Raw genomic sequence first — 55,034 nt, forward strand, 5'->3', positions numbered from 1 at the left:
GTGATTCACAAGGCACGGCAGATCATCCTCGACTTCGGGCAGGATATCGGGCGCATGACGGTGCTCAAGACGCTGCGGAGCCGACTGCGTTATCCACGAGGAACGCCATGCTGACCGTCAATCGGCGACACTCTATCCACAAGCAGTTCCAAGCGACACGCGATCGCCAGATATGTCGTGCCTGGCGGGTGGAAAGGCATGACAAAACGGGCCGTCAGCACCGATCAGCACGGTGGGTTTTGGCAATAATGGGCTTGCGAAAGCCAACTTGCACGGGGCGAATGGTCAAAAAATGCTCGCTGGCGGTGATAGGGGGAGTGTCGGCGCCGGCTTCACGGATTCAGGGGATCGTGTTCACCGTCAATTTTCTTGCTGTGCTTGGAATTTGGGTTGTGGTTGTTCTGGCTGCAGTCGATACGTCACCGGCCTAACAAGCTGTTGTAGTTCATTCCGGCCTTCGGTCTGCACCGGCTCCTCCTCCTGTCGGGGCGCCGCTAAATAAAAGTGTTAAATGCCAGTGATGGCCAGATCCAGAGCCCCAACAATCTGGTCTCTGAAATGCGATAGAGAACCAACCGAATTTTTGAGATGCTTTTTTTGAACTGAAGAAACTTGTGGGGTTAACAATAGAAGTTCCTGCTCGAAAAAGCTGACTTCCGGTGTGAGGCCTTGCATGGCCTCGCTACCAAAGGCGGACCGTTTCCCCAAAGGGATGACGATTCGAGTTGCTAGTTCGCTCAGCAGGCTGCTTTGAATATCGACGAGGTAAGGATAGTGCGCTTTGCTGGTTTTGTTTGGGTTGAGATACACATCAAACTGTGCCATCAAAACTCCCTGAATTCGTCGCCGAAGCATCCGTTTTGTTCGACGAAATCATTGTAAATTTTTATCGCAGCACGATTTTCTTCGACCCATTGGGCTGCCTCGCGTTTGGAAAGTTCTTCTTTCAGGGCTCGCTCCAGGGTAGCGGACAAGTTAATGTTCAGTTCCCGAGTCTTACGCAGCAAATCGCTATTAATTGAGAGGTTAGCTGCTTTTTTGGGTGCGGCTGCGTTGTAGAGTTCGGTCACCGGAGCCTCCAAGTGTCTGTTTAATGCATGACTTCAGTCTATGCGCGTCTCAATGCGCATTCAAGCATTAAGCCAGCGACTGTTGATGGACGCGCATGGGCTAGCGCTCCGGCTCGCCGCAAAACCAAGGCGTTAAACTCCAGCAAAAGTAACTGATCGCTACAATAAGAAGCCCCTGAACCGATATCCTGGCTCAGGGGCTTTCTCGTTCTGGCGTTGCGATTACCTGGCGGCGAGCGCCACGCCGACCTTGGAGCGGTTGGGCCGTCCGATGGTCTGGGTGATCCAGGTGCCGGTAGCGGCGAGGACGTCGAGGTCGATGCCGGTCTCGATGCCGAGGCCATTGAGCAGGTAGACCACATCCTCGCTGGCCACATTGCCGGAGGCGCCCTTGGCGTAGGGGCAACCGCCGAGGCCGGCCACGGAGCTGTCGATAACCGCGATGCCTTCCTCGAGCACGGCGTAGAGATTGGCGATCGCCTGGCCGTAGGTGTCGTGGAAATGGGCGGCGAGCTTCTCCATGGGTACGTCGCGGCTGACCGCCTCGAGCATGCGCTTGGCGGTGAGCGGGGTGCCGGTACCGATGGTGTCACCCAGCGAGACCTCGTAGCAGCCCATCTCAAAGAGTGCCTTGCTCACTTCGGCCACCTTGGCGGGGGCGATCTCGCCCTCGTAGGGGCAGCCCAACACGCAGGAGACGTAGCCACGGACCCGCACGTTGGCCTGCCGGGCGCGCTCGAGCACCGGCTCGAAGCGGGTCAGGGACTCGGCCACCGAGCAGTTGATGTTCTTCTGGGAGAACGCCTCGGAGGCGGCGCCGAATACGGCAACCTCCTCGACGCCACACTCGAGTGCGGCTTCCAGCCCCTTGAGGTTGGGGGTGAGCGCCGCGTAGGTGACGCCGTCACGGCGGGTAAGGCCGGTCATCACCTCGCGGTGATCGGCCATCTGCGGTACCCACTTGGGGGAGACGAAGCTGGCCGCCTCGATATAGCGGATGCCAGCCGCGCCGAGGCGGTCGATCAGTTCGAGCTTGGTGTGGGTCGCGATCGGCTCGGGCTCGTTCTGCAGCCCGTCGCGGGGGCCGACCTCGACCAGGCGTACCTGCTTGGGAAATGCCATGGGTTACTCCTCCGGTGCGAACTCGAGCAGCACGTCGCCCTGACCGACGGTGTCGCCGGCGGCGAAGTGGAAGCTCTCCACGTGGCCATCGGCGGGGGCGGCCATGGTGTGCTCCATCTTCATGGCTTCCATCACCATCAGCGGCATGCCTTTCTCCACCTTCTGACCCGGCTCCACCAGCAGCGCCACCACGGTGCCGTGCATGGGGGCGGTGAGAGTGGATTCGGCCTCGTGCTGGCCGTGGTCGATGGCATCGATACGCCGCCAGAACAGGCGGGTCTCGCCGCTTCTGTCGGCCATTACCACCACGCCGTTATCGGCCAGGCGGGCCTGCAGACGACGGCGATGGCCGTCCAGGGTGACCGCCACGGCGTCGCCTTCCAGGTGCTGGATGCGTGCGGTGAGCGTGCGCTCGCCGATCACCAGCTGCCAGGGGCCGGCGGCAGTCTCGCGGCGGCCCTCGACCACCACGACATCCTCGGCGTCCGGTGCCTTGGCGCGGGCCAGGTCGTGACCGGTGGCGCACAGGGAAATTCGAATGGTGTTGGGCGCGTTGAGCCGAAAGCCGTCGTGGCGATCCCAGGGGGAGTCGCTCTCGCACTCCCGGGCGAGCTGCTTGAGACCGATCAGGGCCGCCGAGGCGTAGGCCTCGGTGGTGATCTCCCGCGGCGAGAACAGGCTCTCCTCGTGCTTCTCGATGAAGCGGGTATCCAGCTCGCAGCCCTTGAAGGCCGGGTGGGTGGCCAGGCGCTGCAGGAAGGCGCGGTTGGTGACGACCCCTTGCACATCCAGCGCGGCCAGGGCGCGGTTAAGGGTGGCGAGGGCCTGGTCGCGGTCGGCGCCGTGAACGATCAGCTTGGCGAGCATGGGGTCGTAGTGCATGGAGACGGCGTCGCCGCTCTCCACGCCGCTGTCCAGGCGCACCTTCTCGGAGCCCTTTTGTGAAGAGCCAAGGCCGGCGCCTTCGAGATCCAGGGCGAAGCGGGTCAGGGTGCCGGTGGCGGGCAGGAAGTCCTGCTCCGGGTCCTCGGCGTAGAGGCGTGCCTCGAAGCTATGGCCGGTAATCGTCAACTCATCCTGAGCGAGAGGGAGGCACTCGCCCATGGCCACGCGCAGCTGCCACTCGACCAGGTCTTGGCCGGTGATCATCTCGGTGACCGGGTGTTCCACCTGCAGGCGGGTGTTCATCTCCATGAAGTAGAACGACTCGTCGGCATCCAGGAGAAACTCCACGGTGCCGGCGCCCACGTAGCCGATCTCCTTGGCGGCGCGCACGGCGGCCTCGCCCATCTCGCGGCGCAGTTCGGCGCTCATGCCCGGCGCGGGCGCCTCCTCGAGCACCTTCTGGTGGCGGCGCTGCACGGAGCAGTCGCGCTCGAACAGGTAGACGCCGTTGCCGTGGCGGTCGCAGAACACCTGTACCTCGACGTGGCGGGGCTGGGTCAGGTACTTCTCGATCAGCATGCGCTGGTCGCCGAAGGCGGCCTGGGATTCACGGCGGCAGCCGTCCAGGGCGGCCTGGAAGCCGTCGCCGGATTCCACCACGCGCATGCCCTTGCCGCCGCCGCCGGCGCTGGCCTTGAGCAGTACCGGATAGCCGATCTTGTCGGCTTCGGCCTTGAGCAGGGCATCGTCCTGGTCGTCGCCATGGTAGCCCGGTACCAGCGGTACGCCGGCGTCATGCATGCGTGCCTTGGCGGCGGACTTGTCGCCCATGGCGGCGATGGCGGAAGCGGGCGGGCCGACGAAAGTGATACCGGCCTGATCGAGGGCCTCCACGAACTGACCGTTCTCGGAAAGGAAGCCATAGCCCGGGTGGATGGCGCCGGCGCCGGTGCGCCTGGCCGCCTCGACCACCGCCTCGACCCTGAGGTAGCTTTCCCGGGCGGCGGCGGGGCCCAGGCGCACGGCCTCGTCGGCCTCGCGCACATGGCGGGCGTTGGCATCGGCATCGGAGTAGACGGCCACGGTGCGCAGGCCCATGGCGCGCGCGGTGCGCATCACCCGGCAGGCGATCTCGCCGCGGTTGGCGATCAGCACCGTATCGAACTTCTTCATTGCAGTGGTCATGAGCGGGGCTCCGCGGCACGGGGGTTCTGTTCCTTGGAAACAGGGTCTTCAGAAACAGAGGGTTGGGTCCAGGCGGGGCGACGCTTCTCGAAGAAGCTGGTCAGGCCTTCCTGTCCCTCTTCGCTGACGCGCAGCTCGCCGATCACTCGGCAGGTATGCTCGCGGGTGGCGTCGCTGTCGGGGTCGCGGGCCACCTCGGCGAGCAGCGCCTTGGTGGCGCGCTGGGCCTGGGGTGAGCCGGCCAGCAGGGTGTCGAGCATCGCCGCCACGGCGTCGTCGAGTTCGTCATGGGGGACGACGCGGTGGGCCAAGCCCAGGTCCTGGGCGCTGGGTGCATCGATGACTTCGGCGGTCAGCGCGTAGCGGCGCATCTGGCGCTCGCCGATGGCGCGCTGCACATAGGGGCTGATTACCGCCGGCGAGAGGCCGATCTTGACCTCGGAGAGGCAGAACCTGGCCTTCTCGGAGGCGACGACCAGGTCACAGCAGGCGGCTAGACCCACGGCGCCACCGAAGGCGGCTCCCTGCATGCGGCAGAGCGTGGGGCAGGGCAAGGTGTCCAGGCCGTGCATCAGGGCCGAGAGCTTGCGCGAATCGGCGAGGTTGCCCTCGAAATCGTACTCGACCATGCGTTTCATCCAGCCCAGGTCGGCCCCGGCGGAGAAGCTCTTGCCCTCGGAGCCCAGTACGACCACGCGTACCTCGCCCCGTTGGGCGGCCGCGTGAAGGTGCTCAAGATGGGTGTTGAGCTCGGCGATCAGGCTGTCATCGAAGGCGTTGTGGATCTCGGGGCGGTCCAGCGTCAGCCAGGCGATGCCGCGCTGATCGACTTCCAGTTGTGAGTAGGAGGGGGTAGCTGACATAGCAATCGTCTCTGCGTTGGGCTCGTAGGAGTTCGACTTGTCGGGCGAATGACGCTTGGCTTCCGTATCCGCTGCTGAGCGGCGATTCGCGCGATAAATCGCGCTCCTACAGCCTCCCTTGCGTAGCAAGGTGGGATTACATCCGAAACACGCCGAACCGGGTCTCTTCCACCTCGGCATTCATGGCGGCGGCGAGCGACAGGCCGAGCACATCGCGGGTCTGGGCCGGGTCGATGACACCGTCGTCCCAGAGTCGTGCGCTGGCGTAGTTGGGGTGGCCCTGGTGCTCGTACTGGTCGCGGGTGGGCCGCTTGAAGGCCTCTTCCTCTTCCGGGGACCACGCCTTGCCCTCGCGCTCGATCTGCTCGCGCTTGACCTGGGCCAGCACGCCGGCGGCCTGTTCGCCCCCCATCACCGAGATGCGGGCGTTGGGCCACATGAACAGCAGGTTGGGCTCGAAGGCGCGGCCGCACATGCCGTAGTTGCCGGCGCCGAAGCTGCCGCCGATCAGCACGGTGAACTTGGGTACCTTGGCACAGGCCACGGCGGTCACCAGCTTGGCGCCGTGCTTGGCGATGCCCTCGTGCTCGTACTTCGAGCCCACCATGAAACCGGTGATGTTCTGCAGGAAGATCAGCGGAATCTTGCGCTGGGCACACAGCTCGATAAAGTGCGCGCCCTTCACGGCGGATTCCGAGAACAAGACGCCGTTGTTGGCGACGATGCCCACCGGGTAGCCGTGGATATGCGCGAAGCCGGTGACCAGGGTGTCGCCGTAGTAGCGTTTGAACTCGTCGAAGTCGGAGCCGTCAACGATGCGCGCGATCACCTCACGCACGTCATACGGCTTCTTGAGATCGGTGCCGACGATGCCGTAGAGCTCGCTGGGGTCCAGGCGCGGGGCCCTGGGCTCCTGCATCTTCAGCTGGCCGCGCTTCTGCCAGTTGAGCCGCGACACGCTGGCTCGCGCCAGCTGCAGGGCGTGGGCGTCGTTCTCGGCGTAGTGGTCGGCCACGCCGCTCTTCTTGGTGTGAACGTCGGCACCGCCGAGGTCCTCGGCGCTGATGTTCTCGCCGGTGGCGGCCTTCACCAACGGTGGGCCGCCCAGGAAGATGGTGCCCTGCTCGCGCACGATGATCGATTCATCGGCCATGGCCGGCACATAGGCGCCGCCGGCGGTGCATGAGCCCATGACCACGGCGATCTGGGGGATGCCCTCGGCGGAGAGGGTGGCCTGGTTGAAGAAGATGCGGCCGAAGTGGTCGCGATCCGGGAAGACCTCGTCCTGGCGGGGCAGGAAGGCGCCGCCGGAGTCGACCAGGTAGATGCAAGGCAGGCGGTGCTTGCGGGCGATCTCCTGGGCGCGCAGGTGCTTCTTGACGGTCAGCGGGAAATAGGTACCGCCCTTGACGGTGGCATCGTTGGCGACGATCACGCATTCCACGCCCGAGACGCGGCCGATGCCGGTGACGATGCCGGCGGCGGGTATCGCGGAGTCGTAGACCTCATGGGCGGCCAGGGCCGAGAATTCCAGGAAGGGGGAGCCCTCGTCGACCAAGTGATCGATGCGGTCGCGCACGAACAGCTTGCCGCGGCTCTCGTGGCGGGCACGGGCCTTCTCACCGCCGCCTTGGGCGATGGCGGCGGTGAGCTCACGCAGCTTCATCACCTCGTCGCGCATCGCCGCCTCGTTGGCCTGGAAGCCGTCGCTGCGCGGATTGATCTGGGTGTTCAGGATTGCCATGTACCCCTCCGGGGAGCTGTAAGCGGTAAGCCTGAAGCTGTAAGAAAACCCGGTTTGGCAGTCACTTACAGCTTAAAGCTTATAGCTTACGGCTTAGGTTAAACGGATTCGTTGAACAGCTCGCGGCCGATCAGCATGCGGCGGATCTCGCTGGTGCCGGCGCCGATCTCGTAGAGCTTGGCGTCGCGCAGCAGGCGGCCGGTGGGGTACTCGTTGATATAACCGTTGCCGCCCAGCAGCTGGATGGCGTCCAGTGCCACCTGGGTGGCCTTCTCGGCGCAGTAGAGGATGACGCCGGCGGCGTCCTTGCGCGAGGTCTGGCCGCGGTCGCAGCCGGCCGCCACGGCGTAGAGGTAGGCGCGGCAGGCATTCAGGGTGGTGTACATGTCGGCCACCTTGCCCTGCACCAGCTGAAATTCGCCGATGGACTGGCCGAACTGCTTACGCTCGTGGACATAGGGCACCACGATATCCAGGGCGGCCTGCATGATGCCGATGGGGCCGGCGGCGAGCACGGTGCGCTCGTAGTCGAGGCCGCTCATCAGCACGCGTACACCCTTGCCTTCGTCGCCGAGGATGTTCTCTGCTGGCACCTCGCAATCCTGGAATACGAGCTCACAGGTGTTGGAGCCGCGCATGCCGAGCTTGTCGAGCTTCTGGGCGGTGGAGAAGCCGGGCATACCCTTCTCGATGATAAAGGCGGTGATGCCCTTGGAGCCGGCCTCCGGGTCGGTCTTGGCGTAGACCACCAGGGTGTCGGCGTCGGGGCCGTTGGTGATCCACATCTTGTTGCCGTTGAGGATGTACTTGTCGCCATCCTTGCGGGCGCGCAGCTTCATGGAGACGACGTCGGACCCGGCGCCCGGCTCGGACATGGCCAGCGCACCAACATGTTCGCCGCTCATCAGCTTGGGCAGGTACCTGGCCTTCTGTTCCGCGTTGGCGTTGATCTTGAGCTGGTTGACGCAGAGGTTGGAGTGGGCGCCATAGGAGAGGCCGACCGAGGCGCTGGCCCGGGAGATCTCCTCCAGGGCGATGCAGTGGGCCAGATACCCCATGCCGGTGCCGCCATCCTCTTCGGAGACGGTGATGCCCAGCAGGCCCATGTCGCCGAACTTCTGCCAGAGGTCGTTGGGAAACTCGTTGTTCTCGTCGATCTCGGTGGCGCGGGGGGCGATTTCGTCGCGCGCGAAGGCGTTGACCTGTTCGCGCAGCATGTTGAGTTCTTCGTCATGACCGAAGTCGAGCGGCTTGAAGGGCGTGTGCATGGGGAGCTCCCGTTCTTGTCAGGGCCGCCACAAAGGGGCCATAGCGGATGGTGATTCCGTATGGCCCAAGACTAGGACAGGTTTACGTTAACGTAAAGTGCGACCGGTGGCTTGTACGACGAATGTCCAATCCCCGGTCACTTAATCGGCGTTGGGGAAGAACAGCTGCTGGCCCTTGACCTCGAATTCGCCGATGGCCTGCTGGCCTTCGTCGGAGAGCAGCCACTGGTGCCACTGCTCGGCCAGGTCGTGCTTGAGGTGGGGGTGTTCTTCTTCGGAGATCAGGATGCTGCCATATTGATTGAAGAGGGCGTCATCGCCCTCGAACAGCAGCTCGAGGTTCTGCGGGTTGTCGAAGGCGACCCAGGTGGCGCGGTCGCTCATCACGTAGGCGTCCATGCCGGCGGCGGTGTTGAGGGTCGGCCCCATGCCGCTGCCCAGCTCACGGTACCAGTCACCCTCTGCTTCGACGTTGGCGGCGTCCCACAGACGCAGCTCGGCGCGGTTGGTGCCGCTGTCATCGCCGCGCGAGGCGAAGGGCGCCCCGGACTCGGCGATCAGCTGCATCGCCTCGGCCACGGTGTCGGCATCGGCGATGCCCGCCGGGTCGCCGTCGGGGCCGATCAGCACGAAGTCGTTGTACATGACGTTGGCGCGCTCGGTGCCGTAGCCCTCTTCGACAAACGTCTCTTCACCGGCGGTGTCGTGCACCAGCAGGCTGTCGGCATCGCCGCGGCGGGCGATCTCGAAGGCCTGGCCGGTGCCCACGGCCACCACGCGTACCTCGATGCCGGTCTTGTCGGTGAACTGTGGAATGATGGCGCCGAACAGCCCCGAGTTCTCGGTGGAGGTGGTGGAAGCCAGGGTGATATAACTCTCGCCGTCCTGGGCCTGGGCGGCCATCGAGAGGCCCATCAGGCCGGCGGCGGTCAGTGCAATGCGTGCCTTGTGTTGCATGGTCGTTTCCTTATTTTAAGAAAGGTCGAGTTTTTCAGGGATGGTGCGAAGAGGCTGACCTAGAGCACCAGCTCTCCGCGGATAAAGGCCCGCGCCTCGCGCGAGGCGGGGGCCGTGAAAAAGGTGGCGGCGTCGGTGTGTTCGATCAGCCGCCCGGCGTTGAGGAACAGCACCTCGTCGGCCAGGCGACGCGCCTGGTTAAGGTCGTGGCTGCTCATCAGGATGCGGGTGCCGCCAGCGTGAAACTCCTGAACCGAGCGCTCGACTGCCAAAATGGCGGCGGGATCCAGGGCGGAGGTCGGCTCGTCCAGGAACAGCACCTCGGGCTCGAGCAGCCAGGCGCGGGCCAGGGCCAGGCGTTGCTGCTCGCCGCCGGACAGTACGCGTGCCGGTCGACGCTCCAGTGGCCCCAGGCCGAAGCGCTCCAGGGCCTCGCGGGCATGCGCCTTGCGCCGCCGGCGCGGCGTGCCGTTCACCGCCAGGGCGTAGACCAGGTTGGCCAGGGCCGAGCGCTTCAACAGTACCGGGCGCTGGAACACCATGGCCTGGCGCGGGGTGCGTCCCTCCCAGCACACTTCTCCTCGGGTGGGCGCGAGCAGCCCGTGGGCCAGGCGCATCATCAGGCTCTTGCCGGAGCCGTTGGGGCCCATCACCAGGGTGCGCCTGCACCCCGTCAGGCGCAGATCCACGGGGCCCAGCAGGCGCTGGCCACGATGCGTGAAGGTCACGCCCTCGAGGCTCAGGGGCGGGGTGTCGGTCATGATGTGCGTTGTCATGTCGTTCATCCCAGCCGCCTCCTGGCCGTTTCGCCCACCACATAGGCGGCGGCGTTGACCAGTGCCACCAGCCCCAGCAGCACGATGCCCAGGCCCAGTGCCAGCGCCAGGTTGCCCTTGCTGGTCTCCAGCACGATGGCGGTGGTCATCATCCGGGTGACGCCGTCGATATTGCCCCCCACGATCATCACCGCGCCGACCTCGGCGCTGGCGCGGCCGAAGCCCGCGAGGATCACCGTGACCAGCCCCAGGCGGGCGTCCCACAGCAAGGTGGGGATCATGCGCAACCGCGACAGTCCCAGGGAGGTGAGCTGCTCGCGATATTCCTGGTGAAGTTCCTCCACCTGCTGGCGGGCCAGGGCGGCGATGATGGGCAGCACCAGTACCAGCTGGGCCACCATCATGGCGGTAGGCGTGAACAGCAGCCCCAGCTCCCCCAGCGGCCCGGCGCGTGACAGCAACAGGTAGACGCACAGCCCTGCCACCACCGGTGGCAACCCCATCAGGGCGTTCAATGCCACCACCAGGACGCTGCGACCCGGAAAGCGCCATAGCGCCAGGGCGGCACCCAACGGTAGCCCGATCACGGCGGCCATCAGCACGGCGGCAAGCGATACCCGCAGCGACAGGGCCACGATTTCCATTAGCGCGGGGTCGAAGCCGAGAATCAGGCTCAGGGCAGTGTTCAGGGCGCTGGTGTCGCTGGGCATGCAGTTCTCCGATGTCTCATTGGCATCTTGTGTGTTCAGGTTTCAATATGCATGCACTAAGGTAATCAAAACATCCATAAACAGTAATATGCAGTATCCGTGGAGGTGAGTGTGGAGAGGCTGGTATGCATACCTATCTGACGACGGTCGAGGTGGCGGACTATCTGCGGCTCAAGGAGCGCAAGGTCTACGACCTGGTGCGCCAGGGGGCCATTCCCAGCGTTCGGGTGACGGGAAAGCTATTGTTCCCTCGCCATAGCATCGACCTGTGGCTGATGAACCATCTGGAAGGCGACCAGGCCACGGCCCGGCCGGTACCGGTCGTATTGGCCGGCAGCCAGGACCCGCTGCTGGAGTGGGCCGTGCGGGAGAGTGGCTCCCAGCTGGCGCTGCTGTGCCAGGGCAGCGGGGATGGGGTCCGGCGTCTGATGGAGGGGCGCGTCATGCTTGCCGGGCTGCATCTGCTGGATGCGGCGAGCGGCGATTACAACCGCCCCGAGGCTCTGGGGATGGGCGGCATGCGTGACCTGGTGATGGTGCGTTGGGCGACTCGCCGGCAGGGCTTGCTGCTGGCGCCGGGCAATCCGTTGGGCATCCGGCGAATGGCTGATCTGGCGCGTCCCGAGGTGCGGGTCGCCCACCGCCAGCCGGACGCCGGGGCAGGACGCCTGCTGACCTGGTTGCTGGGACAGGCGGGTGTGGAGGCCGCGCGACTGCAGTTTACCGAGCACCCCTCGCTCTCGGAGGATGACCTCGCCCTGGCGGTGCGCCAGGACGAGGCCGATGCGGGGCTGGGGGTGGAGGCGGCGGCGAGGCGCCAGGGGCTTGCCTTTGTGCCCTTGCACCGAGAGCACTTCGACCTGGCGCTGCGGCGGCGCAGCTACTTCGAACCGCCGGTTCAGCGGCTACTGGCCTTCGCCCGGGAGTCGCGTTTCCTCGAACGCGCCGAGGCCATGGGCGGCTATGACCTCGGCGAGCTGGGCCGAGTGGTCCATAACGCCTGAATTCATCCCTGGGTGCTGGTGCAGTTGTCGTAGAACGTAACGATAGCGGGCCAGTCGCTGAACATGCCGATGATGCCGACGTCTCGAGCGAGCACATCGAGGCTGAGCAGCTTGTCGCCATCGCTGTCGATCACGTCATCCGTCGTGCGGTGGTACCACTCGCCGTCGTTGGACAGCGGGCCGGAGCGCTCGAAACTCCAGGCGATAAGGTCGAGGCCGGCTGCCTTGGCGCGTTCGGCATAAACGGAGGGAACGATGCGGCTCTGGTCGTCACCGGCCTCCGAGTTGGAAGCCAGCAGCATCCACAGTGGTGGGGCGAGGATGGGCACGTTCATCTCGGCCAGCTCCTCCATGTTCGGTGACCAGCTGGCGGGGTCGCTGTGATCAAAGTCGTCGAGGCCGTAGCGATCGTCGAGATAGACCGCCTGACGGCCGAATGTCGGCTCATTCTCGATCCAGTAGCGGACGTCGTCGAGATTGAATGATTGCGCCCAGACGTCGCTTGCCGGCACATCGGCCGCCTTGTACTCGTCGATCATCTTCTGGGCGTAATCCACCTGGCTCATGCCGTCGAAGGGCATTTCGACGCTCGGCGCCTTGAGCTCCGGCGTCATCTTCACGCCCAGGGCCTTGAACAGCTCGATGCTTTCGGTATGGGTCATCAGGGTGCCACGCGAGCTGTAGCGGTCCGTGCGCCAGGCGGGGGTGGCGGAAAGGTAGGCTTCGACGCTGCTGGCCTCGGTGTTGGCACCCTCCATCTTGCCCTGGAGCGTGCGGTACTCCGCCAGACTGATGTCGCTGGTGCAGCATTGAATGTCCGCGGCATTGGTCAGCTCACCCGCCTCATTGAAGGATGGCGGAACGCTGCACTTCTGCGCCAGGTCGGTCGCCACGATGTTGGTAGTGGAGTGGAGGTCACACTGGGAGTGACGGCAGACGAGCTCTTGGTCCGCGGTGAAGGTGACATCGCACTCGAGGATGCCGGCACCCATCTGGGCACCGGCCAGATAGGCTTCGCGAGTGTGTTCGGGGAACTGCATGGGCGCACCGCGGTGAGCGATGCTGAAGTCACTGCGCTGCCAGTCGCTGGTGCTCGCGGCACAATGCATAAGCTCGGTCTTCAGCTCGCGTGAACGCCGGGTCTCCTCGTCCATGTCCTGGACCAGGAAGAGTGGGCGAGGGCCCAGGGTGATATGGCGGGCAGCGGAGACGACATCCTGTGCGGCGACGGTGGCGGGAACGAGCAGCAGCATCGCCAGGCCGATGAGGAAGGGCATAGAGGAAGGTTTCTGCATGGTGGCCTCGCTATTCTTCTTGAAGGAAAGGCGGCGTCGCATCGGCCCGGCGCACTCGGTTGGTTGGCGGGGGCGGCGTATTGGACCGACATGACTTCCTGCAGCGTAGAAGGTTTGACGCGACCGGACGATCCTGTGATGCCTTCGGCCATCCGGTCGGTCCGAATGGCCGGCGTCGTTATCGACGTACTCCCAGTTGGATGACGGGGTGGTTCGACTGACACTCCCCGGCCGCCGCGATTATTGGTACCAGTTGCACCGTGGCGTTGCACCGCTGGGTAATGAGCAGAATCCTTGAGAGGCGGCGGCTCTCAACACAGCCGGCTGCCCAGCAGCAGCAGGGCACCGTCCAGCTGGTGCCAGCCCCACCAAACCAGGGCCAGGGTAGCGGCGGTAATGACGGCAGCGGCGATGCGTAGCGTCAGGCGACGACTCATGCTTCAACCTCCGGGCGCGGTTCGCGCTGCATCGGTGCCTCGCTGATCCACCAGTGCAGGGCGGCGGCCATGACGCCGAGCAGGATGGCCAGCTTCCAGACCACCTCGTAGTCGCCCTGAAGGTCGTAGAGAAAGCCTCCCAGCCAGACGCCCATGAAGGAGCCGAGCTGGTGAAAGAGGAAGACGATCCCGCCGAGCATCGAGAGGTGCCGAACGCCGAATACCGAGGCGACGATACCGTTGGTCAAGGGCACTGTGGAGAGCCACAACAGGCCCATGGCGATACCGAACAGGTAGGTGGTGGTGGGACTCAGGGGCGCTACCAGGAAGAGGGTGATGATGGCCGCTCGGGCCAGGTAGATCCCGCTGAGCAGATGCGGCTTGCAGAACCGTCCGCCCAGCCAGCCGGTAAGGTAGGTGCCGAAGATATTGAACAGGCCGATCAGCGCCAGCACGGTGCTGCCCACCTGGACGGCGATACCGTTGTCGTAGAGATAGCCGGGCAGATGCACCCCGATGAACACGACCTGGAACCCACACACGAAGAAGCCCAAGCAGAGCAGCCAGAAGCCGCGATGATTGGCGGCTTCGTCGAGTGCCTCGCGCAGCGGCAGGTCGTCTGCAGCGGCGGGGGCGGGGCGGTCACGCAGCAGGGCACCCAGCGGTAGCAGCAGGACACCGATGGCGGCCATGACAAGCAGCGCCGCCGACCAGCCCAGCCATTCGAGAAGCCCCAGCGTTCCCGGCAGCATGGCGAACTGACCGAAGGAGCCCGCGGCACTGACGATGCCCATGGCCATGCTGCGCTTCTCCGGTGCCACGGCGCGTCCCACCGCGCCCAGCACCACCGAGAAGGTGGTGCCCGAGAGCCCGAGCCCGATCAGCACGCCGGCCGAGAGGGTCATGCCCCATGCGGAGTCGGAGAGCCCCATGAAGAGCAGCCCCAGGGCGTAGAGGGCACCGCCGGCCACGACCACTCGTGCGGCACCATAGCGGTCGGCCAGGGCACCGGCCAGGGGTTGCGAGAGGCCCCACAGCAGGTTCTGGATGGCCAGGGCGAAGGCGAAGACGCCACGGCCCCAGCCCAGCTCCGCGCTCATCGGTTCGAGAAACAGCCCGAAGCCGTGTCGCAGGCCCATGGCCAGGGTCACCACCAGGCTGCCGAGCACGAGGATCATCAGGGAGTGGCGGCGTAGAGAGTCCATCGGCATCCCGTTGGTGTGGAGAATCGATTGATGTGGAGGCTAGTTTTCGGGCTAATGGCCGCCACTATCACACGTCACCAGCCGGCTGGCTATTCCCCTCAGGTATAGCCATATTTCGGAGATAGCCGGTTTGCCGGTGTCTCTTCGATTCGTCTCAGAGGCCTGATGGGTCGCTTTCACCCCGACGCCAGGGCGCGCTCCAGCGTCGCCAGCCGGCCCGGCACCAGGGCATCCGCCACGGCGGTGATGCGCAGCACATGGCCCAGGGCCACTGATCGTCATCGACGATGACCGCGGCGGACACTTCTGCCCGCCGGGTCAGGCCAAGAAGGGGCGCTGCTGAACCTGGGATGGCACGGCCTCGTCAGGCGGAGCGTCTCGATTAGCGCTTAGCGAGCAGTGCCTGATGCGCCGTGCCCGAGAATCCCGCCTTATCGGACACGCCGAGGTGCTTTGCGACGGCGACCTCGGCGAGCTGGGGAGGGTTCTACGGCGCCTGATACGGCAGCGGCAAGCGCTAACGTCCGGGCTCGACGATGATCTTGACCTGCGACTTGTCGCCGAGCAGTGCTTCGAAGCCCTGTTCGACCACATCCTCCAAAGCGATGCGTGCCGTCACCAGGTTCTCGGCGCGGAAGTAGCCCTGTTCCATCAGCGCCATCACCGCGGGGTAGATATGACGGTAGGCAATGATGCCCTTCAGCGTGCGCTCCTTGATCACTAAGTCGTTGGGCTGGAAGTTGGCTTCGCTTTCCCAGATGCTGACGATGACGGTCTCTCCGCCCTCGTGGGTGGCGTTGATAGCTTGGCTCAGCACGGCGGGAATGCCGGTCACTTCGAAGGCGAAGTCGGCGCCGCCTTGAGTCAGCTCGTGAATGCGGCCCACCACGTCGTCGAAGTCTGGAAACAAGGTCTTGGCGCCAAGTTCCTCGGCCTTGTGCCGACGCGCCGTCGAGGGTTCTACCGCCACGATCGTCGAGGCGCCGGCGGCCTTGAGCGCTTCGATCACTACCAGCCCGATCGGGCCTGCGCCGAACACCACAGCGCTGTCCCCCGCCTTGAATGAGCTCTGGCGCACGGCATGCAGGCCCACCGCTGCGGGCTCTACCAGTGCGCCCTGCTCAAAGGATAGGCTGTCGGGCAGCGGGTGGACCATATGCTCGCCGACCACGGTGTATTCGGAGAATCCGCCGCCGCCGCCCGAAAGACCATGGAAGCCCAGCAGCGGCGTCAGGTTATAACGCTCCATCAGATAACGGCCATCTTGGTGAGGCGACAGAATCGGCTCGATGGCGACCCGGTCGCCAGGCTTAATTCGAGTCACATGCTCGCCAACTTCGACCACCTTGCCGGCGAACTCATGGCCCATGATGATGGGCGCGCGCTGTCCGCTGATGGGGTGCGGCGTGTCGACCGGGATGAAAATTGGGCCGGCGCTGTATTCGTGCAGGTCGCTACCGCAGATGCCGCAGGCGGCGACCTTCACCTTGACCTGGTGAGGGTCTTCCAGATGTGGCACCTCGACCGATTCGACGCGCAGATCCCTAGCCTGGTACCAGACCACGGCTTTCATGGTGTGGGACATGTTGTTTCCTTGATTCGTGGACGAACGTATTCGTTGATGGACGTGTCGTGCCCTTATCGATGCGGCGCATTCGTTTGGCGTCATTTCTCTTATTTGGCATCACCTCTCGCTGTCATCGGTTCACGACAGGTGGTGAGCTTCCTGCAGGCCATAGACTGGAGTGGATATCCCCTCCATGCGCGCCTTGAGCTGCAGCGCCAGGTAACGCGAATAGTGGCGTGACTGATGCAGGTTGCCGCCGTGAAACCACAGTGCCTCCTGCTGGGTAGGCTTCCACATGTTACGCAGTTCGCCTTCCCAGGGTCCTGGGTCCTTGGTGGTATCGGAGCCCAGCCCCCAGCACTTGCCCACCTTGTCGGCCACCTCCTGGGAAATCAGCCGCGCGGCCCAGCCATTCATTGACCCGTAACCGGTGGCATAAACGATCAGATCCGCAGCGAGTTCCGAACCGTCGCTAAGGCTCACCGAACGCGGGTTGATTCGCTCGATGCCGACGCCGCTGCGTAGCTTGATGTCACCGTTGGCCACCAGGTCGCAGGCACCAACGTCGATATAGTAGCCAGATCCACGGCGCAGATACTTGAGGAATAGGCCGGAATCGTCGTCGCCGAAGTCGAGCAGGAATCCTGCTTCCTCGAGTCGGCAATAGAAGTCGGCATCCCGTCGGCGTACTGCATCGAAAGCGACCCGTTGGAAGTCGGGCAGTACTCGGTAGGGAATCGAGGCGAACAGCAGGTCGGCGGTATCGTGATCGATGCCGCGCCTTACTGCTTCTTCCGAGTAGAGTGGTCCTAGCACCTCTTCCATAAGCGAGTCTGACTTGACCACATGGGTCGATGAGCGCTGCAGCATGGTGACGTCGGCGTCGTGCTCCCATAGCGCGGCACAGATATCGTGCGCGGAGTTGTTGGCACCCACGACGACGACCTTCTTGCCGCGATAGCGGTCGGGGCCGGGATGTTGGCTGGAGTGCTGCTGCTCGCCTTCGAATGTCTCGGCACCTGGAAACTGCGGTATGTTGGGGAGACCCGACATCCCGGTGGCCAGGATCAGCTGCTGAGGCCTCAGCGTGATGCGTTCACTGTTACGGTTCACCTCGACCTGCCAGCGACCGCTGGCTTCGTCGTAGTGGGCGCCTGCACACTCCGTCGAACTCCAGTAGTTGAGCTCCATTACCTTCGTGTACATCTCCAGCCAGTCGCCGATCTTGTCCTTAGGAGCGAAGACCGGCCAGTTCTCGGGGAAGGGGATATAAGGCAGGTGGTCATACCAGACCGGATCGTGGAGGCACAACGACTTGTAGCGGCTGCGCCAGGAGTCGCCGGGTCGGGGGTTGCGCTCGATGATCAGGGTCGGCACGCCTAGCTGCTTGAGCCGCGCGCCAAGCGCGATGCCACCCTGACCACCACCGATGATCACACAGTAGGGCTGGCGGCTATAGCCAAGCTCCTGTTCTTCACGCAGTCGGGCCTCCTGCCACGTTTCGCGCTGCTTGTTGGCGCCATGCTCGGCCCCCTTGGGGCGGTGGATGCCGCGCGGCTCGGGGTGATCCTTGAGCTCTTGCATGGTGGTCAGCAGGGTCCAGCATCTACCGTTTCTCAGGCGCAGATAGCCCTTGCAATGTGCAACAGCTGTCTCGAAGGTGATACTGCCTTCGATCACGCCGTCGGCCTCGCTGACGTCGCCGTCGAGTCGCCAGAGGTCTGGTCGAGTCGTGTCCAGGGTGGCATCGAGCATGGACTGGATGGCGTCTTTTCCCTCGAGTGTCTTGAGATTCCAGGTAAAGGCGACCAAGTCGCGCCAAAAGCACTCATCGTCGAACAGGGAAAGGATCTGTTGAATATCGTCCTGCTTAAGAGCGTTGCCGAAATCGTTCAGCCACTGCTGCAGGGTCTGTGCGGGGGTTGCTGTTGTCATCGTTGTTCTCCGCTCGGGGTTAGATGTTGCCCTCTGCACTATGCAGCATGCGTGCCAGTTTTGATGAGCCTGGCGCTGCTTTCTCTATTCAATTGAAAAAACGAAAGTTTTACAGCCCATGTGTGAGACGAATCTTGATCACAAGAGAATGGCAGCTCGCACAGCGCGTGACAGCTGTTACGGCGCAGGTGTAGCGCGGTGTTACACCTGTAGCGCCGCGGGTCAGGTGGTCGCTTGGGGCGATTGACACCGACCCTGGTTGGCATAGGCTGATGATGGAGCAACATCCGCAGGGCGGGTGCGGCGATGTCGGCAGGCCGTGGAGGCAGCGATGAGGCTGAGAACCGACCAGCGTACGCATATCGAAACGCTGATGAGGCTGGGGGAGTGGCGCGGTAGCGAGGTGTCACCGTGTCGCGAGGTGATTCGTCGTTCCTGGGAACGCTGCGTAGGAGAGTATCGGCTCGATCCTGCGCGGCCACGGCCGGTGCGCGTGCTGAGCCAGCAGGCGCTTCGTGAGCATCAGGATCCCGTGGATGAGCTGCTGCACATGGCGCGGGCCGGCCTTGATCAGCTCTTCACCCATGCTGCACCGCTGGGCTATGTGCTGCTGCTGACCGACCGCCAGGGGGTCACCGTGGACTTCCGCGGTGACCCCGGCAATGACCTGTCGCTTCGTCGTGCCGGGCTCTATCTCGGTGCCGACTGGGACGAGCGATTTGCCGGCACCTGCGCCGTTGGCACTTGTCTGCATGAGGGGCAGGCGATTACCTGCCATCAAAACGAACATTTCGATGCTACACATATCGCCCTGACCTGTTCGGCCGCTCCCATCAGCGACCCCCAGGGGCGCGTCATGGCGGTGCTCGATATCTCGGCTCTGCAATCGCCTCGCTCCTTGGAGAGCCAGAACTTCGGTCTTTCGTTGGTCAGCCTGCATGCGCGCATGATTGAAGATGCCTACTTCCTGCACCGCTATCGCGACTGCCTGGTACTGCGCTATGACTCGGCGCGCCCGTTTGTGCATCTCAACGGCCGTGGACTGATCGCCATGGAAGAGGATGGCAGTATCATCGCCGCCAATGGTAACGGGCGAGAGCTGATCGCGGCGCATTTGCGTCGCTGGCCCGCCTGGTCATCCACGTCCAGGATCAAGGCCACTCAGTTGCTTGACGCCGAGCTGGGCGATCTGCTGACCCTGTCGCGCCGAGGTGACGACCAGATTTATGCCTTCCGCATCCGAGCCAGCGATACCATCTGTTTCGCCACGCTGATCGAGCCGCCGCGGCGGCGCCTCGCCGAACAACATGTGGCGGCGTCGGCCCCGGTGCCGGCTCTGGATCAGCTGGGAGGCGATGATCCTGCCATGCGCCGACTGCTCAAACTGAGCCGACGGTTGCGCAACGAGACCGTCGGCGTACTGATTACCGGCGAGACCGGAACCGGCAAGGAGGTGCTGGCGAGGGCCCTGCATGACAGCGGTACGCGGGGCGACGGCCCCTTCGTAGCCGTCAACTGCGCGGCCATTCCCGAATCGCTGATCGAGAGTGAGCTGTTTGGCTACCTGCCTGGCGCCTTCACTGGTGGGCGCCGTCAGGGAATGCGTGGGCTGATCCAGCAGGCCAGCAGTGGCACCTTGTTCCTGGATGAGATAGGCGATATGCCGCTTTCGCTGCAGACCCGTCTGCTGCGAGTGCTGGCGGAACGCGAAGTGATGCCGCTGGGGGCAGACAAATCGGTAGCGGTGGATATTCGCGTCATTACCGCGACTTATCATGACATGGCACAGTTAATCGCCGAGGGCCGCTTCCGGGAGGATCTGTACTATCGGCTCAACGGTGCGCCGCTGCGACTGCCGGCCCTGCGTGACAGGGCCGACCGCCATTTCGTGATTCGAAGCGTCTATCAGGCGCTACTCGAGGAGCGCGGTGGCGCGGTGCATCTACGCGCCGACGCCATGAGTGCGCTGCTTGCCTATCCCTGGCCGGGCAATATTCGCCAGCTGCGCAATGCCCTGGACTTTGCGCTGGCCACGATAGAAGGGGAAGAGATCACCGTGCACGACCTACCCGAGGAATGTCAGGGCGTGCTAGGCACGTCGCCGCGGCTGTACGACAGCGTGCACGCCGGCGCCGATGCGCCTGTCGATGATTCGACAGAGCTTCAGGAGCTACTGCAGCGCCTGAGCTGGAACATCAGCCAGGCGGCGCGTGAGCTTGGCGTGTCGCGACCGACGGTCTATCGTCGCATGCGGCGCCAGGGGCTGGTGCCTCCTAATCGGCGCGGCTAGAGCCGCGCTCGGCCTGAGATGCTAGCCGCGTCGTAGTGCCTGCTCCAGCGTCGCCAGCCGTCCCGGTGCCAAGGCATCCTCCACGGCGGTGATGCGCAGCACATGGCCCAGGGCGGGATCGGCGGGGCGGGCGATCAGCTTGCCCTCGTCGAGCAGCGTCTTGTGCACCTCGGCGGCCAGCTCGGCAGTTGGCAGGCGCACCCCGACGAAGTTGGTGGCGCTGGGCAGCACATCGGCGCCCAGTTCGCGCAGGTGAGTGGCCAGCCGCTCACGGCGCTTCCTTACTGCGGCCACGTGGGCAGCAACCTCGCCGGGGGCGTCCAGCACCGTCTCGGCGGCGGCCTGACTGAGTGTCGACACCGCATAGTGGATGCGTACCTTCATCATCACCGCCAGGGTCTCCGGCTCCGCGATGGCGTAGCCGACGCGCAGCCCGGCGAGGCCATGGGCCTTGGAGAGGGTGCGCAGGCGCACCACCCCGGGTAGCACCCGACGGCCGAACTCGCCGTCGGCGTCGTCACGAAAATCATGGTAGGCCTCGTCGAGCAGCAGCCAGCAGTCGTCCGGCAGGCGCTCGCGCAGGGCCAGCACGTCCTCGTCGCGGTGGAGATGGCCGCCGGGGTTGTCGGGGTTGGCCAGATAGACCAGCCGTGCGCGCTCCTCGTGGGCGGCTCCGGCCAGGGCCTCGAGGTCTGGCGCCAGGCGACCCGGCCCCTCGTTGTAGGGCACCTCCACCAGGCGAGCCCCCTCGCCCCGGGCGAAATAGGCGAAGGTAGGGTAAGTGCCCCGGGTGGCGACGACTGTCTCGCCGGGTGAGGTAACGGCGCGCAGCGTCAGGGCGATCAAGCTGTCGGCCCCGGCGTCCACCAGCATCGCTTCCAGCGGGATACCCTTCTGCTCTGCCAGGCGTTGACGGATGCCCAGCGCCTCGGCATCGCCGTAGCTGTAGACGTGTTCGGCCAGGGCGTCGCCGAAGCGTTCGCGCAGGGCGCGGTGGGGCATGTCGAGCCCCTCGTTGGAGCCCAGCTGATGGGGGATCTCGCGGCCCAGGCGGCGTTCCAGCACGCGCACGCCGGGGAAGGGGTTGTGGGGACCGTCGCCGGTCAGGTGGTCGGGGAAGCGGGGCATGTCGGCCTCCAGTCGTTGATGCCAGCTATTGTCCACCCTATCAGGGTTTGGCGATAAGGTGGCCCGCCGGTGGCCTACTCCTCGGGCATGTGGCGGGTGCGTGCCACGCCCCGGAGGCGCCGGCGCAGGGCGGCCTTGCCCATCATATGGGCGCTGACCGGGGCGGTGGCGAACAGGAAGATGGTCACCAGGGCCTCCTGAACCGAGACGCCATCCTGCTGGTGGCTGAAGAAGAGCAGCGAGCCGATCAGCGTACAGCCCACGCCCAGGGTGCTGGCCTTGGTGGGGCCGTGCAGGCGGGTGTAGAAGTCGGGCAGCTTGGCCAGTCCCCAGGAACCGATCAGCGCCACCACCGCGCCGCCCAGCAGGAAGAAGGCGATGACCAGCTGCATGAGCCAGGGCATATCGAGGCTGTTCATTCGATGACGTCCCCCCGTAGCAGGTACTTGCTCATGGCCACGGTGCCGACGAAGCCCATCAGTGCGATCAGCAGGGCCAGTTCGAACAGCACGTCGAGCCCCGTGCGGATGTCGGCCAGCACGATCAGGGCGATGCTGTTGATCATCAGGGTGTCCAGCGCCAGGATGCGGTCGACGATATCTGGGCCCGCGGCCAGGCGGTAGAGATTGAGCAGCGCGGCGATGGCGAACAGCGTCATCGCGATGGGAATTACCAGGGCAATCATTGGAAGATCTCCTGCAGCGGGCGCTCGTAGCGGCGGTGTATCTCGTCGATGGTCTCGGCCTCGTTTTCCAGGTGCAGGGCGTGCACCAGCAGGGTGTTGGCCTCGGCGTCATGGTGGATCGAGACGGTGCCGGGGGTCAGCGAGATGGTGCTGGCCAGGATGGTGATGGCGAAGTCGTCATCCAGGGCCAGCGGATAGGTGAAGAAGCCGGGTTCGAGCTGCCGGGCGGGGCGCAGGATGCGCAGCGCCACCACCAGGTTGGAACGCAGGATATCCAGCAGCAGCACCAGCACATAGCGCAGCAGCGGTAATGGCCGCCGGATCCTGGCCTGTTCGGCCCAGAAACCGTGGGTCACCAGCGGGATGGTTACGCCCAGGGTCAGTCCCAGCAGGGCGTGGGCCATACTGAAGTCGTTTACCATCAGCAGCCAGAGCAGTGCCAGGAACAGCGAAAACAGCGGGTGGGGCAGCCAGAACTGCCGGGAGCGCCACGATGGTGTCATGGAATGACCTCCTGGCCGGACGCCAGTGCCTCGGGCAGCACAGCGGCAATATAGCCGTGCGGCGCGAGCAGTTGTTCGGCGGTGAGCGCAAGGTAGTCCATCACCGGGTCGCCGAGCATGGCCAGCAAGGCGTTCAGGCCGACCATGCTGCAGACCAGTGTCAGCAGGCCGCGGCTGAGGGGGTAGGGGGTGGTGGCCGCGCCCGGTCGCCAGAACCAGCTACTGCCGGTGCGGCTGATGGCGATGATCACCAGCAGGGTCGACGCCAGCAGGATTCCCCATAGCCACAGCCCGCCTGGCTCGGTGGCGCTGGCCTGGAGGATCCATACCTTGCTGACGAAGCCGCTGAACGGCGGTAGCCCCGCCATGGCGATCCCGGCGATAAAGAACAGGCTGCCGAGCACCCCGCGGTGGCCGATGGGGCCCACCGCGGAGAAGCGGTCATAGCCTTCCTCGCGTTGGCGGCCCAGCAGGTCGGCGAGCAGGAAGAAGATGGCGGCCATCAGGGTACTGTGGATCAGGTAGAAGAGGGCGGCACCCAGGGCGGCGGGAGTGATCAGGCTGATGGTCGCGAGCAGCGTGCCCACTGAGAGGATCACCAGGTAGGCGGTGAGGGTGCGCAGGCTGTCGGAGCCCAGCACCCCGATGCCGCCCAGCGCCAGGGTCAGCAGGGCCAGTGGCCATAGCCAGTTCCAGGCGACCGCGTTGACCGGCGTCTCGCCCAGCGCGAAGACCAGCAGGAAGACTCGCAGGATGGCGTAGATCCCGACCTTGGTCATGATGGCGAAGAGCGCGGCCACCGGCGCGCTGGCCGCCGAGTAGGCTCGTGGCAGCCAGAACAGCAGCGGCAGGATCGCGGCCTTGATGCCGAACACCACCAGCAGGATCAGGCTGGCGGCGGCCAGCAGCGGTGCGTCTTCGGCCGGCGCCGCGGCGATACGCAGCGCCAGGTCGGCCATGTTGAGGGTGCCGGCGAGGCCGTAGAGGGTGCCCAGGGCGATGAGAAACAGCGCCGAGCCCGCGAGATTGATGATCACATAGTGCAGGCCCGCGCGGCTGCGGGCGCGGCCGCCGCCGTGCAACAGCAGGGCGTAGGAGGCGATCAGCAGGATCTCGAAGAACACGAAGAGATTGAACAGGTCGCCGGTGAGGAAGGCGCCGTTGAGGCCCGCCAGCTGGAACTGGAAGAGGGCGTGGAAGTGGGCGCCGCGCCGGTCGGTGCCGCCGCTGGCGTAGAGCAGGCAGCAGAGCCCCAGCACCGCGGTGAGGCTCAGCATGATGGCGGCGAGGCGGTCGAGGACCAGCACGATGCCGAACGGTGCCGGCCAGTCACCGGCCTGATAGATCAGATAGTCGCCGGCGCCGGCCGCCGTGACGGCCCAGATTCCCAGCAGCACCAGCCAGGCGGTGCTGGCAAATCCCAGCAGCCGCTGCAGGGCGAAGGGCGCCCGGTAGAACAGCAGCTGGCCCGCGCCGGTGAGCAGCGGCAGCAAGATGGGGAGGATCAGAACGTGGTTCATGTGCGGTCCTCGTCGGGGTTCTCGCCGTCGACGTGGTCGTTACGCAGTTCCACGGCGGCCTTGAGGGCCAACACGACCACGAAGGCGGTCATGGCGAAGCCGATGACGATGGCGGTAAGCACCAGGGCCTGGGGCAGCGGGTCGGCGGAGTGCTCGGCGAGGCCGACGATGGCCGGTGCGCCTGTCACCAGGCGTCCCGAGGCGAACAGGTAGAGATTGACGGCATGGGAGAACAGCGTCAGCCCCAGGATGACCGTGAACGTGCGGGCGCGCAGCAGCAGGTAGACCCCGCAGGTGGTGAGTATGCCCAGGGTGATGGCGTAGAGGAGTTCCATCAGCCGATCTCCTTGCCGGGGCCGGTCACCGTCATCAGCTTGCCGAGGTTGGCCAGTATCAGCAGCGTGGCGCCGACCACGTTGGCGTAGACGCCCAGGTCGAAGAGCATGGCGGTGGCCAACGCGATGTCGCCGATCAGCGGCAGATGCAGGTGGCCATGGGCCGAGGTGAGGAAGGGAAAGCCGAACAGCCAGCTGCCCAGGCCGGTGACGGCGGCGATCAGTATTCCGGCACCGATCAGCGGCCGGAAGGCGGTCCGCATGCGGGCCTGGGCCCAGACCAGCCCGCCGGCCATGTACTGCAGGGTCAGCGCCACCGCGGTGATCAGCCCGGCGATAAAGCCGCCGCCGGGCTGGTTGTGGCCACGCAGGAAGATATAGGCCGAGACCAGCAGGGCGATGGGCAGCACCAGTCGGGCCACGCTGCCGAGCATGATCGGATGCGGTTCGGCCACCCAGTGGGCGGGGTTGGTTTCGACCACCCGCTCCTTGAGGTGCAGGTCACGGGTAAAGGCGAATACCGCCACGGCGGCGATGCCCAGCACGGTGATCTCGCCCAGGGTATCGAAGCCGCGGAAGTCCACCAGGATGACATTGACCACGTTGCTGCCGCCGCCGCCCGGCATGCTATTGGCCATGAAGAAGTCGGAGATCGTCTGTTGGGGGCGGGTGAGGATGGCGAAGCTGAAGGCGGCGACGCCGAGGCCCACCAGGCCGGCGATGGTCAGATCGCGGCCCATGCGCAGTCGGGTCGAGCCGCGCGGTGAGGTCTGGGGGAGAAAGGAGAGGGCCAGCATCATGATCACCACCGCCATGACCTCCACCATCAGTTGGGTGAGGGCCAGGTCCGGTGCCGAGAAGCGGGCGAAGGTCACGGTGACGACCAGGCCGGTGACGCCGAGCAGCAGCAGCGCCGGAAGGCGATGATGGTGATAGACCACCACGCCGATCGCCGCCAGGCAAAGCAGGATGGCGGCCAGCAGGGTCAGCGGGTCGAGCGGGGTGAGCGCCACGCCGCCGTCCCAGCGGGGCACATCGTGCAGCTGCAGGCCGACCAGCACCACCAGGGTGGCCATGATGAAGGCCAGGTAGCGTTGGAGTGAACCATTCTCCAGCTGGAAGACCCGCTGTTGAGCCAGAGTCGTCGCGCGGCGCATGAGCCAGTCGAATATCTCCTTGGCATCCACCGCCGGCAGGCGGGCATGCAGACGAAACAGCGGGGTTCGCAGGTGATAGAAGAGTGCGCCCCCGGCCAGGGCGAACAGGCTCATCAGCAGGGTGACGCCGGTGCCCAGCGCGGCGAAGTCGTAGGGGGCGACGGCCGCCTGACGGGCGGCGGCGAAGGCGGGCTGGACCAGCGCCGTATAGGCCCGCTCGGGGGCGAGCCCCAGCAGCAGCGTGGCCAGCGACAGCAGCGCGATGGGGGCCAGGGCCAGCCGGCGCGGGGCGCGGGGCGGCCAGACAGGCAGGTCGATGGGTCGGCCATTGAAGAAGACGTTATGGAAGATCCGGATCGAGTAGGCCACCGAGAAGAGCGCGGCCAGGGCCACCCAGGCGGGAATGATCACCGCCGCCCAGTCCGGCGTTGCGAGCAGCAGGCTTTCATTGAACAGCATCTTCTTGCTGATGTAGCCACTCATGAGCGGCAGGCCCGCCATGGCGGCGGCCGAGATGCTCGACAGCACCATCAGCGCCGGCATGAAGCGCCACATGCCGTTGATGTTGCGCATGTCGCGGGTGCCGGTGGCGTGCTCCACGTAGCCCGCCATCATGAACAGCGGCGCCTTGAAAAGCGCATGACACACCAGGTGGAAGAGGGCCGCGGCCAGCGCCATGGGGGTGCCCAGCCCCAGCAGCAGCATGATCAACCCCAGGTGAGAGACCGTGGAATAGGCCAGAAGCCCCTTCATGTCGTGCATGAACATGGCCACGAAGGCGCCCACCATCAGCGTCAGCATGCCGGTCAGGGTGACCAGGTGGAACCAGAGCGCGGTGTCGGCCAGTGCCGGGTGCAGCCGGGCGAGGAGGAAGAGCCCCGCCTTGACCATGGTGGCGCTGTGCAGATAGGCGGATACCGGGGTCGGAGCGGTCATGGCATGGGGCAGCCAGAGGTGGAAGGGGAACTGGGCCGACTTGGTGAAGGCGCCGAGCAGAATCAGGTTGAGCATCAGGCCGTAGCGTTCATTGCCGCGAATGCGCTCGCCGGCCTCGAGCACCACGGAAAGCTCATAGCCGCCGGCGGCCTGCCCCAGCATCACGATGCCCGCGAGCAGTGCCAGGCCGCCGCCACCGGTAATCACCAGGGACATGCGGGCGCCGAGCCGGGCCGCGTGGTCGTGGGTGTGGTAGCCGATCAGCAGGAAGGAGACGAGGCTGGTCAGCTCCCAGAACACCAGCATGAACAACAGGTTCTCGCTAAGCACGATGCCCAGCATGGCCGCCATGAACAGCTGGATCAGGGTGAAGAAGCGTGCCGAGGTGGTGCTGCCGGCGAAGTAGTAGCGCGCGTAGAGCAGGATCAAGCCGCCGATGCCGGTGATCAGCAGGGCGAACAGCAGCCCCAGGCCGTCGAGGCGAAAGCCCACGGCCAGACCCAGGGACGGCAGCCAGGCGAGCGTCTGGACCACGGCGTCACCGCCCCGCATCACATGGGGGAGCCAGCTAAGCAGCAGCAACAGGCAGAAGAGGGTGGGCAGGGCGGAGACCGAGGCCAGCAGGCGTGAGGATCGCCCCTGCAGCAGGGCGGGCAGGCAGGCGCCCGTGAGCGGCAGCAGGATGATCAGCACAAGCGGCATAGGCGACGCCTCCCTGTCCGACGATGGACCTTAGTCACACTATAGAGGGCGCCGAGCAGTGGGCAGGCGGCGACTTCAACGCTGTCGCGGCGGCGGGGTCGGTATCACGCCCCGGGGCGTTGAAAGGTGAAGTCTCCCCGGGCGAGCAGTATCGAGATGGGCGTTCTAGGATAGTGAGCAGGCAAGCGTCTCAGGCGCTGCCGTTGCCCCATCCGATAATGACAAGACCGAGAGGCAAGCCCATGCACAACAAGATGCTCCCCCTCGTGACTGCCCTGGCGGCGCTTCCGCTGGCCATGGCAGCCACCCATGCCCAGGCCGAGGAGATGGCCATCGCCACCATCCTCCCCGAGAACATGAGCAACAACTCGATCTATCCGGCGCTGGTGCGCTTCAAGGACCTCGTCGAGACGCGCACCGATGGCGAGGTGACGGTCTCGATCTTCGGCAACAGCCAGCTGGGCTCCGAGGTGGAGACCGCCCAGGAGGTGCAGGACGGGCTGACGCTGCAGTCGACCATCATCACCACCGGCGCCATGTCGTCCTTCTATGACGATTATCAGCTGATGACCGCGCCCTTCGTGTTCAACGACTGGCGCCAGGCCTGGGCCTTCCTCGACGGCGACTGGTTCGCCGAGATGATGTCCGGCACCGTCGAAGAGACCGGCATGCGCTACCTGGGCACCTTCGACGACGGCGGCGGCTTCGTGGCCTTCACCAACAACGAGCGGCCGATCAAGACCGTCGAGGACCTCGAGGGGCTCAATATCCGCACCGAGGAGAACCCCGGCCACGTGGCCATCATGAAGGCGCTGGGTGCCTCGGCCACGCCGCTGCCCTGGGGCGAGGTGATCACGGCGCTGGAGACCGGTCTGGCCGATGGCCAGTTCAACGCCCCGGTGCTCAACACCACCTTCAACTTCCACGAGGTCACCGATTACACCACCCTGACCGGCCACGTCTACAACAGCGCCGCCTGGCTGATCAGCGAGGACTGGTACCAGGCCCTGACCGAGCAGCAGCAGGAGGCCATCGTGACCTCGGCACGCGAGGCGATCGAGATCGGTCACGGCATGTCCGGGGCACTGGCCACGGCGAGCTGGCAGGAATCCTGCGAGACGTTCAAGGAGTGCTACATCATGCCCGCCGAGGAGCGTGCGCGCATGGCCGACATCGCGCGCCCGGCATGGAAGGAGTGGATCGTCAACGACTTCGGCATCGACGCCGAGAAGGTCGATGCCTTCCTCGCGGAAGTCGAGCGCGTCGGGAAGGAGGTCAAGGAGTCGGATATGGCCCACTACGGCGAATAACGCTCTCCCTACCTGGTCCGGCCGGGCGCTCCGGCCGGCCCGAGATACCTGTGAGGTTCGCCGATGCGTTTTCTTCAGCCTCTGCGCCGCCTGAGCGACTGGGTCAACCAGGCGTCGATCGTGACCTGCGTGGCCTGTGTGCTGGTGATGCTCGGCATTTCCTTCACGGCCTTCATCTACAAGCTGGTCACCGGCAGCAGCCTGAGCTGGACCTACTCCCTGGCGCGGCTGTTTCTGCCCTGGATCGGTTTTCTCTCCATGACCATCTCGCTGCGCTACGGCGAGCATGTGGCCATGACGCTGCTGGTGCGCAGCCTGCCGCGGTGGCTGCTGACGCTGGCGGCCGCCCTCAGCCTGACGGTGGTGGGTGTCTTCGGGGCGCTGCTGCTGTGGTACGGCTGGGACTATTTCCTGGGCGCCAACCAGGTCTACATGGTGTCCGACCAGCTCCAGGTGCACGCCAAGTTTACCGCCATCGTCGTGCCGGTGAGCGGGGCCATCATCCTGCTGCACCTGGTCCAGGGATTCGACCTGCTGGAACACTTCATCGATGACGACAGCACCATCAACGAGCTGATCGAGGCCGACACCCATCATGCGGAGGAGCGCCCATGACGCCTGCCATTCTGGTTTTCCTCGTCCTGCTGCTGCTGGGTACGCCCGTGGCGGTGGTCATGGCCCTCTCGGGGCTCGCGGGGGGCTTCGCCATGGGCGGCGAGCGCATGCTCGGCATCATCGCCAATCGCATGTTTTCCGGGGTATCGGGGTTTCTGTTGATCGCGGTGCCGTACTTTATCTTCACCGCCGAGCTCATGAACCAGGGCGGCTTGACCCAGAAGCTGATCAGCTTCAACAACGCGCTCTTCGGTCGGGTGCGGGGGGCGCTCTCCCACGTCAATATCTCGGTGTCGGTGTTCTTCGCGGGCCTGACCGGGGCGGCGATCACCGATACCGTGGCCATCGGCAAGATCATGATCCCGGAGATGAAGAAGCAGGGCTATGACGCCGAGTATGCGGCGGCCATCACGGCCTGCTCGTCGATCATCGGGCCGATCATTCCACCCAGCGTGGTGATGGTGGTTTATGCGACGCTGCTGCGCGATATCTCGGTGATCGATCTGTTCGCCGGCGGCATCGTCCCCGGGCTGCTGATGGCCCTGGCGCTGCTTGCCGTCAGTTTCTTCCTGGCCTGGAAGCGCGGCTACCCCAAGCAGGCCCCGACGCCTTTCAAGGTGGCGATCATGGCGTTCTTCCTGGCGCTGCCGGCGATGATCGTGCCGCTGATCATCCTGGGGGGCATCCTCTCGGGGCTGACCACCATCACCGAGGCCTCGGGCTTCGCCGCCATCTATGCCCTGATCATCGGCGTGGTGTTCTATCGCAATCTCAACTGGAAGAAGGTGTGGCACGCATTGGTGGTGACGGTGCGCTTCTCGGGGGTGGTGTTCTTCCTGCTGGCGACCTCGGCGGTGCTCGGCTGGTTCGTTACCCGCTCGGGTATCGCCCGGGATGCGGCGGGCCTGATCACCAGCTTCAGCGATTCGACCTTCCTGCAACTGCTGCTGGTGTGTGCCTTGCTGATCCTGATCGGCACCGTCATGGATGTGCTGCCGGCGCTGGTGGTGGTGGCGCCGGTGCTGGTGCCGGCGATGGTCCAGCTCGGCGTGGACCCGCTGCATTTTGCCATCCTGATGATCGTGGTGCTCAATATCTCCAACGTCACCCCGCCGGTGGGGATGACGCTGATGACGGCGGCACGCATCGCCGATGTGCCCTTCGAGCGGGCCATCATCGCCTCGCTGCCGTTTTATGTGGCCTTTATCGCGGTGATCCTGCTGTTGGTCATCTTTCCTTCCCTGTCCACCTGGATACCGTCGCTGCTGGGGTAGGCCGCGAGCATCGTGATGCGTTGAAACACAAGGAGGAGATAACCCGATGGAGACGCAGGATAGCGCACCGACTACCGGCTTCTTCTGGCATGAGCGCTGCTTCTGGCACGACCCGGGCGCCATCGGTGTCTTCTCGGGCCATGATGAATACCTGCAGCCGCAGCCGGCCTCGGAAAGCCCGGAGAGCAAGCGACGCCTGAAGAACCTGCTCGAGGTCTCGGGGCTGATCGATGAACTGGCGGTGCGCAAGCCCAGCCCGGCCAGGCGCGAGGACCTGGAGCGTTTCCATACGCGGCGCTATCTCGAAGCGCTGGAGGACGGCGATGCCGGTCGTGGCGGCGACGCCGGCGACTGTGCCCCCTATACGCCGGGTAGCCTGGCCGCCGCGCGTCAGTCGGCGGGGCTCGCCGTGGCGGCGGTCGAAGCGGTGGCCACCGGCGAGCTCGAACAGGTCTATGCGCTGTGTCGGCCTCCCGGGCACCATGCCGAGGCCGATCGCGGCCGGGGCTTCTGCCTGCTGGGCAATATCCCGGTGGCGGTGACGCGTGCGCGTGCCCTGGGCCAGGTCGGGCGGGTGGCGATTCTCGACTGGGACGTGCATCACGGCAACGGTCAGCAGGCGGCGTTCTATGACGACCCCGACGTCTTCACGATCTCGATTCATCAGGCGGGCAACTACCCGCTGGATACCGGCACCTTCGAGGAGCAGGGCGAGGGCGCCGGGCGGGGCGCCTGTCTCAATCTGCCGCTGCCGCCAGGCTGCGGCCTCGGGGCCTACGCCCATGCCATGAGCGAGCTGGTGTTGCCGGCGATCGAGGCCTTCGCGCCCGAGATGATCGTGGTGGCCTGTGGCTATGATGCCGGCGCCAAGGACCCGCTCGGCAAGATGTTGCTCAACAGCACGGCCTTCGCCAGCATGACCCGCCGGCTTCGCGAGCTGGCCGGGCGCTGCTGCCATGGGCGGCTGGTGATGATCCACGAGGGCGGCTATTCCGAGGGGTATGTGCCGTTCTGCGGCCATGCGGTCATCCAGGCACTGACCGATAGCAATATCAGCGTGCACGACCCCCAGGCCGAGGAGATCGCCGCCTGGGCCTATCAGGCGTTGCAACCTCATCAGCGCGAGCTGATCGACGGCTGGCGCGCCGCCTGGTCGACACACGCCCGCCCTTGAACGCGACTGCTAAGGAGTGGAAGCCATGACGCCTCTCTACCAACGCGATGGCTGGCTATGGCATGACGGCGAATGGCTGGCCTGGCGCGATGCCCGCACCCATCTGCTGACCCATAGCCTGCACTATGGCATGGGCTGCTTCGAGGGCGTGCGTGCCTATGCGGGACCCAGGGGAACCCAGCTGTTTCGGGTGGCCGAGCATACGCGACGGCTGCTGGATAGCGCCCATATCCTGGATATACCGTTATCTTACAGTGACGACACCCTGATCCAGGCCCAGCGTCAGTGCCTGGTGCGCAACGACCTGGCCAATGCCTACCTCAAGCCGACGGTCTATCTCGGCGCCGAGGGCCTGGGGTTGCGGGCCAGGGGGCTCACCACCCATATCATGATTCCCGCCTGGGACCTGGGGGATTATATCTCCCCCGAGGCGGCCTCGGTCGGGCTGCGTGCGCTGACCTCCTCGTGGGCGCGCCATCATGTGAATATCAGCATGTGTCGAGCCAAGACCAATGGCCATTACGTGAACTCAATGTTGGCGCTCAACGCCGCCGTGAAGGCGGGCTTCGACGAGACCATCATGCTGGATCCCGAGGGCCATGTTGCCGAGGCGTCGGCCGCCAACGTCTTCCTGTTGCGCGACGGCGTCCTGCATACCCCGGAGGTGACCTCCTGCCTCCAGGGCATCACCCGCGATAGCGTGATCCGCCTGACCCGGGAGGTGCTGGGCATCGAGGTGCAGGAGCGCCGCATTACCCGGGACGAGCTGTATATCGCCGACGAGGCCTTCGTGACCGGCACCGCGGCCGAGATCCTGCCGTTGCGCGAACTGGATGGTCGCCATATCGGCGCCCGGGCCGGGGCACCGGCCGTGGACAGGCCGATCGCCCAGGACTCGCTGACCGCACGTCTCCAGCGTCTCTACCATGATGTGACCCGTGGCCAGCCGGGGCCCGCCACGGAGGCCTTCGGCGAGTGGCTGACGCCTGTATGAAGCGGTCAGCCGGAAAGGGCAGGGCGTGGTAGCCTGGCGACACGTCGAAGGGAGCTCGCATGTCGCTGTTGATCGATATCACCCTGGGCCTGGTGCTGGTGGCCTGTTCGCTATGGGGCGCCCTGGCGTTGCTGTATCGCTTTCCGGCGGGCCTCACCCGGCGGCGCCTCGCCGCGCTAGGATGGTTGCTGCTCGGTGGGCTGTGGCTGGGATGGCAATGGCAGCAGGGAGCGCGCCTGGGCCCGCTGCTGGGGATGGCGGCAAGCCAGCTGCCGCTGCTGTGCTGGTGGCGGCGGCTGGCGCCGGCAAGCGACGGCGACTGGGCGGACGACGTACGCTTCCTGGCCACGGGTAGCCTGCATGGCCAACGGCTAACGCTCGATCATGTGCGCGGCTTCGACTGGCGCAACCGAGACGAAGCGTCGGTGGCCTGGGGGCGGCGTGAATATGACCTCCAGCGACTGGCGTCCCTCGATCTGTTCGTGTCGACCTGGGGGCGGCCGGGCATCGCCCATGTGCTGCTGTCTTTCGGCTTCGAGGATGGTCAGGGCGGCGTCGGTGACTTCGTGGCCTTCTCGGTGGAGGTGCGTCGCAGGCATCATGAGCCCTTCTCGGAGATCGGTGGCTTCTTCAAGCAGTATGAACTGGCAATCGTCGCCGCCGATGAGCGTGATGCGGTTCTCCTGCGCAGCAATGTGCGACGGGAGTCGGTCACCCTGTACCGGGTGCTGCTCGGCGAGCGCGAGCGTCGCGAGCTGTTGCTGGCCCTGGTGGAACAGGCCAACGAACTGGAGCGCACCCCGCGCTTCTACCACACCATCACCGCCAACTGCACGACCCTGGTGTATGCCCTGATGCGCCGGATCGTGGAGGGGTTGCCGCTGGACCATCGACTGCTGCTGACCGGGTTTCTGCCCGGTTATGTCCATGACCGCGGGGGGCTGGTACCCGGCGTCTCGCTGAGCGAATTGAGGCGCCGCGGTGATATCACCGGGCGTGCCCTGGCGGCCCATGACGATCCCGACTTCTCGCGACGGATCCGCGTTGGCGTGCCGGGGTGGACCGGGAACTGAAGAGGCGATAGCCCCGATCGAGGGTGTTTCACAGGGGCAGCCCTGGTCGTCTTCTGGTAGAATTCTGCGCCGTTTCGTCTCAATTCAACTCCTTCTTCGGGAAAATCAGCCATGAACGCGGTAATCATTGCGGTGCTGGTGATGGTCGGACTGTCGCTGGCACGCGTCTCGGTCGTCTTCGCGCTGGTGGTCGGGGCACTGGTGGGCGGCCTGGTCGGCGGGCTCTCCGTCGAGCAGACCCTCGGCGCCTTCAACGACGGGGTCGGTGGCGGGGCCAAGGTGGCCCTGGCCTATGCCACCCTGGGCGCCTTTGCGGTCGCGATCTCTCGCTCGGGCCTGCCCGACCTGCTGGCCAGGCGGCTCATCTCACTGCTCGGTCAGGAGGCCACGGCCAACCAACAGGCGGTGGTCAAGTACCTGATGCTCGGGTCGGTCCTGCTGGTGGCCATCTCTTCGCAGAACCTGATTCCGGTACATATCGCCTTTATTCCGATCCTGATTCCGCCGCTGCTCAAGGTCATGAACCAGCTGCGCCTCGATCGTCGCGCGGTGGCCTGTACGCTGACCTTCGGCCTTACCGCCCCCTATATGCTGCTTCCGGTGGGGTTCGGGGCAATCTTCCTCAACGATATTCTGCTGGCCAATATCAACCAGGCCGGGGAGGCGCTGGGGCTGGAGGTCACTCGCGGCATGTTGCCCCTGGCCATGGGAGTGCCGGTGGGCGGCATGGCGCTGGGCCTGCTGGTCGCGGTGTTTATCAGCTATCGTCGCCCGCGGGACTATGACAATGCGGAAGTGGCGACGACCAATGTGCCGCACCATGAGCCCGAGACCCACGAGCCGCATACCCTGGGCCTGGCGATGTCGGTCCTGGCCATCATGGCCGCCCTGGGCATCCAGCTGTGGACCGGCTCCATGATCCTCGGCGGCCTGGTAGGCTTCGCGTTGCTGTCGGTGGGCGGGATCTTCAAGTGGCGCGAGGCCGATGACCTCTTCACCAGCGGCATGCGCATGATGGCGTTGATCGGTTTCATCATGATCTCGGCATCGGGGTTCGCCTCGGTCATGAATGCGACCGGGCACATCGAGACCCTGGTGCATTCCAGTGTCGAGGTGATCGGCGACAATCGCGGGCTGGCCGCGCTGCTGATGCTGCTGGTCGGGCTGTTCATTACCCTGGGGATCGGCTCGTCGTTCTCCACCATCCCGATCATCGCCGCCATCTTCGTGCCCCTGGCGGTGCAGTTTGGCTTCTCGCCCCTGGCCACGGTGGTGCTGGTCGGCACGGCGGCGGCGCTGGGCGATGCCGGTTCACCGGCCTCCGACTCCACCCTGGGGCCCACCTCCGGCCTCAACGTCGACCGTCAGCACGACCATATCTGGGACAGCGTGGTGCCGACCTTTCTCCACTACAATATCCCGCTGATCGGCTTTGGCTGGCTGGGGGCCATGGTCCTCTAGGCTATCGTTCCGATCATCAAGATATTCAGCGTCATGCAGCGGCGGCCCACGGGCCGCCGTTGTGCTTCATGGCGATTAGTCCTGGGATAGATGCGACTCGAACGAGGCCAGCAGGCCGCGGAGCAGCGAGAGTTCGCGCCGCGACGGCTGGGCCCGGGCGAACAGCGTATGCAGGTGCGCCTCGGTGCGAGCATGGGGCTGGGTGATAAAGCCGCTGCGCTGCATGACCTGGCTCAGGTGGTCGTGGAAATGCGCGAGCTGCTCGCGACTCGGCTGGCGCTCCTGGGCAGGGCGTGTCGGACAATAGCCGTTATCCGGCCGCCGGCGCCACGCCGAGAAGACCTCGTAGGCGAGTACCTGCACGGCCTGGGAGAGGTTGAGGATGCCGTAGTCGGGATTGGCGGGAATGCTGACCTGGTGGCTGCACAGGGCGATCTCGTCGTTGGTGAGCCCGAAGCGTTCGCGGCCGAATACCAGCGCCACCGGGTCATGGGCGGCATGCTCCACCAGCTCGCGGGCCATGGCATCGGGTTCATCGAAGTGGGGCAGTGGCAGGCTCCGGAGTCGTGCGCTGGCCCCCACCACCTGCACGCAGTCGCCGACGGCCGCCGCCAGCGAGTCGACGACGCGAGCGCCTTCCACCAGATCCTCGGCCCCGGCGGCCAGGCGCGTGGCCTCGGGATCCGGAAACTGGCGCGGATTGACCAGGACGAGATCGCTCAGGCCCATGGTCTTCATGGCCCGCACGGCGGCGCCGATATTGCCGGGGTGAAAGGTCTGGACGAGGACGATACGAATATTGGACAGCATAAATCGGCTCGATGCGAGAGGAGCGGGTAGTTTACGCATTGGACGGAAAGCTGTAAGCCCTGGCAGTCACCAGTCTTGGTAGACCACGGCCCGGGCGAATGACGCGAACCCGTGGGGGTCTTACAGCTTATAGCTTACGGCTTACAGCGAAAAAGACCCCGCCGGCTTTCACCGACGGGGTCTGTCTCAGGGCTTGCCCGGAAGGGCAGTGCCTGGAGCAGGGCGGGGCTGGCTTACATCATGCCGCCCATGCCGCCCATACCACCCATGCCGCCCATGTCCGGAGCAGCGTCCTGCTCGTCCGGATCGTCGGCGATCATGCACTCGGTGGTGATCATCAGGCCGGCCACGGAGCCCGCGGACTGCAGGGCAGAGCGGCTGACCTTGGCCGGGTCCAGCACGCCCATGTCGAACAGGTCGCCGAACTCGCCGGTCTGGGCGTTGTAGCCGAAGTTGCCTTCACCGTCCTTGACGCGGTTCAGGATGACGGAAGCCTCCTGACCGGCGTTGGTGACGATCTGGCGCAGCGGAGCCTCCATGGCGCGCACGGCGATGGCGATACCGTGGGTCTGGTCCTCGTTGTCGCCCTTGAGACCGGCGACCTTGGCCAGCACGCGCACCAGGGCGGTACCGCCCCCGGGTACCACGCCTTCCTCGACGGCGGCGCGAGTGGAGTGCAGGGCGTCCTCGACGCGAGCCTTCTTCTCCTTCATCTCCACTTCGGTGGCGGCACCGACGCGGATGACGGCGACACCGCCGGCCAGCTTGGCAACGCGCTCCTGGAGCTTCTCGCGATCGTAATCGGAGGAGGTATCCTCGATCTGGGTGCGGATCTGGTTGACGCGAGCCTCGATGTCACCATCCGAGCCTGCGCCATCGATGATGGTGGTGTTTTCCTTGGACATGGTCACGCGCTTGGCGGTGCCCAGGTGGTCCAGGGTAGCCTGCTCGAGGTCCAGACCCACTTCCTCGGAGATCACGGTGCCACCGGTGAGGATGGCGATGTCCTGCAGCATGGCCTTGCGACGATCACCGAAGCCCGGCGCCTTGGCGGCGGCGACCTTGACGATGCCGCGCATGGTGTTGACCACCAGGGTGGCCAGCGCCTCGCCTTCGATATCTTCGGCGATGATCACCAGCGGCTTGCCGGCCTTGGCCACGGCCTCGAGGGTCGGCAGCAGCTCGCGGATGTTGGAGATCTTCTTGTCCACCATCAGGATGAAGGGGTCTTCCAGCTCGACCGCCATGGTGTCCTGATTGGTAACGAAGTAGGGCGACAGGTAGCCGCGGTCGAACTGCATGCCTTCCACGACATCCAGCTCGTCCTCGAAGCCACGGCCTTCATCGACGGTGATGACGCCTTCCTTGCCGACCTTCTCCATGGCCTCGGCGATGATCTCACCGATGCGCTTGTCGCCGTTGGCGGAGATGGTGCCGACCTGGGCGATGGCGTTGGTATCGGTGCAGGGCACGGCCAGCTCGCCGATTTCCTTGACGGCGGCGGTGACGGCCTGGTCGATGCCGCGCTTGAGGTCCATCGGGTTCATGCCGGCGATAACGCCCTTCAGGCCTTCGGTCACGATGGACTGGGCCAGCACGGTGGCGGTGGTGGTGCCGTCACCGGCGACGTCGGAGGTCTTGGAAGCGACCTCCTTGACCATCTGGGCGCCCATGTTCTCGAACTTGTCCTTGAGCTCGATTTCCTTGGCGACGGAGACGCCGTCCTTGGTGACGGTCGGAGCGCCGAAGGACTTCTCGAGGACCACGTTGCGGCCCTTCGGGCCCAGCGTGGCCTTGACGGCGTTGGCCAGGGTATCGACACCCTTGGCCATGCGGGTGCGGGCATCGCTGGAGAACTTGACTTGTTTCGCTGCCATTTTCGTATGCTTCCTGTGAGTTCGTGAACGTCAGTCAGTATCGAGAGGTGTCGCGGTCGTGCCTTAGCCTTCGACCACGGCCAGGATGTCGGACTCGCTCATGATCAGGACTTCCTCGCCGTCGACTTTCTGCTTCTCGACGCCGAAGCCATCCTTGAAGATCACGGTGTCGCCAACCTTGACGTCGAGTGCGCGGACATCGCCGTTGTCGAGGATCCGGCCGTTACCGGCGGCGAGCACTTCGCCACGTGTCGGTTTTTCCTGGGCACTGCCCGGGAGCACGATGCCGCCGGCCGTTTTCTGCTCTTCTTCGACGCGACGAATGATGACGCGATCGTGCAAGGGACGGATGTTCATTGCTCACGTTCTCCTGATGGTTTGTATGCCGGTGATCCGGCGGTTTGCATCGTGACCTCGCCACCGAAGCAGCGAGGGGAGGCGTCAGGCGCCTTCCGTGTCAATGGCGCGATATCGCGCCGAAACCTGTTGCTGACCAGATAAGTGGGGCTCGCCAATGGCCTTTCAAGGGCCGCCGAGCATTTTTTTTGCCGACTCGGCCAAACTCAGCCGCGGCGATCGTCACGCGAGATGAAGTCGCCCTCGATGACGTTGTCGTCTGTATGTGGCGACGCCTTGTCGGCACCGCGACGCTGGCGGCCCTCATCGGCCTGGGACCAGTCATCCCGTGGCCCGCTGCCAGGGCGACCCGATGCCTGGCCGGTCGAGGCTCTGTGGCTCTCGCCATGCACGTTCTCGCCATGGACATGCACCCCTTGTACCCGCATGCCCAGCCGGGCGAGCAGCTTGCCCATCAGGCGGCGAGCATCGGGAATCAGGCACATGAAACCCAGGGCGTCGGAGACGAAGCCCGGTGCCATCAGCAGGGCGCCACCGAAGATCAGGGCGGCGCCGGTCAATAGTTCCCCGGAGGGCACCTCGCCGCGTCCCAGGCGCTCGCGGGCCCGGGCGAAGGTGGCGGAACCCTCGCGGCGTACCAGGTGCAGGCCAATGAAGCCGGTGGCCAGTACCAGCAGGACGGTAGTCAGCAGGCCGACCTCGCTGCCTACTGAAAACAGGACCACGAAGTCGAGCAGGGCGAAAAGCGTGAAGATCAGGAGAAAAGGCATGTGGCCTCCCGTGGTGACATTGTCGAGAAGATGGGGGCGAGAGCAGGAAAATCAAGCGTTGTCCGCGGGTGTCGGCCGGTTGGCCCCGGGCGGCGAACCTGATGCGCTGTAGCGGGTCTGATAGAGTGCTTTTGATCAACCACCCCGAGAGGAAACCGGATGCACCTGGAAAATTCCGTTATCGCCATTACCGGTGGCGCTCGCGGCCTCGGCCTCGCCATGGCATCGATGCTGGGCAGCCGCGGTGCACGCCTGGCACTGCTCGACACCGATGCCGCCAGCCTGGACGAAGCGGTCTCGGGGCTTCATCGAGCCGGCATCGAGGCGCGTGCCTTCGTGACCAATGTGGCCGACGAGGCCTCCGTCAAGCAGGCCTTTGCCGATATCGCGGCGTCCATGGGGCCGGTAAGCGGCCTGATCAACAATGCCGGCATCCTCAGGGACGCCCTGCTGGTCAAGGCCAGAGACGGCAGGGTCGAGAAGACCATGTCGCTGGAACAGTGGCAATCGGTCGTCGACGTCAATCTCACCGGGGTCTTCCTGTGCGGTCGCGAGGCGGCGACCCAGATGGTCGAGGCGGGCAATGGCGGGGTCATCGTCAATATCTCCAGTATCTCGCGGGCCGGCAACATGGGGCAGAGCAACTATGCGGCATGCAAGGCGGGCGTGGTGGCCTTGACCACCACCTGGGCCCAGGAACTGGCCCGTAATGGCATTCGCGTGGGGGCGGTGGCACCCGGCTTCATCGAGACCGAAATGACCGCCTCGATGCGTCAGGACATGCTCGACAAGCTGACCGCCGGAGTCCCGCTAAAGCGCCTGGGTGAGCCGGACAATATCGCCCGGAGCGCGTTGTTCATCTTCGAGAATGACTACTTTACCGGCCGCGTGATCGAATGTGACGGTGGCCTGCGCCTGTAAGGCGTACCGGCGGCCACGACGTCAGGAGGAGCGAGGGCGAGGAGCGAGGGCGAGGGCGAGGGCGAGGGCGAGGGCGAGGGCGAGGGCGAGGGATGAGGGCGAGAGTCGGTGAGAAGGGGCTAGATGGCGGCCGTCCGCTGGTCGCCCGGTGGTTGCCTGCTAGCCTGGACCAGAAGCTACCCTGGTATCAGAAGCTCACCTGGTCTTCCAGGTTGCTTACCGTGCCGTCACCGATGCCACTGACCCGGGTCAGGTCCTGGGCGCTCTCGTAAGGGCCATTGGCCTCACGGTCTTCGACGATGGCCGCCGCCTTGCTCGGCCCGATACCCGGTAGTTCGGTCAGCAGGTCGGCGCTGGCTGTATTGACGTTGATGGGCTCGACCTCCTGCGCCACGGCGCCGGGCGACATGACGCCCAACATCAGTGCGACGAGGCAGGCCCTGAACAGGGTGTTAAACCGGATCTTCATGGCATTTCCCCCTTGTTGGAGTCGCATCCTTCGCGGGTGCCTGTTTAAAGCTAGTCTCGATGGTAAGAGATTCCCTGGGGTCTTTTGCTCACTCGCGCGTAGGACAAGACGTTATTAAGCCTGACGTCGTGACCTCCAGGGCCGGGAGACGTCGTCGGAGTCGGCCCGGCCAACTCGCACGGTTCATGTTCGGTATGGCTGGTATACTCTGACGACGATGACCTCTTGCCAGGAGCCCGGTTCGTGTCTACCGATTCCCCACTGATTATTGCCCTCGATTATCCTTCCCTGGATGCGGCCCTATGCATGGCCGATAGCCTCGATCCGGCGCGCTGTCGCCTCAAGGTGGGCAAGGAACTGTTTACCCGCAGCGGTCCCGATGTGGTGGAAGCGCTGCATGGGCGCGGTTTCGAGGTGTTTCTCGACCTCAAGTTTCACGACATTCCCAACACCGTGGCCGGCGCCGTTGAAGCCGCGGCAGAGCAGGGTGTGTGGATGGTTAACGTGCATGCGGCCGGCGGGCGCCGCATGATGGAGACGGCCCGTGAACGCCTGGATCGTCAAGGCCTGTCCACTCGACTGATCGCGGTAACCGTGCTGACGAGCATGATGGCCGACGACCTGGCCGAAACCGGCGTGGCAGCGTCCCCCGCGTCTCAGGTCGAGCGCCTGGCGGTGCTGGCCCACGATAGTGGCATGCATGGCGTGGTCTGCTCGGCCCGGGAATCGGCACGCCTGCATGAGCTGTGCGGCGCCGATTTTCTCAAGGTGACGCCGGGAATTCGCCCCGCCTTCGCCCAGGCTGGAGACCAGCGGCGCGTAATGACGCCCGGGGACGCCATGGCCGCGGGCAGTACCCATCTGGTCGTGGGGCGCCCGATCACTCAGGCCGAGGAACCCATGGCGGCTCTTGCCGCCATCGAGGCTGAATTGACCTGACTCCCTGCGCTATTCGCCTTCGATGCCGGTGATCGGCCGGGTGCTGCCCCAGCTTCGGCAGCGGGGGCATTGCCAGTGCAGCCGATCACCGGTGAAGCCGCAGCGTCGACAGCGATGGCGGGGCAGTTTGCCCAGCAAGGTGGCGGTGTGCTGCTGGAGAAGGGAAAGCTGGTCCAGTGCGGTGCCGTGGCCGTGCTGGCGGTAGAGGCCGATGAGATAGTCGAGTGCGCCCAGGCTCGTTTCACGATTGAGCTGCTCGCTGACCAGGTCGATGGCGGCCTCGACCCCCTGTTGGTGCCGAATGGTGTCGGCCATCAGGATGATCACGCTGGTGTAGGGGGTTCGCTCGACCAGGCTGTGGAGGTGCTGGATCAGGCCGTCCGTATCGTCGAGCAATCGATAGGCGTTGGCCAGAGGCTCCAGCAGGATCGAGGTGTAGGTCGGATCCTGGTCGGGAATCCGCGACAGCAAGGCGATCTCCTGACGATAGTGCCCGGTATCGTGCTCCAGGGTGGCCAGCAGCAGGTTGGCCCTCACGCACCGGGGGTCGACGCCGAGGGCCTGCTTCAGGTGACGCCGCGCCAGGGCCGGGCTGGCATTGGCGTATTCCTCCTCGGCCAGCTGGCAGAGCCAGTGGGACGCGGCACGCTGAAGTTCTCGATTGTCACGGATCAGCTGGGGCGTGACCACGGCGAAGGCCTCGGACCATTCGCCTCCGCGCTCGAAGAGGTCGGCCAGCAGTCGACGGGTCGAACGCCGGCGCTCGGTATCCTGTGAGTCGCGCAGCAGCCCCTTGAGCAGGCGTTCGGCGCGATCCAGCACCCCCAGGGAAAGAAAGTCCCGCGCCAGCTCCAGCTGCACGCGCTCGCTCTGCTGGGGTGTGAGGCTGGGGCGGGCCAGAAGGTTCTGGTGGATCTTCATGGCCCGATCGGCTTCGCCTCGGCTGCGAAACAGGTTACCCAGGGTGATATGGGTATCGATGGTCTCGCTGTTGACCTCCAGGGCGTCCACGAAGGTCTCGATGGCGCGGTCCTGCTGATCATTGAGCAGATAGTTGAGGCCCACGAAATAATCCCGCGGCAGTCCCTGGGGAGGCGCGGGATCGTCTGGCTTGCCGCGTTCGCGTCGGCCCAGCAACCAGCCAATGGCGACGGCTGCCAACAGCGTGGTCAGCAGCAGGGCGTCGGGCATATCAGGCGATTTCCTTCAACTCCCGGGTGTCCTTCAGCTCCTGGACGCGTAGCTTGTCGAGTTCCTTGCGCTGCTGCTGATTATGGCGCTGGGCGCGTGTCAGCAGGGTGCGCAGGCGCAGGTAAACGCCACTCATCGCCAGCATGCCCAGCAGTACGCCAATCGCGAGGGATGCCAGCAGCCATACCGACAGCGAGGCGGAGGGCAGCTCGATCCAGATCAGGTCGAGCGGCAGGGCTTCACGGTTGTTGACCGCGAACAGGATGCCGACCAGTAGAACCGCCAGCAGGATGATGGCCAGGATCAGGCCTTTGAGCCAACGCATGCGTAGTGTCCCCTGTAGAAGTAAGAGTTGGGCCGGAAAGGTGGAGAGTCGAGTTCAGTAGCCCTGCACGCGGCTATCGTCTACCTGCTCGCGTAGTTCCTTGCCGGGCTTGAAGTGTGGCACGAACTTGCCGTCCAGCGCGACCGGTTCGCCGGTCTTGGGATTACGGCCGGTGCGGGGTTCGCGATAATGCAACGAGAAGCTGCCGAAGCCACGTATCTCGACACGGCCTCCGGCGGCCAGGGTCTCGGTGATGTCATCGAGAATCAGTCGAACCGCCGATTCCACTTCCTTGAGCGACAGCTCGGGCTGTCGCATGGCGATCTGGTCGATCAGCTCGGACTTGGTCATCTGGGGTCTCCATTGGCGGCAGTGCTGTTGTTTTCTTCCAAGCATACTCGGCAAAGCGAGACAAAACAACGCACTACGACCTCGGGAAGAAACCGCGATTCCTGATCGGTGTCGGCTGTGTCGATGTCCGGCCTCGGGTATACTGTCGCGACACCCCCAAGGCAAGTCGAGGTCGACCTTGAACGAATCATCAAGTCCGGAGGCGATACAGCGCAAGCGGCTCTACTGGCACTCACGCCGCGGCATGTGGGAGCTGGATTTACTGCTGGTGCCTTTCCTCGAACAGCGCTACGACACCCTGGAGGCCGCTGATCAGGCCGCCTTCCGCGACCTGATCGACGAGGAGGACCAGGACCTCTTCCTGTGGCTGATGCGTCGTGAGCTCCCCGAAGAGCCGGTGCGCCGGCGCATCGTCCAGCTGATTATCGATCATGCCGAGAGCGCCGGTAGCCTGTCGCATCGGCCGGTCTAGGCTGGCGTTTCTCGTCCATTTCCTGCCGATCGCCGCGGTGGCCGGCCTGCTGGGCAGGGTGTTGCCTTCCGGGTTGTGGTTGCCGGTCACGTTCTGCCTGATGCTTATGGCCGTCTGGTGTGCCCGTCGTCAGCCGGCGGGCGAGCTGAGTGCCGATCCCCTCCCCGACGGGACGCTACAGTGGCGATGGCGAAAAACACAGGAGCCGGCGCCGCGGCCGGTCTCTCTGCGCTGTGACTATCTGGGGCCCTGGCTGATCGGGCTGCGCCTGGATGGTCGCCGCCTGTGGCTATGGCCGGACAGCTGTTCGGCGTCCACTCATCGGGAATTGCGCCGCTATCTGATTCGCCATCAGGGCGAAGCCAGGGGTGGCCGCCAGGCCTGACGAGACAAGCCGGGGTCTGTCTGCTCGACAAGGCTCAGTCGAGTTCGCCCAGGTGAATCCTGGAGGGCTCGGGGTGGTGGTTCGCATGGTGTTGGCAGTCCGGGTTGTAGTGCAGGCCGCGGGATTCACGGCGCGCCCTGGCGCTGGCCACGGTGAGCCGGGCCAGGCGCAGCGCCTGCCAGAGGCTCGTCAGCCTGGTACCCGGCTGTCCATGCTCAACGGCCTCACGGACTTCCTGATACAGCTCGGCCAGCTCTTCGGCCGCCTTATTCAGCCCTTCGTCGGACCTGACAATGGCGACCCGGGCGCTCATCAGGGCGCGCATCCGTTCACGCCACCCTTCGAGGGCCGCCGGTGGCGCTTCGGCCACTGCCGGAACGGTGGAGCGAATGGCAAGTGGCGCATGGGTCGCATCGCGCAAGGCGGCGGCGCAGCTGCGCGCAAAGACGAGGCATTCCAGCAATGAGTTGCTGGCCATGCGGTTGGCGCCGTGCAGGCCGGTGCAGGCCACTTCCCCCACGGCATACAGATGATCGATGTCGGTGGCGCCGTGCCGGTCGGTGGCCACCCCGCCGCAGCTGTAGTGGGCCGCTGGCACGACCGGGATCGGCGTCCTGGCGATATCGATGCCGCGCGTGGCGCAGTGGCGGTGAATGGTGGGGAAGTGTTCCAGGATCGCGGCCTCGCCCAGGTGGCGCATATCGAGGAAGACGTGTTCGCTGACGGTACGCTGCATCTCGGCATCGATGGCTCGGGCCACCACGTCTCGCGGCGCCAGTTCGGCGCGGGTATCGATGGCCGGCATGAAGCGCTCCCCGTGGACATTGAGCAGCTGCCCCCCCTCGCCGCGTACCGCCTCGCTGATCAGGAAGGGGGCGCCTTCCGGATCATGCAGGCAGGTAGGGTGGAACTGCTGGAACTCCAGGTTCATCAGGGTGGCGCCGAGCTCGGCGGCCATCAGCATGCCCTCGCCGCTGGCCGGCTGGGGGCTGGTGGTGTGGCGATACAGGCCGCTGGCGCCGCCGGTGGCCAGTACGGTGTCATGGGCCGGCAGATCGGCTCGCGCGCCGGTACTTTCCAGGCAGCGCGCGCCGCGACAGCGGCCGTCGTCATCCTGGAGCAGGCCGATGGCGGTGAGGTCGTCGCGGACCCGTATCATGGGATGCGCCGCGACCCGGGCCTTGAGCGTGTCCATTACTGCGCGGCCGGTGGCGTCGTCGGCATGGATGATGCGGCGCGCGCCGTGTCCGCCTTCACGGGTCAGGTGATAGGGGTAGTCGGCCGTGGGGTTGGTATCTCGCGTGAAGGGGACGCCGAGGCCGAGCAGCCATTCGATGGCCGCCGGGCCCTGCTCCACGGTGAAGCGTACCGCGGCTTCGTCGCACAGGCCGTCGCCAGCCACCAGCGTGTCCTGGGTGTGGGCGTCGATATCGTCGCTGGGTGAGAGCACCGCGGCGATGCCGCCCTGGGCCCAGCGACTCGCGCCGAGGTCATCGCTGGCGGGGCGCAGCAGGGTGACCGGGCGTCGGTCGGCCACTTCCAGGGCAAGTACCAGGCCGGCAACGCCGCCGCCGATGATCAGCACGTCATGGTTACCGTGGGGCATCTTGCGTTTCTCCAGGGGGCGGGGTGGTGTGACGGCGAGCCCACTTGCGGCTCGATGCGCGGCGCAGGCGCCGGCTGGGCAGGCGAGTGAGATCGCCCAGCCGGGTGGCCAGGACCTCTGTCAGGCGCGCCAGCTCGCGATTGAGCCATAGGTAGCCGCTGGGGCTGAGCAGTGCGCGTCCCTCCGCGCTGGTCGCGGTGACAGCCAGCGGGGCGTGACGCTGGAGGTCGAAGGGGTTGATTTCAACCGTGATGGCCTGGCCGGTGCGTACCTGGTAGGCCAGGGTGCCGAGCTCTCGGGAGAGGCGATGTTGCTCATCGCGAAGTCCGTCCATCGCCTCGATGCGGTCGTGGCCGGCGCGGGTGTTCCAGTGGCTTTCGAGCAGCAGTTCGATGGTCGAGAGCATGCGCCGCTGCAGGGAAATGATGCCATCCTGCTCATCGCGACTGAGGCGGCGTTCGCGATGGATGGCGTCGACCAGGCCGCGCTGCTTGACCAGCGCCGAGCTGGTGGCCTTGAGCAGGGCGTGGGTGTCGATATCCAGGGCCGCCGTGGCGGTGGTGTGTGCATGAAACAGACGCGCCATGCGGTCGAGGTTTTCCGCCAGGATGAAGCGCAGCATATCCGTGGCCTTTTGGGGCAGGATCAGTACCGTAATGGTGATGCCGACCAGGGTGCCCAGCAGCACATTGAAGGCGCGCCATAGGCCGACATCCAGGGCGTGGCTGCCGTCACCGGCCACCAGCAAAAGGCTGATGGCGAACATCAATCTGCTATAACCGTAGCGACTGCCGAAGGTCAGCCAGGTGGCGAGGCCGATGGCGATCAGGCTACCGGCGGGAATAAGCAGTGGCTGCTCGAGGGGCGGCAGAATCAACAGGAGGCCGGAGCCGGCGCCGAGGACGGTGCCCAGCAGCCGTTGACGCCCCTTGTCGAGGACGCCCCCGATATGCGGCAGGTTGCCCATCACCATCACGGTGCTGACCAGCGCCCATCCCGAGTGAGGGAGTGCGAAAAAACGGGTGATGACAAAGGTGATCAGCAGTGCCAGCAGCACGCGCAGGACATGCAGTCGGCGACGATATCGATACGTGAAGAAGGGGTCGCGCAGGGTGGGCAGGTTCATCGAGCGATTGCCCCGCAGAGGTTCGGCCTGACCAATGATGTCTGGCTGGTGCCCGGAGCCGGGCTCGAACCGGCACGGTGTCGCCACCGAGGGATTTTAAGTCCCTTGCGTCTACCTATTTCGCCATCCGGGCGGCACGGTGTCGGGCAGTACAGAAATCGGGGAGTGGAGGCTGGAGTCGGAATCGAACCGGCGTACGCGGAGTTGCAGTCCGCTGCATGACCACTCTGCCATCCAGCCTCATTGAGTCGAACCATTCTAGTGAATGGAGCGGGAAAGGAGATTCGAACTCCCGACCCTCGCCTTGGCAAGGCGATGCTCTACCACTGAGCTATTCCCGCCTGACTCGAGTGCGAATTATACGGATAAGCAGGTGACTGTCAAGCGTTTTTGTAATGACCTACATCGAGTGCCGAAGATGAGGCCAGGCAGCGCGCAAATAGAGAATCATGGACCAGAGTGTCAGCACGGCGGCCGCGAAGAGCGTGACGACGGCAAGCATGGCAATAGGGGTGCCGGGGGCGAAGGCGAGCAGCAGGAAGATGGCGACCATCTGCAGTGTGGTCTTCAGCTTGCCGATCCAGGATACCGCCACGCTGCCACGTTTTCCCATCTCGGCCATCCACTCGCGTAGCGCCGAGATCACGATCTCGCGGCCGATGATTACCAGCGCGGGCAGGGTCAGCCAGATCGCGTCATAACGTTCGATAAGCAATGCCAGGGCCACTGCCACCATCAGCTTGTCGGCCACGGGGTCGAGGAAGGCGCCGAACGGCGTGGACTGGTTCCAACGCCTGGCCAGGTAGCCATCCAGCCAGTCGGTCACCGAGGCCAGGGCGAAGAAGGCCGCTGCCAGGGGCATGCTCCAGGAAAATGGCAAATAGAACAGCACCACCAGCAGCGGGATGAAGGCGATACGGGCCAGGGTCAGGATGTTGGGAATGTTCATATCGCGGAGCTGTCCTTGCCGGTGGGGAGCGTTGAGCGTTGGCGTATTCTATCCCCCTTGGCGGACATCATCCATGCAGGGCGCGATGGATTGTCTCGGCCAGGGTGGCGCTGATGCCGGGGACCCGTGCGAGCTCGTCGCGAGTCGCCTGCTTGACGCCCTGAAGCCCCCCGAAGAAGCGCAAGAGCTCGCGTCGCCGCTTGGGCCCCACGCCGGCGATGCCCTCCAGGGTGGAGGTGCGTCGCTGCTTGTCGCGTCGGGTGCGGTGCCCGGTGATGGCGAAGCGATGCGATTCATCGCGGATATGCTGGATCAGGTGCAGTGCCGGGGAAGAGGCCTCCAGGTTCAGGGTCTGATCCACGGTCTCCAGGAACAGCGTCTCGAGGCCCGCCTTGCGGGTGGTGCCCTTGGCCACGCCGAGCAGGGCCACGCCGCTGACGCCCAGGGACGTCAGCACGTCCCGCGCCATGTTGAGCTGTCCCTTGCCCCCGTCCACGACCAGCACATCCGGCGCCTGGCCCTCACCCTCCTTCGCGCGCCGAAAGCGGCGGGTAAGCGCCTGCTGCATGGCCGCATAGTCATCGCCTGGCGCGACGCCCTCGATATTGAAGCGGCGGTAATCCGACTTGCGTGGACCATTCTCATCGAAGACCACGCAGGAGGCGACGGTGGCCTCGCCGTGACTGTGGCTGATGTCGAAGCACTCCAGCCTTTTGGGCGGTGCCGCCATGCCCAGGGCGTCGCGTAGCGCCTCGAAGCGACGCGTCAGCTGGTTCTGGCTGGCCAGCTGGCCGGCCAGCTGCTGCTCGGCGTTGGTGCGCGCCAGCTCCTTCCATTGGGCACGATGGCCGCGGACCTGGTCGGTGAGCCGCGTTCGGCGGCCGGCCTTCTCGCTCAGTGCCCTGGCGATCAGATCGGCATCGGGAACGGCATGGCTGATGATCACCTCGCGGGGGATCTCGCGGGCCTGGCCCAGGTAGTACTGACTGATGAAGTCGCCCAGCAGGGCTTCTTCCGACAGGTCGAGGCCATTGGTGGGCGCGTGGTGTCGGGCCCCCAGCAGGCGGCCCTGGCGAATGGCCAGCACCGAGATGCAGAGCGCGCCGGGGCGACTGGCCAGGGCGAAGGCATCGGCGTCGCCGTCACCGGTATCGACGAACTGGCGCTGCTGAAGCTGTCGTAGTTGCTGGACCTGGTCGCGCAGCCGCGCGGCTTCCTCGAAGTCCAGGGCCTGGCTGGCGGCCTCCATTGCGGCGGTGAGCTCGTGGGTCACCTGTTCGCTCTTGCCTTCCAGGCATTGAACGGCGTGTTCCAGGTCGCGCCGGTAGTCGGCCCCGGAGATATAGCCCACGCAGGGGGCGCTGCAGCGATTGATTTGATACTGCAGGCAGGGACGCGTGCGGTGTGAGAAGACGCTGTCCTCGCAGTTGCGGATACGAAAGACCTTCTGCATGAGCGAGAGGCTGTCGCGTACCGCGTGGCTGCTGGGGTAGGGACCCAGGTAGCGGCCGTCATCGTGGCGCTGGCGAGCGCGCTTGTACTCCAGGGCCGGAAAGGGGTGACGGTCGGTCACGAAGACGAAGGGGTAGGACTTGTCGTCTCGCAACAGGATATTGTACGGGGGACGCAGTTCCTTGATCAGCGTCTGTTCGAGCAGCAATGCCTCGGTCTCGCTATTGGTGACCGTGACCTGGATGTCGGCGATACGCACCACCAGCGCCTGGGTCTTGGCGTTGAGCGCGCCGCGAAAATAGCTGGCCAGGCGCGCCTTGAGGCGGCGGGCCTTGCCGATATACAGGGTGTTACCGCCTTCGTCGAACATGCGGTAGACCCCGGGGGCCTCGCTGACGGTGGCCAGGAAGCGGCGATGGTCGAAGTTCATGGCGCGAGACTACTGCATGTTGGAGAAGCCTTCCACCAGCCCGTGGCGCAGCCCCAGGTGGGTGAGTTCCACGTCCGAGCTGACGCCGAGTTTCTCGAAGATGCGATAGCGGTAGGTGTTGACCGTCTTGGGGCTGAGGAACAGGCGCTCGGCGATAGTCGCCACCTTCTGGCAGTTTATGATCATCATCGCTACCTGCATCTCCCGGGAGGAGAGCTCCTCGAAGGGATTTTCCGGTGAATCGATGCGCGAGAGTATCAGGCGCTGCGCGACATCGGGGCTCACATATCGATGTCCCTGGAAGACCTCGTGGATGGCGACGATCATCTCGTCGTGTCGGGAACCCTTGCTGACGAGTCCCCAGGCGCCGGCATCCAGCAGGCGCTGGGCGAAGCTATCCTCCAGCCAGGCGGTCAGGACCAGAACGCGGGCATCCGGCAGGGTCTGGGTGATCTTGCGCGTGGCCTCGAGGCCGCCGATACCCGGCATGCGAATATCCATCAAGACGATATCCGGCCTCAGGCGGCGGGTCTCGGCGATGGCCTCTTCGCCGCTCGACGCCTCGCCAATGACCCGCAGGTCCTTCTCGGCATTCAGCAGGTGGGCGAGGCTGGTCCTTATCAGGTGGTGGTCATCGGCGATGAGTACCTTGATCAACGTGAATGGCTCCTGAGCGGCTCGTCAGCGGCGAGATAGCGTATTGGCAAAAGGAAATAAGAAGGCATCAATAGCGGAAAGGGTGTCACAACCGCGATCCGGAAAGATAGACGACGATAGATGGCCATGCCGTCTTTCGGGGAGGCGGGGAAAAGGGCCCGAAAAAAGGGCTTGACGGTAAGTCGGTATGGCCATATTATGTGCCTCGTTCTCGCAACGGCGAGACGGTGTGGGGCCTTAGCTCAGCTGGGAGAGCGCAACACTGGCAGTGTTGAGGTCAGCGGTTCGATCCCGCTAGGCTCCACCAACAAGTTTAGTGAAAAAGCCGCCTGGTGCCCTGCATCAGGCGGCTTTTTTCGTGGTTTTATCACGGCCCGATGTCAAGGGGGTGATGACGTTGGGCCGTGAAAGGCTCAGGTCGTCGCGTGCCAGAAAGGCTGACCCAGCGTGGGCGTGCTGGGGCTTGCCGTCTGCCGCTGCTCCATCGGCCCGGCAAGGTAGGCCGCACGGCCCGCCTCGATGGCCCGGGCGAAGGCAGACGCCATCCGGGCCGGACGACGCGCCCTGGCCACGGCGGTGTTGAGCAGCACGCCGTCAAAGCCCATCTCCATGGCCTCTGCCGCCTGGGAAGGAGCGCCCAGGCCGGCATCGATGATCAAGGGTGCCGCGATACGCTCGCGCAGGGTGCGCAGGGCGTAGCGGTTCATCAGGCCGCGCCCGGTGCCGATCGGCGCTCCCCAGGGCATCAGCGCCTGGCAGCCCGCTTCATGAAGCCGCTGGCAGAGCACCAGGTCGTCTGTGCAGTAGGGCAGTACCTTGAAGCCCTGGGCGATCAGTTCCCGGGCGGCCTCCAGCAGGCCAAAGGGGTCAGGCTGAAGGTTGTAGTCGTCGCCGATCACCTCGAGCTTGATCCATGGCGTGTCGAACAGCTCACGGGACATCTCCGCCAGGGTGATCGCCTCTCGGGCGGAGCGACAGCCGGCAGTATTGGGCAGCAGGCGGCAGCCGCTCTCGCGCAGGATCTGCCAGAAGGCATCGCCGTCGCCGCCGCCGGGGTTCTGTCGACGCAGCCCCAGGGTGATCATGTCGCACCCGGCGGCCTCGACCGACGCCTGCATGACCGCGGGAGACGAGTACAGGGCGGTGCCCAGCAGGAAGCGGCTGGTAAACGGCTCGTCATAGAGCACCAGGGCGTCGTCATGGGAAGTGTCGTCGTGGAAAGTGTCGTGACGCATCAGCCACCCCCTACCGGGGCGACGATATCGATGCGGTCGCCATCGTCCAGGGTGCGTTCGGGCCAGGTGGAGCGCGGTGCGAAGGCATCGTTGATGGCGACGGCGATGCGACGGTCGGCATATCCCCAGCGTTCCAGCGCATATGTCAGGGCACAGCCCCGGGGCAGTCGGGCGGGTTCGCCATTGAGGCTCAGGGTGATCTCTTGCATGGGAATCTCGTTATCAGGATAGGGCCATCCGGGGTGCGGTGCCGGCCAGAACGTCGGCAAAGGGCTGTTCGCCGTGGCCACGGACCGCGGCCAGCAGATGGTCGGCTACCGCGGGGGCGAGCAGGTAGCCGTGGCGGAACAGGCCATTGGCGCTGATCAGGCCGTCGTCGCAGATGACGTGGGGCAGGTTGTCGCGAAAGGCCGGGCGCAGATTGACGCCCTGCTCGAGAATACGCGCCTCGGCGAAGGCGGGAGACAGGGTGTAGAGGGCGCTCCCCAGTTCCAGGGAGGACTGCAGCGACATCGGGGAGCGGTCCTCGCTCTCGATGGAGGTAGCGCCGATCACGAAGCGTTTCCCGGGCTTGGGGACCACGTAGAGCTGGTATCGCGGGTGCATCAATCGCACCGGGCGCGATAGGCGCACCTCGTGCGTCTGCACATGCAGGGTCTCGCCGCGTACCCCGCGCAGGGTGGGGTGCCGGGGCTTGGCGCCGTGGCCCCGGCAATCCAGGACCAGGTCGAAGGCGCGCCTGCCGACCGGCGTGACAACCTCACCGGGGTAGGGCTCGACCGGGGTGTGGGCATGGCATTCGCCGCCCAGTCCGCGAATCGCCGCCAGGAGTCGCACCAGCAATTCGCGATTGTCCAGATGGGCCTCGTCGGCGAGGAAGAGGCCGCGGCGAAAGTCGGCGAGATCCGGTTCCAGCGAGCGGATGGCGGTGCTGTCCAGTGCCTGGGCGTTGGCTTCGTCGCCCACGGCACCGGACAGGTCGCGACGGAACTGGCTCAGTTCATTTTCGTCCTGGGGGTGAGCCACGATGAGACTGCCGTGAGGATGCCACAGTTCGGGCGTCTCGAGCTCGGCGAGCCAGGCGGGCCAGCGCTGCAAGGCGACTCGGCCCATCTCGAAGATGCAGGGTTCGCCGACGACGGTCTCGGCCAGCGGAGCGACCATGCCGGCGGCGGTCCAGGCGGCGGCCGCCGGGGCGTCGAGGTCGCCGGCATCATACAGGGTCACGGCGTGGCCATCGCGTAGCAACTGCCAGGCGACGAGGCGGCCGAGCAGGCCCGCGCCGGCGACGGCAAGGCGGCGTTGGGGTGAAGCGTTCATGGATGCGGCATCCAGCGGTTGGCGGTGATGATCAGGCCGGATGCTGCAAGGGGGGCGGTGTGGCACGATCTTGTTCCCTCCGCAGGCATCAACCTGATCAGGTTCAACGGGTTCGGCCGTACCGATCTCAGCCCTTGTGCACATCGCTTGGCAATGGTCAGGGCTCCCCGACAAGTCTGTTCAACATAACCAAAGAGGCCCGCCGACGCAATCGAGCGTCGGCGGGCCTCAATCATCGCGAGCCGCGATGGTGATACCGGGGCGTACTTCAGGCGCAGTCGGCGGCGCCCTCGCCAAACATGTCGAACAGCAGCTCGCGGCCCATGCCGGTCAATACGAAGCGTCGCTGGTCGTTCCAGGTCGCCGCCTGGCTGGACTCGAGGATGCGCTGACAGGCCGACCATCCATGGTGGTCGCTTTCCAGCGTCTGCAGGGCATCGTTGTCGAGGCCGCGATGGGGAACGGTGACGCTTTCGAGGACATGGCCCTGGCGGTAGAGCAGGGCGGCCATGTTGGAGAGGCACTGGCGCAGGCTGCGCTGCATGCCGAAGGTGTTGATCGAAGGGTTAGTCATGCGCCGCGTCCTTCCTGTGGGAATGTGCTGCGGCGCATTATACAACCTTGGTAGAATAAGACAAAGGTCTATATGGGGTGGCGCTACTGGCCCTCTTCGACGTTGCCGAGCAGCAGAAACTCGATCAGTGCCTTCTGGGCATGCAGGCGGTTGCCGGCCTCCTGCCAGACCACGGCTCGTGGATCGTCGAGCAGGGTGTCGCTGATCTCCTCGCCGCGGTGGGCCGGCAGGCAGTGCAGGAAGAGTACGTCGTCATGAGCACGGTCGAGCAGGGCCTCGTTGACCTGGAAGTCGGCGAAAGCCGTCGCACGCTTGGCCTGTTCCTCCTCCTGTCCCATGGAGGCCCAGACATCGGTGGTTACGAGGTCGGCGTCGGTGACCGCCTCGACGGGATCATGCAGCAGCGTGACGCTGTCGCCGGCGGCGGCGAGGATGTCCTGGCGCGGTTCATAGCCCTCGGGGCAGCAGATGCGAAGCCGGAACCCGAACTGGCGAGCGGCATTGATCCAGGAGTGGCACATGTTGTTGCCATCGCCGATCCAGACCGCGGTCTTGTCCTTGACGCTGCCGCGCAGCTCGGTCCAGGTCATGACGTCGGCAAGCAGCTGGCACGGGTGGTAATCATCGGTCAGCGCATTGATCACGGGAACGCTGCTGGCCGCGGCAAATGACTCGAGCCCGGCGTGGGAGAAGGTACGGATCATCACGATATCGACCATCTCGGAGAGCACCCGGGCAGTATCGCCGATGGGTTCGCCGCGGCCGAGCTGGGTATCCCGGGAGGAGAGGAACAGCGCATGACCGCCGAAGTGGGCCATGGCGGTCTCGAAGGAGACTCGGGTGCGGGTCGAAGATTTCTCGAAAATCATCGCCATGGTGTGATTCGGGAAGGGGGTATAGGTAGGCCCCTCCAGCTTGAGCGCATGCTTGATGGTGATGGCGCGCTGAATCAGGTTGCTCAGCTCTTCGGGGCTGGCATCCATCAGGGTCAGGAAGTGCCGAGTGGCCATGGGGTGCTCCTCGTAAAAACGCACATCCTAGCCAGCCGTCGGGGGATGCGCAACGCGCCATGGATGAGTAGAATGGCTTTCACCAAGACCTACCGTCGGGGTCGGGTATTATCCGAGCCGGCATTCGAGACCTTTGACATCCGTGACATCCATAGGGAGACGCCATGAGCACCACCCTCGAGAACATTCAGCGCCAGATCGGCGAAAACTCGATTCTGATCTACATGAAGGGCACGCCCCAGTTGCCCCAGTGTGGCTTTTCCGCTCAGACCGTCCAGGCGTTGATGGCCTGTGGCGAACGTTTCGCCTTCGTCAACATTCTGGATAACCCGGACATCCGTGCCGAGCTGCCCAAGTATGCTAGCTGGCCCACCTTCCCCCAGCTATGGGTCGAGGGTGAGCTGGTCGGCGGCTGCGATATCGTGATGGAGATGCACCAGAACGGTGAGCTCGAGACGCTGATCAAGGAAACCGCGGCCAAGCAAGATTCGGCTTCGCCGGAAGGCTGATCGGGCTTCGTTCGGAGCTGTAAGCTTTACGCTGTAAGCCCCCCCGATGAGAGACTCATCGGGGGGGCTTGTTATCTGGATCAGTATGATCAGTTGGCTTACGGCTTACGGCTTACGGC

Annotated in this window: 54 protein-coding genes, 4 tRNA genes and 1 riboswitch; of the genes, 15 read left to right on the plus strand and 43 right to left on the minus strand. The window is 65.1% G+C overall.

From position 1 onward, the window contains the following. Positions 1-507: 507 nt before the first annotated feature. The 10 genes from Q358_RS0107015 to Q358_RS0107055 all read right to left on the minus strand — a co-directional run bounded on the left by Q358_RS0107015 (position 508) and on the right by Q358_RS0107055 (position 10,580). A complete protein-coding gene (locus tag Q358_RS0107015) occupies positions 508-825 on the minus strand; it encodes a CcdB family protein (protein WP_027961398.1) in 318 nt (105 codons plus the stop codon). Further along, positions 825-1,070 carry a type II toxin-antitoxin system CcdA family antitoxin gene (locus Q358_RS18165; RefSeq protein ID WP_084286477.1) on the minus strand — a complete coding sequence of 82 codons (246 nt, stop codon included), beginning with the start codon at positions 1,068-1,070 and terminating at the stop codon, positions 825-827. The genes Q358_RS0107015 and Q358_RS18165 overlap by 1 nt, the downstream gene beginning before the upstream one ends. 222 nt (positions 1,071-1,292) lie before the next feature. After that, entirely contained in the window at positions 1,293-2,192 is a 900-nt protein-coding gene (locus Q358_RS0107020) for a hydroxymethylglutaryl-CoA lyase (protein ID WP_027961399.1), read from the minus strand. A gap of 3 nt (positions 2,193-2,195) precedes the next feature. Continuing rightward, positions 2,196-4,262 (minus strand): acetyl/propionyl/methylcrotonyl-CoA carboxylase subunit alpha, encoded by a 2,067-nt coding sequence (locus Q358_RS0107025; RefSeq protein WP_027961400.1) that lies wholly within the window; start codon positions 4,260-4,262, stop codon positions 2,196-2,198. Beyond that, entirely contained in the window at positions 4,259-5,125 is an 867-nt protein-coding gene (locus Q358_RS0107030) for an enoyl-CoA hydratase/isomerase family protein (protein WP_043487833.1), read from the minus strand. The genes Q358_RS0107025 and Q358_RS0107030 overlap by 4 nt, the downstream gene beginning before the upstream one ends. A 136-nt stretch (positions 5,126-5,261) precedes the next feature. Beyond that, entirely contained in the window at positions 5,262-6,869 is a 1,608-nt protein-coding gene (locus Q358_RS0107035) for a carboxyl transferase domain-containing protein (RefSeq protein WP_027961402.1), read from the minus strand. Between the two features lie 98 nt (positions 6,870-6,967). Beyond that, the gene (locus tag Q358_RS0107040) at positions 6,968-8,137 is read right to left on the minus strand and encodes an isovaleryl-CoA dehydrogenase (RefSeq protein ID WP_027961403.1); all 1,170 of its coding nucleotides are present in this window, start codon (positions 8,135-8,137) and stop codon (positions 6,968-6,970) included. A gap of 141 nt (positions 8,138-8,278) precedes the next feature. After that, a complete protein-coding gene (locus Q358_RS0107045) occupies positions 8,279-9,094 on the minus strand; it encodes an ABC transporter substrate-binding protein (protein WP_027961404.1) in 816 nt (271 codons plus the stop codon). Positions 9,095-9,153: 59 nt separating this feature from the next. Continuing rightward, entirely contained in the window at positions 9,154-9,879 is a 726-nt protein-coding gene (locus Q358_RS0107050) for an ATP-binding cassette domain-containing protein (protein ID WP_084286478.1), read from the minus strand. Then, entirely contained in the window at positions 9,876-10,580 is a 705-nt protein-coding gene (locus tag Q358_RS0107055; protein ID WP_027961406.1) for an ABC transporter permease, read from the minus strand. The genes Q358_RS0107050 and Q358_RS0107055 overlap by 4 nt, the downstream gene beginning before the upstream one ends. A 125-nt stretch (positions 10,581-10,705) precedes the next feature. Here Q358_RS0107055 and Q358_RS0107060 point away from each other — a divergent pair, with 125 nt between their 5' ends. Further along, positions 10,706-11,584, plus strand: coding sequence for a helix-turn-helix transcriptional regulator (locus Q358_RS0107060; RefSeq protein WP_027961407.1), 879 nt, complete (start codon positions 10,706-10,708; stop codon positions 11,582-11,584). A gap of 2 nt (positions 11,585-11,586) precedes the next feature. Here Q358_RS0107060 and Q358_RS0107065 read toward each other — a convergent pair whose 3' ends face one another. The 5 genes from Q358_RS0107065 to Q358_RS0107090 all read right to left on the minus strand — a co-directional run bounded on the left by Q358_RS0107065 (position 11,587) and on the right by Q358_RS0107090 (position 18,023). Continuing rightward, the gene (locus tag Q358_RS0107065) at positions 11,587-12,879 is read right to left on the minus strand and encodes a glycerophosphodiester phosphodiesterase family protein (RefSeq protein ID WP_051530237.1); all 1,293 of its coding nucleotides are present in this window, start codon (positions 12,877-12,879) and stop codon (positions 11,587-11,589) included. Between the two features lie 311 nt (positions 12,880-13,190). Beyond that, entirely contained in the window at positions 13,191-13,316 is a 126-nt protein-coding gene (locus Q358_RS19040) for a hypothetical protein (protein WP_281172972.1), read from the minus strand. Then, the gene (locus tag Q358_RS0107075) at positions 13,313-14,521 is read right to left on the minus strand and encodes an MFS transporter (RefSeq protein ID WP_027961409.1); all 1,209 of its coding nucleotides are present in this window, start codon (positions 14,519-14,521) and stop codon (positions 13,313-13,315) included. The genes Q358_RS19040 and Q358_RS0107075 overlap by 4 nt, the downstream gene beginning before the upstream one ends. Positions 14,522-15,038: 517 nt before the next feature. Further along, positions 15,039-16,106 carry a 2,3-butanediol dehydrogenase gene (locus Q358_RS0107085; protein WP_281172973.1) on the minus strand — a complete coding sequence of 356 codons (1,068 nt, stop codon included), beginning with the start codon at positions 16,104-16,106 and terminating at the stop codon, positions 15,039-15,041. Positions 16,107-16,226: 120 nt separating this feature from the next. Beyond that, positions 16,227-18,023, minus strand: a complete 1,797-nt coding sequence (locus Q358_RS0107090) for a flavin-containing monooxygenase (RefSeq protein WP_027961411.1) — start codon at positions 18,021-18,023, stop codon at positions 16,227-16,229. A 331-nt stretch (positions 18,024-18,354) separates the two neighbouring features. Here Q358_RS0107090 and Q358_RS0107095 point away from each other — a divergent pair, with 331 nt between their 5' ends. After that, positions 18,355-20,313 (plus strand): sigma-54-dependent Fis family transcriptional regulator, encoded by a 1,959-nt coding sequence (locus Q358_RS0107095; protein ID WP_027961412.1) that lies wholly within the window; start codon positions 18,355-18,357, stop codon positions 20,311-20,313. Positions 20,314-20,334: 21 nt separating this feature from the next. Here Q358_RS0107095 and Q358_RS0107100 read toward each other — a convergent pair whose 3' ends face one another. The 7 genes from Q358_RS0107100 to Q358_RS0107130 form a co-directional block, all read right to left on the minus strand. Then, positions 20,335-21,441 (minus strand): pyridoxal phosphate-dependent aminotransferase, encoded by a 1,107-nt coding sequence (locus tag Q358_RS0107100; RefSeq protein ID WP_027961413.1) that lies wholly within the window; start codon positions 21,439-21,441, stop codon positions 20,335-20,337. Between the two features lie 74 nt (positions 21,442-21,515). Beyond that, positions 21,516-21,860 carry a Na+/H+ antiporter subunit G gene (locus tag Q358_RS0107105; RefSeq protein WP_245598289.1) on the minus strand — a complete coding sequence of 115 codons (345 nt, stop codon included), beginning with the start codon at positions 21,858-21,860 and terminating at the stop codon, positions 21,516-21,518. Then, positions 21,857-22,126 (minus strand): K+/H+ antiporter subunit F, encoded by a 270-nt coding sequence (locus Q358_RS0107110; RefSeq protein WP_027961415.1) that lies wholly within the window; start codon positions 22,124-22,126, stop codon positions 21,857-21,859. The genes Q358_RS0107105 and Q358_RS0107110 overlap by 4 nt, the downstream gene beginning before the upstream one ends. After that, positions 22,123-22,629 (minus strand): Na+/H+ antiporter subunit E, encoded by a 507-nt coding sequence (locus Q358_RS0107115; RefSeq protein WP_027961416.1) that lies wholly within the window; start codon positions 22,627-22,629, stop codon positions 22,123-22,125. Before Q358_RS0107115 ends, Q358_RS0107110 begins: the two co-directional genes overlap by 4 nt. Continuing rightward, a complete protein-coding gene (locus Q358_RS0107120) occupies positions 22,626-24,149 on the minus strand; it encodes a monovalent cation/H+ antiporter subunit D (RefSeq protein WP_027961417.1) in 1,524 nt (507 codons plus the stop codon). The genes Q358_RS0107115 and Q358_RS0107120 overlap by 4 nt, the downstream gene beginning before the upstream one ends. Continuing rightward, positions 24,146-24,484, minus strand: a complete 339-nt coding sequence (locus Q358_RS0107125) for a Na+/H+ antiporter subunit C (protein ID WP_027961418.1) — start codon at positions 24,482-24,484, stop codon at positions 24,146-24,148. Before Q358_RS0107125 ends, Q358_RS0107120 begins: the two co-directional genes overlap by 4 nt. Then, positions 24,484-27,279 carry a monovalent cation/H+ antiporter subunit A gene (locus tag Q358_RS0107130; RefSeq protein WP_027961419.1) on the minus strand — a complete coding sequence of 932 codons (2,796 nt, stop codon included), beginning with the start codon at positions 27,277-27,279 and terminating at the stop codon, positions 24,484-24,486. Before Q358_RS0107130 ends, Q358_RS0107125 begins: the two co-directional genes overlap by 1 nt. A 242-nt stretch (positions 27,280-27,521) precedes the next feature. Here Q358_RS0107130 and dctP point away from each other — a divergent pair, with 242 nt between their 5' ends. The 7 genes from dctP to Q358_RS0107165 all read left to right on the plus strand — a co-directional run bounded on the left by dctP (position 27,522) and on the right by Q358_RS0107165 (position 35,180). After that, positions 27,522-28,589: a TRAP transporter substrate-binding protein DctP gene (gene dctP / locus Q358_RS0107135; RefSeq protein WP_027961420.1), complete on the plus strand. Its 1,068-nt coding sequence runs from the start codon at positions 27,522-27,524 to the stop codon at positions 28,587-28,589. Between the two features lie 63 nt (positions 28,590-28,652). Next, a complete protein-coding gene (locus Q358_RS0107140) occupies positions 28,653-29,204 on the plus strand; it encodes a TRAP transporter small permease (protein ID WP_027961421.1) in 552 nt (183 codons plus the stop codon). Next, a complete protein-coding gene (locus tag Q358_RS0107145) occupies positions 29,201-30,478 on the plus strand; it encodes a TRAP transporter large permease (RefSeq protein ID WP_027961422.1) in 1,278 nt (425 codons plus the stop codon). The genes Q358_RS0107140 and Q358_RS0107145 overlap by 4 nt, the downstream gene beginning before the upstream one ends. 46 nt (positions 30,479-30,524) lie before the next feature. After that, the gene (locus Q358_RS0107150) at positions 30,525-31,652 is read left to right on the plus strand and encodes a class II histone deacetylase (protein ID WP_027961423.1); all 1,128 of its coding nucleotides are present in this window, start codon (positions 30,525-30,527) and stop codon (positions 31,650-31,652) included. A 25-nt stretch (positions 31,653-31,677) separates the two neighbouring features. Further along, positions 31,678-32,646, plus strand: coding sequence for a branched-chain amino acid transaminase (locus tag Q358_RS0107155; RefSeq protein ID WP_027961424.1), 969 nt, complete (start codon positions 31,678-31,680; stop codon positions 32,644-32,646). Between the two features lie 59 nt (positions 32,647-32,705). After that, positions 32,706-33,719, plus strand: a complete 1,014-nt coding sequence (locus tag Q358_RS0107160) for an Lnb N-terminal periplasmic domain-containing protein (protein WP_027961425.1) — start codon at positions 32,706-32,708, stop codon at positions 33,717-33,719. 111 nt (positions 33,720-33,830) lie between these two features. Beyond that, complete coding sequence (locus Q358_RS0107165; RefSeq protein WP_027961426.1) at positions 33,831-35,180, plus strand: Na+/H+ antiporter family protein; 1,350 nt, start codon at positions 33,831-33,833, stop codon at positions 35,178-35,180. 75 nt (positions 35,181-35,255) lie between these two features. Here the strand turns inward: Q358_RS0107165 and Q358_RS0107170 are convergent, their stop codons facing one another. The 4 genes from Q358_RS0107170 to Q358_RS0107185 all read right to left on the minus strand — a co-directional run bounded on the left by Q358_RS0107170 (position 35,256) and on the right by Q358_RS0107185 (position 38,994). Further along, the gene (locus Q358_RS0107170) at positions 35,256-35,990 is read right to left on the minus strand and encodes an RNA methyltransferase (RefSeq protein ID WP_027961427.1); all 735 of its coding nucleotides are present in this window, start codon (positions 35,988-35,990) and stop codon (positions 35,256-35,258) included. A 233-nt stretch (positions 35,991-36,223) separates the two neighbouring features. Next, on the minus strand, positions 36,224-37,867 hold the full coding sequence (groL, locus tag Q358_RS0107175; protein ID WP_027961428.1) for a chaperonin GroEL: 1,644 nt from the start codon (positions 37,865-37,867) through the stop codon (positions 36,224-36,226). A gap of 63 nt (positions 37,868-37,930) precedes the next feature. Beyond that, positions 37,931-38,224 carry a co-chaperone GroES gene (locus tag Q358_RS0107180; RefSeq protein WP_027961429.1) on the minus strand — a complete coding sequence of 98 codons (294 nt, stop codon included), beginning with the start codon at positions 38,222-38,224 and terminating at the stop codon, positions 37,931-37,933. A 206-nt stretch (positions 38,225-38,430) separates the two neighbouring features. Beyond that, positions 38,431-38,994, minus strand: coding sequence for an FxsA family protein (locus tag Q358_RS0107185; protein ID WP_027961430.1), 564 nt, complete (start codon positions 38,992-38,994; stop codon positions 38,431-38,433). A 159-nt stretch (positions 38,995-39,153) separates the two neighbouring features. Here Q358_RS0107185 and Q358_RS0107190 point away from each other — a divergent pair, with 159 nt between their 5' ends. Next, complete coding sequence (locus tag Q358_RS0107190; protein WP_027961431.1) at positions 39,154-39,915, plus strand: SDR family oxidoreductase; 762 nt, start codon at positions 39,154-39,156, stop codon at positions 39,913-39,915. A gap of 187 nt (positions 39,916-40,102) precedes the next feature. Here the strand turns inward: Q358_RS0107190 and Q358_RS0107195 are convergent, their stop codons facing one another. Then, positions 40,103-40,384, minus strand: a complete 282-nt coding sequence (locus tag Q358_RS0107195; protein WP_027961432.1) for a ComEA family DNA-binding protein — start codon at positions 40,382-40,384, stop codon at positions 40,103-40,105. 243 nt (positions 40,385-40,627) lie between these two features. On the opposite strand from Q358_RS0107195, the gene pyrF reads away from it, so the two are divergent. Beyond that, positions 40,628-41,323 carry an orotidine-5'-phosphate decarboxylase gene (gene pyrF / locus Q358_RS0107200; protein WP_027961433.1) on the plus strand — a complete coding sequence of 232 codons (696 nt, stop codon included), beginning with the start codon at positions 40,628-40,630 and terminating at the stop codon, positions 41,321-41,323. 9 nt (positions 41,324-41,332) lie between these two features. Here pyrF and lapB read toward each other — a convergent pair whose 3' ends face one another. Genes lapB through Q358_RS0107215 form a run of 3 tightly spaced genes read right to left on the minus strand, consistent with a single transcriptional unit; the run spans position 41,333 to position 43,190 of the window. After that, on the minus strand, positions 41,333-42,514 hold the full coding sequence (gene lapB / locus Q358_RS0107205) for a lipopolysaccharide assembly protein LapB (RefSeq protein WP_027961434.1): 1,182 nt from the start codon (positions 42,512-42,514) through the stop codon (positions 41,333-41,335). 1 nt (position 42,515) lies between these two features. After that, entirely contained in the window at positions 42,516-42,839 is a 324-nt protein-coding gene (locus Q358_RS0107210) for a LapA family protein (protein WP_027961435.1), read from the minus strand. A 54-nt stretch (positions 42,840-42,893) separates the two neighbouring features. Next, complete coding sequence (locus tag Q358_RS0107215) at positions 42,894-43,190, minus strand: integration host factor subunit beta (protein ID WP_027961436.1); 297 nt, start codon at positions 43,188-43,190, stop codon at positions 42,894-42,896. A 178-nt stretch (positions 43,191-43,368) separates the two neighbouring features. On the opposite strand from Q358_RS0107215, the gene Q358_RS0107220 reads away from it, so the two are divergent. Both Q358_RS0107220 and Q358_RS16790 read left to right on the plus strand, forming a co-directional pair. Further along, the gene (locus Q358_RS0107220) at positions 43,369-43,662 is read left to right on the plus strand and encodes an FAD assembly factor SdhE (RefSeq protein WP_027961437.1); all 294 of its coding nucleotides are present in this window, start codon (positions 43,369-43,371) and stop codon (positions 43,660-43,662) included. After that, entirely contained in the window at positions 43,622-44,047 is a 426-nt protein-coding gene (locus Q358_RS16790) for a protein YgfX (RefSeq protein WP_156940869.1), read from the plus strand. The genes Q358_RS0107220 and Q358_RS16790 overlap by 41 nt, the downstream gene beginning before the upstream one ends. Before the next feature lie 34 nt (positions 44,048-44,081). On the opposite strand, the gene nadB is transcribed toward Q358_RS16790, so the two are convergent. The 8 genes from nadB to Q358_RS0107265 form a co-directional block, all read right to left on the minus strand. Beyond that, positions 44,082-45,653, minus strand: a complete 1,572-nt coding sequence (gene nadB, locus Q358_RS0107230; protein ID WP_043487837.1) for an L-aspartate oxidase — start codon at positions 45,651-45,653, stop codon at positions 44,082-44,084. After that, positions 45,640-46,779 carry an FUSC family protein gene (locus tag Q358_RS0107235; RefSeq protein WP_027961439.1) on the minus strand — a complete coding sequence of 380 codons (1,140 nt, stop codon included), beginning with the start codon at positions 46,777-46,779 and terminating at the stop codon, positions 45,640-45,642. The genes nadB and Q358_RS0107235 overlap by 14 nt, the downstream gene beginning before the upstream one ends. 46 nt (positions 46,780-46,825) lie before the next feature. After that, positions 46,826-46,912 (minus strand) — tRNA-Leu (locus Q358_RS0107240). 33 nt (positions 46,913-46,945) lie between these two features. Next, positions 46,946-47,019: transfer RNA gene (locus Q358_RS0107245), tRNA-Cys, on the minus strand. A 26-nt stretch (positions 47,020-47,045) separates the two neighbouring features. Then, positions 47,046-47,120, minus strand: a tRNA-Gly gene (locus tag Q358_RS0107250). 59 nt (positions 47,121-47,179) lie between these two features. After that, positions 47,180-47,728 (minus strand): CDP-diacylglycerol--glycerol-3-phosphate 3-phosphatidyltransferase, encoded by a 549-nt coding sequence (gene pgsA, locus Q358_RS0107255; RefSeq protein WP_027961440.1) that lies wholly within the window; start codon positions 47,726-47,728, stop codon positions 47,180-47,182. Positions 47,729-47,795: 67 nt separating this feature from the next. Then, the gene (gene uvrC / locus Q358_RS0107260) at positions 47,796-49,610 is read right to left on the minus strand and encodes an excinuclease ABC subunit UvrC (RefSeq protein WP_027961441.1); all 1,815 of its coding nucleotides are present in this window, start codon (positions 49,608-49,610) and stop codon (positions 47,796-47,798) included. Positions 49,611-49,619: 9 nt separating this feature from the next. Next, positions 49,620-50,267, minus strand: a complete 648-nt coding sequence (locus Q358_RS0107265; protein ID WP_027961442.1) for a response regulator — start codon at positions 50,265-50,267, stop codon at positions 49,620-49,622. A 231-nt stretch (positions 50,268-50,498) separates the two neighbouring features. Between Q358_RS0107265 and Q358_RS0107270 the strand changes: the two genes are divergently transcribed. Continuing rightward, a tRNA-Ala gene (locus Q358_RS0107270) sits at positions 50,499-50,574 on the plus strand. 106 nt (positions 50,575-50,680) lie between these two features. Here Q358_RS0107270 and Q358_RS0107275 read toward each other — a convergent pair. The 5 genes from Q358_RS0107275 to argF all read right to left on the minus strand — a co-directional run bounded on the left by Q358_RS0107275 (position 50,681) and on the right by argF (position 54,406). Continuing rightward, a complete protein-coding gene (locus Q358_RS0107275) occupies positions 50,681-51,502 on the minus strand; it encodes a thiazole synthase (protein ID WP_051530232.1) in 822 nt (273 codons plus the stop codon). Further along, a complete protein-coding gene (gene thiS, locus Q358_RS0107280; RefSeq protein WP_043487838.1) occupies positions 51,502-51,711 on the minus strand; it encodes a sulfur carrier protein ThiS in 210 nt (69 codons plus the stop codon). The genes Q358_RS0107275 and thiS overlap by 1 nt, the downstream gene beginning before the upstream one ends. A 13-nt stretch (positions 51,712-51,724) precedes the next feature. Beyond that, on the minus strand, positions 51,725-52,822 hold the full coding sequence (gene thiO / locus Q358_RS0107285; RefSeq protein WP_043487840.1) for a glycine oxidase ThiO: 1,098 nt from the start codon (positions 52,820-52,822) through the stop codon (positions 51,725-51,727). 57 nt (positions 52,823-52,879) lie between these two features. After that, positions 52,880-53,002: riboswitch (TPP riboswitch) on the minus strand. A gap of 88 nt (positions 53,003-53,090) precedes the next feature. Continuing rightward, positions 53,091-53,396, minus strand: coding sequence for a hypothetical protein (locus tag Q358_RS0107290; RefSeq protein WP_027961446.1), 306 nt, complete (start codon positions 53,394-53,396; stop codon positions 53,091-53,093). A gap of 83 nt (positions 53,397-53,479) precedes the next feature. Then, the gene (argF, locus tag Q358_RS0107295; protein ID WP_027961447.1) at positions 53,480-54,406 is read right to left on the minus strand and encodes an ornithine carbamoyltransferase; all 927 of its coding nucleotides are present in this window, start codon (positions 54,404-54,406) and stop codon (positions 53,480-53,482) included. Positions 54,407-54,570: 164 nt separating this feature from the next. On the opposite strand from argF, the gene Q358_RS0107300 reads away from it, so the two are divergent. Further along, on the plus strand, positions 54,571-54,915 hold the full coding sequence (locus Q358_RS0107300) for a Grx4 family monothiol glutaredoxin (RefSeq protein ID WP_027961448.1): 345 nt from the start codon (positions 54,571-54,573) through the stop codon (positions 54,913-54,915). Positions 54,916-55,034 lie beyond the last annotated feature (119 nt).

Source organism: Halomonas halodenitrificans DSM 735 (assembly GCF_000620045.1).
Classification (GTDB): Bacteria; Pseudomonadota; Gammaproteobacteria; order Pseudomonadales; family Halomonadaceae; genus Halomonas; species Halomonas halodenitrificans.

Bases quoted from the DNA above. Each gene is read 5' to 3' on its own strand.
- Q358_RS0107015 (WP_027961398.1), bottom strand. From the start codon at position 825: ATGGCACAGTTTGATGTGTATCTCAACCCAAACAAAACCAGCAAAGCG.
- Q358_RS0107020 (WP_027961399.1), bottom strand. From the start codon at position 2,192: ATGGCATTTCCCAAGCAGGTACGCCTGGTCGAGGTCGGCCCCCGCGAC.
- Q358_RS0107025 (WP_027961400.1), bottom strand. From the start codon at position 4,262: ATGACCACTGCAATGAAGAAGTTCGATACGGTGCTGATCGCCAACCGC.
- Q358_RS0107030 (WP_043487833.1), bottom strand. From the start codon at position 5,125: ATGTCAGCTACCCCCTCCTACTCACAACTGGAAGTCGATCAGCGCGGC.
- Q358_RS0107035 (WP_027961402.1), bottom strand. From the start codon at position 6,869: ATGGCAATCCTGAACACCCAGATCAATCCGCGCAGCGACGGCTTCCAG.
- Q358_RS0107040 (WP_027961403.1), bottom strand. From the start codon at position 8,137: ATGCACACGCCCTTCAAGCCGCTCGACTTCGGTCATGACGAAGAACTC.
- Q358_RS0107045 (WP_027961404.1), bottom strand. From the start codon at position 9,094: ATGCAACACAAGGCACGCATTGCACTGACCGCCGCCGGCCTGATGGGC.
- Q358_RS0107050 (WP_084286478.1), bottom strand. From the start codon at position 9,879: ATGAACGACATGACAACGCACATCATGACCGACACCCCGCCCCTGAGC.
- Q358_RS0107055 (WP_027961406.1), bottom strand. From the start codon at position 10,580: ATGCCCAGCGACACCAGCGCCCTGAACACTGCCCTGAGCCTGATTCTC.
- Q358_RS0107060 (WP_027961407.1), top strand. From the start codon at position 10,706: ATGCATACCTATCTGACGACGGTCGAGGTGGCGGACTATCTGCGGCTC.
- Q358_RS0107065 (WP_051530237.1), bottom strand. From the start codon at position 12,879: ATGCAGAAACCTTCCTCTATGCCCTTCCTCATCGGCCTGGCGATGCTG.
- Q358_RS19040 (WP_281172972.1), bottom strand. From the start codon at position 13,316: ATGAGTCGTCGCCTGACGCTACGCATCGCCGCTGCCGTCATTACCGCC.
- Q358_RS0107075 (WP_027961409.1), bottom strand. From the start codon at position 14,521: ATGGACTCTCTACGCCGCCACTCCCTGATGATCCTCGTGCTCGGCAGC.
- Q358_RS0107085 (WP_281172973.1), bottom strand. From the start codon at position 16,106: ATGTCCCACACCATGAAAGCCGTGGTCTGGTACCAGGCTAGGGATCTG.
- Q358_RS0107090 (WP_027961411.1), bottom strand. From the start codon at position 18,023: ATGACAACAGCAACCCCCGCACAGACCCTGCAGCAGTGGCTGAACGAT.
- Q358_RS0107095 (WP_027961412.1), top strand. From the start codon at position 18,355: ATGAGGCTGAGAACCGACCAGCGTACGCATATCGAAACGCTGATGAGG.
- Q358_RS0107100 (WP_027961413.1), bottom strand. From the start codon at position 21,441: ATGCCCCGCTTCCCCGACCACCTGACCGGCGACGGTCCCCACAACCCC.
- Q358_RS0107105 (WP_245598289.1), bottom strand. From the start codon at position 21,860: ATGAACAGCCTCGATATGCCCTGGCTCATGCAGCTGGTCATCGCCTTC.
- Q358_RS0107110 (WP_027961415.1), bottom strand. From the start codon at position 22,126: ATGATTGCCCTGGTAATTCCCATCGCGATGACGCTGTTCGCCATCGCC.
- Q358_RS0107115 (WP_027961416.1), bottom strand. From the start codon at position 22,629: ATGACACCATCGTGGCGCTCCCGGCAGTTCTGGCTGCCCCACCCGCTG.
- Q358_RS0107120 (WP_027961417.1), bottom strand. From the start codon at position 24,149: ATGAACCACGTTCTGATCCTCCCCATCTTGCTGCCGCTGCTCACCGGC.
- Q358_RS0107125 (WP_027961418.1), bottom strand. From the start codon at position 24,484: ATGGAACTCCTCTACGCCATCACCCTGGGCATACTCACCACCTGCGGG.
- Q358_RS0107130 (WP_027961419.1), bottom strand. From the start codon at position 27,279: ATGCCGCTTGTGCTGATCATCCTGCTGCCGCTCACGGGCGCCTGCCTG.
- dctP (WP_027961420.1), top strand. From the start codon at position 27,522: ATGCACAACAAGATGCTCCCCCTCGTGACTGCCCTGGCGGCGCTTCCG.
- Q358_RS0107140 (WP_027961421.1), top strand. From the start codon at position 28,653: ATGCGTTTTCTTCAGCCTCTGCGCCGCCTGAGCGACTGGGTCAACCAG.
- Q358_RS0107145 (WP_027961422.1), top strand. From the start codon at position 29,201: ATGACGCCTGCCATTCTGGTTTTCCTCGTCCTGCTGCTGCTGGGTACG.
- Q358_RS0107150 (WP_027961423.1), top strand. From the start codon at position 30,525: ATGGAGACGCAGGATAGCGCACCGACTACCGGCTTCTTCTGGCATGAG.
- Q358_RS0107155 (WP_027961424.1), top strand. From the start codon at position 31,678: ATGACGCCTCTCTACCAACGCGATGGCTGGCTATGGCATGACGGCGAA.
- Q358_RS0107160 (WP_027961425.1), top strand. From the start codon at position 32,706: ATGTCGCTGTTGATCGATATCACCCTGGGCCTGGTGCTGGTGGCCTGT.
- Q358_RS0107165 (WP_027961426.1), top strand. From the start codon at position 33,831: ATGAACGCGGTAATCATTGCGGTGCTGGTGATGGTCGGACTGTCGCTG.
- Q358_RS0107170 (WP_027961427.1), bottom strand. From the start codon at position 35,990: ATGCTGTCCAATATTCGTATCGTCCTCGTCCAGACCTTTCACCCCGGC.
- groL (WP_027961428.1), bottom strand. From the start codon at position 37,867: ATGGCAGCGAAACAAGTCAAGTTCTCCAGCGATGCCCGCACCCGCATG.
- Q358_RS0107180 (WP_027961429.1), bottom strand. From the start codon at position 38,224: ATGAACATCCGTCCCTTGCACGATCGCGTCATCATTCGTCGCGTCGAA.
- Q358_RS0107185 (WP_027961430.1), bottom strand. From the start codon at position 38,994: ATGCCTTTTCTCCTGATCTTCACGCTTTTCGCCCTGCTCGACTTCGTG.
- Q358_RS0107190 (WP_027961431.1), top strand. From the start codon at position 39,154: ATGCACCTGGAAAATTCCGTTATCGCCATTACCGGTGGCGCTCGCGGC.
- Q358_RS0107195 (WP_027961432.1), bottom strand. From the start codon at position 40,384: ATGAAGATCCGGTTTAACACCCTGTTCAGGGCCTGCCTCGTCGCACTG.
- lapB (WP_027961434.1), bottom strand. From the start codon at position 42,514: ATGCCCGACGCCCTGCTGCTGACCACGCTGTTGGCAGCCGTCGCCATT.
- Q358_RS0107210 (WP_027961435.1), bottom strand. From the start codon at position 42,839: ATGCGTTGGCTCAAAGGCCTGATCCTGGCCATCATCCTGCTGGCGGTT.
- Q358_RS0107215 (WP_027961436.1), bottom strand. From the start codon at position 43,190: ATGACCAAGTCCGAGCTGATCGACCAGATCGCCATGCGACAGCCCGAG.
- Q358_RS16790 (WP_156940869.1), top strand. From the start codon at position 43,622: ATGCCGAGAGCGCCGGTAGCCTGTCGCATCGGCCGGTCTAGGCTGGCG.
- nadB (WP_043487837.1), bottom strand. From the start codon at position 45,653: ATGCCCCACGGTAACCATGACGTGCTGATCATCGGCGGCGGCGTTGCC.
- Q358_RS0107235 (WP_027961439.1), bottom strand. From the start codon at position 46,779: ATGAACCTGCCCACCCTGCGCGACCCCTTCTTCACGTATCGATATCGT.
- pgsA (WP_027961440.1), bottom strand. From the start codon at position 47,728: ATGAACATTCCCAACATCCTGACCCTGGCCCGTATCGCCTTCATCCCG.
- uvrC (WP_027961441.1), bottom strand. From the start codon at position 49,610: ATGAACTTCGACCATCGCCGCTTCCTGGCCACCGTCAGCGAGGCCCCC.
- Q358_RS0107275 (WP_051530232.1), bottom strand. From the start codon at position 51,502: ATGCGTCACGACACTTTCCACGACGACACTTCCCATGACGACGCCCTG.
- thiS (WP_043487838.1), bottom strand. From the start codon at position 51,711: ATGCAAGAGATCACCCTGAGCCTCAATGGCGAACCCGCCCGACTGCCC.
- thiO (WP_043487840.1), bottom strand. From the start codon at position 52,822: ATGAACGCTTCACCCCAACGCCGCCTTGCCGTCGCCGGCGCGGGCCTG.
- Q358_RS0107290 (WP_027961446.1), bottom strand. From the start codon at position 53,396: ATGACTAACCCTTCGATCAACACCTTCGGCATGCAGCGCAGCCTGCGC.
- argF (WP_027961447.1), bottom strand. From the start codon at position 54,406: ATGGCCACTCGGCACTTCCTGACCCTGATGGATGCCAGCCCCGAAGAG.
- Q358_RS0107300 (WP_027961448.1), top strand. From the start codon at position 54,571: ATGAGCACCACCCTCGAGAACATTCAGCGCCAGATCGGCGAAAACTCG.